The sequence below is a fragment of the Pelomonas sp. KK5 genome (assembly GCF_001984095.1).
GTDB lineage: Bacteria > Pseudomonadota > Gammaproteobacteria > Burkholderiales > Burkholderiaceae_C > KK5.
In genome coordinates, this window is sequence record NZ_LYVQ01000018.1 from 1 (window position 1) to 46,525 (window position 46,525).

The following is a 46,525-nucleotide window of genomic DNA, read 5'->3' on the forward strand; positions in this document are numbered from 1 at the left end:
GGAGGAGCGCCGCGCCGCGCGGCTGCGCGCCATCGTCGGCAAGCAGCTCGACGCCGAGGCCGACCGCCGCGCCGCCGGCACCAGCAGCGTGCGCCGGGCCCGCCTGTTCGGCCGCACCGATGCCAATGCCGAGCTGGTGCTGTATGCCGAAGCCTGGGCCCGCCGCATCGAGCTGAACCCGACCTTCGAGATGGTCCGGCAGGCGCTGCAGCAGCCGCACAACGACCCGATCGTGACGGTGGCCGTGCGCAACGACGGGTCCATCGAATCGATCACCTTCGTCCGCTCCAGCGGGGCGCCGGAGCTCGACGAAGCCATCCGCCGCGTCATCCGCAGCCAGGAGCACTATCCTGCGTTCCAGCCGGCGCTGGCCGTCGAATACGACGTGATCGAGATCCGCCGCACCTGGCGCTTCGACATGGCAATCCGCCTCTTCTAGGAGTTCCTCCCTCATGACCCAACCCCTGCGCTTCGGCATCCTCGGATGCGCCCGCATCGCCCGCCAGTTCGCCCGCGACGTGCGTGAAAGCCCCGCCGTGCAATTGCAGGCCGTGGCCAGCCGCGACGCCACCAAGGCCGCCGAGTTCGCCGCCGAGTTCGGCATCCCGCGCAGCCACGCCAGCTACGAGGCCTTGCTGGCGGACGCCGGTATCGACGCCGTCTACATCCCGCTGCCCAACAGCCTGCATGCCGAGTGGGCGATCAAGGCGGCCGAGGCCGGCAAGCATGTGCTGTGCGAGAAGCCGCTGGCGCTGGGGCTGGACGAGGTGAGGGCGATGTTCGATGCCGCCCGCCGGCACGGCGTGATGCTGCTGGAGTCCTTCCCGTACTACTTCCAGCCGCAGACGGGCGCCCTGCTGGAGCTGCTGCGCGAAGGCGCGATCGGCTCGGTGCGCAGCATGCAGTCGAGCTTCGGCTTCGCGCTGTCCAACCCGCAGGGCAACATCCGCTTCGATCCGGCGCTGGGAGGCGGGGCGCTGCTGGATGCCGGCTGCTATGCGCTGAGCATCATCCGGCTGGTGATGGGCGCGGCGCCGGTGAAGGTGCGTGCCGATGCCGACTGGGATCCCAGCGGCGTGGACATCGCCACTGCGGCCACGCTGTACTTCGCCGACGGCCGCCGCGCCCAGTTCAGCTGCGCGATGAACACCGCCAACCACCGCCGCGCCGTCATCATCGGCTCCGACGGCACCCTCGAGACCGAGTACCTGAACCACACCAGCGATCAGGCCGCTGGCGACGGCTGGGGCTACCTGCCGAGCGAGCTGCGCGTGCGCCGCGGCATCTCCAACGCGATTCCATTCGAGGCCGTGGAAAGCGGCGTCGGGAGCGGCTTCCGCTTCGCCGCCGAGGCCTTCGCCGCCGTCATCGCCGCCGGCGACCAGGCTGCAATCGACCGCGCCGCCCAGGCCAGCCTGGACAACGCGGCGACGCTGGAGGCGATCGCGCGCAGCTCGCGCAGCGGGCTGGCGGAGGACGTGCGCGCGGCCACGACTTGACCGGCTGCGACGGTGCGCCGAGGATCGGGCGTCCGTCACTTCAGGAGGCATCCCGATGGCCAAGAGCAGCAGCACCAGCAACAGCACGCCCGCGAATCCCTTCGGCGACATCGCCAAGATGATGGAGAGCTTCAAGCTCCCGGGCGTCGACATCGACGCCGTCATGGAGGCCCGGCGCAAGGACATGGAAGCGCTGGTCGAGGCCAACCGGGCCGCCTACGAATCGATGCAGGCCATCGGCGCCAAGCAGGCCGAGATGTTCAAGGCCGCGATGCAGAGCATCCAGGACAGCGGCAAGACCGCGCTGAGCAGTTCGGACCCGACCAAGCACGCCGAACTCGCCCGCAAGGCCTACGAGAAGGCGCTGCTGGACATGAAGGAACTGGCCGAGCTGGCCCGCAAGTCGCAGACGGATGCGATGGCGCACATCAGCAGCCGGGCGAATGAGCATGTGGCGGAGATCAGGAAGATGATGACGGCGAAGAAGTGAGGGGGTGGCGGGCGCTGGGAAGCGCCTGTTTGGGTTGCTCACGGAGCCGGCCGGAACCAATTGCCCTTGCCCCGCAAGCGCTCGACGATGGCGCTGACTCAGTAAAAGTCCTCGGTGGTCGGCGCGCCCCGCGTCCATAGAATCCCGCGGCCCACAAAGCGGGCGTTGCATCGCGCGGCGCTCGACCAAAAGACAGGCAACGAGGGAGTTCTCAGACCAGCTCATGGAGGGAGTGCCATTCGCCTCCCTTCGACGAGGCGTGTCTCGCACATGCACACGGCCGGCTTCAGCGTTGCCTCCATGCCAGGACGCTGAAGATGCCCCATGCCGAGAATGACCGTTCCTTCTGTCTCGCCGCTCGAATGTCGAAATGGCTGAACGAACGCAGGGCGATCGGCCTGTCGGGTGTCCTGCCGTTGTTCGTCTTGGCGATGAGCGGGGCTGCGCAGGCGCAGTTGCCGGGCGGCCTGCCCGCCTACGCCAAAGCCATCAACATTCCGCCGATCGCCGGTGCGTCCCCGAAGCTTGCACTCGCCTATACCGCTGGAACGGTCAACGGACCGATCGGATACGGCTGGGGTTTGCGGGGGATTTCCATGATCGTGCGCTGCCAGGCCAGTCTGGCGACGGACAAGATCGTCACACCGATCACATTCGGGCCTGAAGACAAGCTGTGCCTGGACGAGCAGAGGCTGATTCAGGTCAATCCGATGACGGGTGCCGTGATCAACGGGAGTTTTCCCACCGCGGGCTCTGCGACCCCTTTTCAGAAGGGCGACGCGATGGGGCAGGCCGAAGGCCGCTTCATCGAGTTCCGCACCGAGAGAGACGCGTCAATACGGATCCGTTCCTACGGCTACGCCAACGGCAGCGCCAGCAGCGGCCCGGCGTATTTCCGCGTGTGGACCAAGTCCGGCAAGATCTATTCGTACGGCGCCGACCCCGATGTCAACAGTGCTTCGAGTGCACTGGTTCTGCAATCGTCGCAAGGCACTGCGGGCGCCCCGGGCATGGTCTGGGCGGTGGCTCGCATCCTCGACGTCAAGGGGGACGCCATTGACTACAAGTACCTGCAGTCGGACGTCGCCTGGGGCTCCGGTCCGGGTGCGGGTGTCTCGACCGTGGGCCATGAGTGGAACGTGGCCGAGGTCGACTACGGGCCGAACAAGGTCGTCTTCAACTATGGGCCTCGCGCCCCCGCGGGGACCACGCCCTCGGACGGCGTGGAGGCGTACCAACAGGGGTTCAAGAACGTCGGCACGCTGCTCTTGCAGTCCGTCACGAGCTTTGCAGGCGCGACCCCTGTCAGCACCTTGAACGTCCGCTACACCGTGGGTCCGGTGTCGGGTCGCAGTCGGGTTTCAAGCCTGCAGGACTGCCCCGGCAACTCCGACGGCAGCAAATGCGTGACCGCCGCGACCTTCGCCTACGCAGATGGCGGCAACGACAACTACGCGGCCCACACCGGCTTCGCGGCCAGCGGCCTGGCCACGACGCAGATGACCCGACAGGGCAGCGGTCGCTACGGCGCACTCATCGGCGACTTCGACGGCGATGGTCGGATGGACATCCTGCGCTGGTCCGACACGCCGGCCGAGAACCAGCTCTGGATGAGCCGCAACGAGCACGACGTCGATACGTTTGTCCGGTGGCCTACGGACGACCAGGCCCATGCGTTCAACCTGACCGATGTCAACCTGTCGAAGAGCGACGGGTGCTTCGCATCGATGGTTGCGGACTTCAATGGGGATGGTTTCGCAGACATCCTTCGAGTTGCCACTCATTCCGACCGATGCGCGGGCGAAGCGCCGAACTTGCTCTACCTGAGCAAGGGCGACGGCTCGTTCAAGCGCGTCGTGGTGCCGTCGAACCTACGCCTGCAACAGGTGACGTCCGTTCCGGCGCCTGGCCAGCCGACCGGGATCCAAGCGAACTTCACCGAAGGCGAGAACTTCTACGCCATCGACATCAATGGCGACGGCATTCTCGACCTCGTCACGACCATCCTGCCGGCGACCGTCAACGATACTTCCTCGACACCGCAGCAGGATCCCTGCAGCGCCAGGATCTGCACCCATGTCTACATGGGACAGAGTGATGGCAGCGGCACCTTTCGGGAAGCCACCGGCACAAACCTGGCCCATCGTTCCGTCTATGCACCACCCATCGGCGGTCTGTCCTATCTACCGCCGAACGCCAATACCGGCGACTGGAACGGCGACGGGCTGGCCGACATCTATTCCAGTGCGGGGCTGTGGATTTCCAGCGGCGACGGGAACTTCACGCTCGTTCCCGGCGGCCCGGCAGGCGGCTGCATAAACCCGATTGAATTCAACGGTGACGGCCGCACTGACTGCCTTTCTGCGAGAGCGAGCTCGTCGTCATTGAGCATCGGAGGCAGCACGGCCTTCGCGGGCAACTTCAATCTCTCCGGCGTGGGCCTCGTGGGCGTCGATGGACTGGGCAAGCCCAATCTCGCCATCAGCACCTTCGACGCGAACGGTGACAACCGGGACGACATCCTGGTTCGATCGACCATGCCGGCCAACAATGCGCTGTGGCTCGGCAATGGAGACGGCACCTTCACGAAGTCCACGTCTTTCAATCTGAACAGCATCTCCTTGCAAAGCACGGACGATTCGATCGTGGTTCTCACTGGCGACTTCACCGGTCGTGGCAGCGTCGAGCTGCTGCGGATGGAGACGAAGGCCGATGGCGCGGTCAACAACCAGCTGTACACGCGGGTTGACGAAGCCACTCCCGACCAGTTGATGTCGATCAACTACGGAAGCGAGGCGAAACCAGGGCTGCACATCGTCTCCCCATCGAGCAGCACGTCGCATACCCAGCCCGCGCAGCCAGCGAGCGCACGCCCGGCGGAAGTCAAGTCGGGCTGGATCAAGGACCAGAGCGGATGCGATCACTTCAACGCGAGCCCGTTGCCTGGAGAGACCGTTCAATGGACCGGCGGCTGCAAGGACAGCCTCGCCGACGGCGACGGCATCGCTGAGTGGTTCCTGGATGGCAAGCTCAACACACACTACGAAGGCGCTATGGCGAAGGGGCTCAGACAGGGCCGCGCCATCTTGAGGTCGAGCCGTGGGGCTGTCTACGAAGGGGATTACCGGAATGGACAACGCGAAGGTGAAGGTGTTCTCACTCAGCCAGACGGGGGACGCTACGAAGGGCACTTTTCAGGCGGTGTCGCTTCCGGCCATGGCAAGTTCACGTCCGCTGACGGCAGCGGCTATGAGGGCGACTTCCGAGGCGGTCATGCCGAAGGCACCGGCAAACGTTGGGGCAAGGGCGGAGACCACTCGACCGATGTCCAGGCGATGTGGAATGAAGAGACCCAGGAGGTCTCCTACGCCGAGTTCGTCGTGATGCTTGGGCCGGAAAACTGCACGAGCATGCCGGAACCTGTTCGCCCCGACTTGGGCTCCTGGACAGGTACCGCTCGCCTCGTGGCTGTCGCCAGGATGGCCGATGGGCGCGTGGCCCAATCGGAGGTCCTTGTGCTTCAAAGTACCGGTCAGTCCGCGCTCGATGCGGCGCTCCGCAAGTCGATCACACAAGCGCTGTCCGCCTACAAGTGCCAGGGAAATGAGAGCTTCATCAAGATGTTCGACTTCGAAGGCAGTCCCCAGGCGAAGCAATGACCGAGTGAGGAACCCCCGTCGTATGCGGGTGCCTTCGTGGCGTTCATGAATGAAGCAATGAGTGAAGTGCCTGAAGTCCATGGTTGACCTCCACGGGCTTTCATAGCGCAACGTCTCCCAAACCATCGAGCCAATCGACAATGTGTATTATGTAAAATCACATCCACGGAGCCGCCATGCAAGCTGGTCAGCGCGGTGTTTGGTGATCTAACGCACCTGAAATCTGGCCCTGACCACTCAAAAGGCAGCCCACGCCTCGGTTCCGCACGCCTTAGATCTTGGTCACCTGCAGCAGCACACCCTAAATCATCGGCACCTGAATCGCGACTCTGGGGAAAAAGCCTGCCGGCTTTCCAATTGCCGCTCGCCAGCACATTCAAGCGCGCGGCACGCCTTCTGGCATCACCGCGGCGGCCGGAGGTCCTGCCCCCTTGGCGTACGCCGCGCGCCCGCCCTCGGCGCTTGCAACTTGGTCACCCCCCGGGCTTGGCCCCAGAATCTGCCGACTTCTCTTCACCATCCGCGGCAAGCGCACATGGCCGACATTAGGAAGAACCTCATCGACAGCTGGCGACGCCATTTCGTCACCCTCTCCTGTATGCAGCAGCCGTCGGGCGCCCCGGAGACCACGGCGCTCGTGTTTTCTGGCTTCGTGGTCGAGATCGAGGGGGAATGGTTCTACGTCACCGCGGGCCACATCCTGGACGCTGTCGAACAGGCCCTGGCCAAAGGAAATTCCCTTAGCCATTGGCGTTTGACGGAGCATCTGCTGCAACCGAAGTTCGGGAACAAGGGCGTCCCGTACGACCTCGACATCCGGCAGTGGTACTGGATCCACGACGAGGCCCGTGGCCTGGACTACGCGATCACGCACCTGCGGCAGTTCTATCGCGATCAGTTGGAGGCCGGTGGCGTGCTGTCGCTCGCGCGCAAGGGCTGGAACGTGCCGCACCCGGATCAGCAGTGGGGGCTTATGGGCGTGCCGAGCGAGTCCGTCGACTATGACGGGGAGACGCTGATCGGCGCACGCCTGGTGATGGTCGCACTCGAACCCGCAGAGGCTCCGGAGGGGGCCGGCGCCAAGGCAGAGAACGTCCACTACGCCCGACTGGCCGACGGCTCCGAGCAGGTGGTGCGCGACGTCGACGGCATGAGCGGTGGCCCCGTGTTCGCCGTCGGAGAGGTCGATGGTCAGACCCGCTACGGGATCATCGGCGTGCAAAGCGCCTGGTACGCATCAACCCGGACCATCGCCTTCTGCCCCTTCATGAGCTTCGTCATCGAACTCATCCCCCACGTGCGAGAAGCACTCGAAGAGGCCGCGCGGCTCGAACGCACGCAAAGCGCCCAGAGCGGCCAGAGCGCTCAGCTCGCACCGGACTCCTGAGCCCCTACATGGCTAGTATGCGCGCCGCGGTACCCTCGCCGCTCACCGAATTCGACGGCCAGCCCTTCGACGGACTGGTGTTCTGCGCACGCGTGTATGCGCTCTTCGAATCCATCCGCGGTCGCGTGGACGGCCCCTCGCGCATGCGCCGGCGACCGAGCAAGGTGGAGAAGCGCCTGCTCGAAGAGCTCCTCCCGATCGCCAAGTATGTCCAGGCAAGCTATCGGCCGGGCCGCTACATCACAGTGCGGTGGGTTGACGGCAGCCAGTCGTTCGACGCTCAGATCGAGCAGCGTGGGGCCTACGTTGATCACGGCTTCTACCCGGCGCTGGCCCATCTCGAGGCGACCTGCGCGATGCACCCGAACGAATACCTGAGCCGCGAGCTGCTCGATACCGAGGGCAGCACCTTCGGCCTCGAAGGGATCCGGCGCCTTCAGGACGGCACGATCGAATCAGTACCGGTTTCGTACATGAACCGCGAGTTCGTCGACAAGTTCACCGAGATCCTGCGAAAGCGCATCGAGGCCAAGGCAGCCATCGTCTACCCAGAGGACACCATTCTCATCGTGCAGTGCACGCTCAACATGCCCTATCTCCCCGACGAATGGGGCGATTTGATGAGCCGCATCAGCATCGCGGTTCCGCCGTCCAGCTTCCGCGAGATCTACTTCTACGATCCAGTGGGGCAGTACAGCCAGTCTCTCTTCCCGCGCAAGCGAGAGTCCGGCTGATCGGCGTCACTCGGCCGTGGCGGGGGCGTCTGGATCGGTGGTCGCAGCGGGTCCCTCGGCGGTGGCCTGCTTCTTCACGTGGTCGTGAATTCGCGCGAACTGATGGGCAAACCGGCGAGGCGGTGCCCAGTCGCCAGGCGGGTATTCCAGCGGGTCTCCTAGCTCGTCCCCATACCGCAGGAGCAACTTCCCGAGCAGGTAGTCGCCGTCAACCAAGCGCGTCACGGCATCGTAGTTCTCACGCATCAAGGTGCCGGGCACGGGTAGGCCGCTCTCCACTCCCCAGCTCTCCGGCACGTAGCTGGCGATGAAGATTTCTACTTCTTCGGGGCGTGTTTCAAAGATGTCGCGCAGTGCCCGCCCCGGCGCGCCCGGATCGACATGTTCCCACAACGAAATGCCGCGAGAAGGCATCGACATCGGCCTGACTGAGCTCGATGTCGGCAATGTTCAGGGCCGCCTGCACACCCTCGAAAGCCAGCATGCGCAGGCTGACCTCGTCGATCGGCGGCAGGTGCAGCGGAACCTGGATGATTTTCTCGAGGAAAGCCCGGCCGGCCTGGTGTCCCCCGGCACCGTAGCGCTCGCCTAGCGCCGCCGATACGACCTCGTCGTCGAAGGCCAGCACGTAGGAGGTGTGCTTGAAACTGGCAGAGAGCTTCACCAGCTTGAACATTGAGTGGGTCTCGGTGCGATCCAGGCGGTCGATGTCGTCTACCAACACGACCACACGTTTCCCACTCTCCTCTAGAAAGCTTTCAATGCGCGAGCGCAGCTCGTTCAGCGAGACGTTGGACATGGCCTCGCCCAGTCCCTTGGCGGCGTCGCCCGGCCGCAACTGCACGATGCCGCCCACGGTCAACGAGCCGAGCGACAGCAGCGATCCGTACTCCTTCAGCACCCCGCCGAGTCGCTCCTTGGCATTGTTGAGCTTACGCTCCAGCGCGTCTGAGAGCGTGGCGAAGAAGCCCCGGATCAACTGCTCTTCGCTTTGGAAATGCCAGGGGTTGAAGTGCACGACGACGACGTTCTGGTGGAGGCCCAGCTCCTCCTCCATCATCTTGAGCACCGATGTCTTGCCATCGCCCCAGGGGCCGAACAGTCCGACCACCAAGCTGGAACTGTCGGGCCGCCGGGCGATCGTGTCGGCGATGCGTGCGGCGAACGGCGCTCGGTTGAAACGGTCCTGCGCAACGCCGCCGATGGGCTCGTCCGACACGAACTCCTTGCTGTCGACCATTGCGGGGCCTGCGGCAGTCGCTGTGGTCGTCTTGTCCGCGCTGCCAGCAGCGACCGTCTTCTGCGCCGGCTCTGCCGCTGCGTCGGGTGTTTCGGGCTGTACTGCCTCTTTTCGTTTGAACCAACCGAACATTGCTCGCTCTCCTGTCTCGTCGGAACCCGCAGCGCAATGAGCCGTGGCACCGCTTCTCATTAAGGTTTGGCCGCCAGTGCCAGCTCGTGGGTCGGGTGTTGCCCGGACTGGAGCCGGTAGAAATGGAACAAGCCCTCCGGCATTGGCAGGCCCGCTTCCCAGTCCTCCCAGCGCGCCTCGGCGACGCACACGAGTGCTGCGGCCTCGGCAACCGTCTGTTTTGCCGCCGTGCGAAGCGCGACGATCTGGGCAACGTCGGGCTCGCCACGCGAGCGTCGCGGCCAGATGTTGGGCGGCTGGTCGTTCTTGTGGACCAGGCCAATGCGAACATCGTCCCAGTCAACCATCACCACCACATCCGCCTCGGGATCGCCTACCCGCCGTGCGCACAATGCAATCACGCTGTTGCAGCCCGCGCCCCGATAGTCGGCGATGGCTGCGTCGAAGGCGGTACGGGCGGCATCGACGTCCTTCGCGACCTGGGCGCGCAAGGCCAAGTGAACTTGCCCCAGAGCGAGCATGCTCTTGCGCACGCGCTGACGAATGTCGATCCGCTCCGGCTGGTCGGCCAGGGCCGAGGCCTTGAACCCGTTGGCTGCGAGTTGAGACTTGAATGCCTGCAGCGTTAGGGCCTCGGCCCAGCCGTTGGAATCGTTGGTGAGGCTGATGTTGCCTTCGAAGCCCTGAATCGCCGTGCCCTGGTGCTGGGCGTGATTGCGCAACTCGTAGACGAACCGGTAGTCTGAGCTGCCCGCATGCATGATGTTGAGCGCAGACTTCACGACCGCGTCGAATGCAGGCGTCAGGGGCAACATCTTGAAGAGCTGCGGGACCTGGTCCACGTAGCCCTTCATCGCTGTCAGCACGTTCACCACATTACGGTTCGCCTCGCGCAGGGTCTCTGCGGCAGTGGCGTACTTTTGGTCCAGTTCCAGCACAGAACGCAGGCCGATTTCGGAGAAGGCCAACTCCATGGCGATGAAGTTGCCTAGCATCAGCTCGTAGCCCTGCTCGAAGGAGCCTGCATCGATCAGCACGGACCTCGCGTTTGCCAGCGCGTTGAAACGCTGTTCGTCTTTGTTGAGCTGGACTCGCGGATTCAGGATCCGTTGCTCAAGGATGTACCGCGCTCCCATCTGACCTCCCTCGTACGCTCAAAGCGCCATTCGTTGTCTGCAGGAGCATAGAACCCAGACGAACGCCGAGGTGGCGGTGAAACTACCGGTCCTCAGTCAGAAAGACTTGATCTTGGAGCGCTGGGGACGCCTGTTTAGCCGAAGCGTGTGAAGTGGAGGCGTTGGGAGCCATTGTGAGGATGCCACGCGACATCAAGGCCATGAGGATGCTCGCCCGGCAGCGCGTACATCACGTTGACCGTCAGATCACCCACGGTGTAGAGCCAGCTGGCCGCGACGATCTTGCCCTCAACCTTAGCGGTATGAATGTCGGAGCCACCGGCGATGACACCGTTCAGCGGAAGGTGCCCGAAAGCGAGGTAGAGGTGTGGATGTGGGCGCCGGCTCATGACGGCCTCGCTGAACGGCCCCGTATCGATTGGCACATTCCCCTCGACCACCATGCAGCCGAACAGCTTGGTGAAGTACAGATGCACGTAGCGCATTGCACGCCGCGAGCTGTAGGGGAACAGCCAGTTGGCACGGAACGTCCCTCGGGTCAGTAGCCTGGGCACGGCGGCACGCAGTTCTCCAGAACACAGCTCCCAGGCGTAGTCATAGGGCTGGGTGCGCGAGCTGTTGCAGGTGAGGCATATGCGATGGGCAAATTTCAGCGTATCCGACTTGAGACTGCCGACGCGGATATTGCGTCGCCTGGGCATGCCTGGACGATCTGCGGCATGGAAGTACAGCGGGTGGCGTTGCGTGGGCTTGCCGAACAGCGCCTTCAGGTCGGAGGCTTTGGCGAGATGCTCCCGTGTGGCCGCGTCTTCTTCACCGCAAATCCAGCACTTCATCGTGGTCACCTCGGTTGAAAGCAAGCAGTGGAGTCTGGAATTTCATAGGGGTCATCGGGTGCAGCCGGGGACCACTCCCATGCCATGCCCTCCAAGCCTCGTCGGCGGAGGTGCAGGTGTCCTGCCGCGGTCCCCGACGCAAAGGAACCGGGTTCCAGCCGCATGCTCGGATCGCCTTCCCGTCTTGTCCAGACAACAACCTTGAAGTCGAAAGTGCGGTCGTGGCCAGCATTTTCGATCACGAGCGGGAACACCGGCATATCCGGAAGTGCCTCGTTCAAAGCCTGGTGGTAGCTCATGCCGTTACGCATGTGGTGGCGATGCTTGGCCTTGGCGAACGCGCAATAGTGGGTGGACCTGACGAGCCACACGCACTTCACGCCAGAGGCCGCATAGCGCCTCGTTCGCGCGCGATAGTCGTCCCATGTCTGTCTCGACATCTGCACTTCGAACGCGATGGTGCGGCCGCCGGCCTCCGCCAGTACATCGGCCACCCATTCTTCACCGCTTGGCGTGCTACCAGGTCGCTCGACATGGGCCTTGAAGCCCGCTGCCCGCAGGCCTTGCACCAACGCAACCTTGGCGTGCTGGTGCTCGATCGACTCCGGCGCGGTGGTACCGCCATAGCCGGGCATGGCGGCAAAGAACTGCAGACCGAGGCTGCTGCGCTTCAGCATCGCGGGCACCCGGTCCCGGCCAATGAGGAAGCGCCCCGCCCCCAGCTCACGCCAGGCCGCCCAGGTCTCGGCTGGTGCAGTGAATGATTCAACCTCCTCGTCGGTGTCGGCTCGGTATGCGATCAGCGGCATGATCTCTCCATCGCCTCGCTCGCCTGGATGGTCAGGTCAAGTAGTCCGGCAGCGGATGGTCGTCCATCAGCGCCGCATTCTTGAGCAGGGTGTCCTTCGGCAGGATCGCATGCAGCATGGCCGGGCTGAAGTCGTTCGCTTGGTCGATGAGCTCACTCAGCGAGAAAAGGTTGCCTAGCTGATGCGTCGAGCAGCGGCTCATGACCTCGCGGATCTCGGCGACCGAGTGCTTGGTCAGGAACGAGAAGTGGCGGCCTAGCAGGCCGGCCAGCACGTCGCTGACCTGGATGGCGATCTCGTCCTTGGAGTCCGCGAATCGGTAGTCGAGCAGCCGGTTGCCGTCGCGCAGCTCGTAGCCCTCCAGCACCTTCTCGACCACGGTCTCCCGATCGAAGATGTGCGTGGCGTTCGCGAAGACGCAGAGCTGGTGGATGAAGAACTTGCTGAAGCCATCGATCAGTTCGCCCTTGTTGTTGCTGTGCAGGAAGGGCAGTTCCAGTTCCGGCTCGGCCGCTGCCGAACACAGCAGGCCGCGCAGTTGCGTCATGGCCCGGTTGCGGTCCGTCAGCACTTTCTGGGCCAAGAAGCGGTGAACAGCGATGACGAGGGCCCTGGCTTGCTCGACCTGGACGTCGGGATAGTCGAAGCCCTGAAGAAGCGCCAAGAAGCCCTCCTGGTCTTGCCGCGCCGCGAAGTACAGCTCGTTCTTCAGATCGTCGGCCATCATCATCCGTTGCAGCGATTCGCCGCCCGGCAGCGAATCGACGATGTCGATCACCGACCAATAGAGGACGTCGAGGACCGAGTAGTGGATCGGCACGCCGGTCTCCAGCAACCAGTCCAGGAAGGCGGTGAGCTTCTTCGAGCCCAGCGTCTCCAGGTAGTCCGGGTGCCCGACGTGCTTGAACTTGACCTCAGTGGCATTGGCCTGGATGCCCATGGTCTTGCGCAGTTCCTCCCAGCCCTGCAAGACCTGGCCCGGCTTCAAGCCCACACCGGCCAAGGTGAAGATGCCATCGGCAGGCGCATTCAGGCCGCGCTCGGTGAGCGTCAGCCGGCGGATGTTGTTGCTTTCGTCGTAGTACAGCTGCAGCCGGCGATCGGTGCCCGGCGGCATGAATGGATGACGGTAGCTGCTGGCCTGCAAGATGCGTTTTTGCATGACTCCGGGAAATCGGTTGCGGCGAACGGATACCCGGTCAGGGCATTGCCTAGCCGGGCAAATTCAAGGGCGTGGAGCATACGTCCCTGATTTGCCGACTCAAGCTGAGTGCCAGGCGGACGGCCGTCTTCGTAGCCAGGTCGCAACGGGCCTTGGCGGTGTGCAGTTCGGTCCTGATCAGCGTCTCGTGCAGGCGAGCCGCGGCATCGCGCACTTCGACATCGCTGCGTTCCATGGCGATGGTCATGCGCAGCAGCTCGATGTGCAGGTCGACCTGGCTCAATTGCTCGGACAAAGTGCGCTGCCAGGTCTTGGCCAACGACAGGCCGCGACGCAATGCGCGCACCAGCAAATCCAGATCGCCGATGGCCTTGGCGGTGGCCGTGATCGCCGCCGGCGCCGCATCGGACACGGCCGCAGGGCCTTCGTGCGCCTGATCTACCTGATCCACTTCTTGTACGGTGGGCGAGTTCATGCCGTGATCTTCCCCCTCTTCCCGGCTTGCGTCTTGGCTGCAGCGCCGCGTCGGGCTGGCGTCTTCCCGGCCGCGCCCAGCTCAGCCACGAGTTGCTGGACCAAGGCATCCTGCGCGCTCGAACGGGATAGCGCCAGATTGGCCGTCGACAACGCAGCCTCGAGCTCCTGGATTCGGGCGTCGGCCCGCTGCGCACCGGCCTGCAGCTCCCGCTCGCGCTTTTCCGATTGGGTGCGAAGCTGAGCCAGACGCAGCTGGGCGGCGCCCAGCTGCTCGTCGGTACTGGCCTGTGTCTTGACTGCGTCTTCGAGGCGCTTGGCGATGGACTCGATCGACTTGTCCATCTTGGCGCGCAGCATGCGCTCGTGCTCGATTTCCATGGCGGCGCGGCGCTCGGCACCGGCGGAGCGCTCTTCCGCTGCCGAGATTGATCGCACGGCGCGAGCGCGTTCCTGTTCCAGGGTTTCGCGGGCGGCCGCCAGATCGGCCTGCAGGTCGGCCTGGCGCTGATGGGCTTCTTCCAGCCGGGCGGCCGCGGCCACGCGGGCCGATCGCTCGCCATCCAGGGCCTGGCGCAACTGGTCCAGCTCGGCCTGAAGGTGAGCCGCCTTCGATGACGCTGCGAACGCAGCCGCATCGGCGATCGTTGCCCTCTCCTTCTCCGCTTCCACGTTGGCGGCCGCCATGGCCAGACCGTCCTTGAGCCGCTGATCCAGATCACGCCTGGCCTCGGCCTGGGCGGTCTCCCACAGGTGCTGCGCGGCCTGATGAACCGGGTCGGGCATCGACGGTGGCGCGGAGAAGGCACCGGGGTCCTTGATTCGAGCCCCCAAGTGCTTGAACCAGGTCTCCAGCATCGGGCTGACCGTGTTCGGCGAGCCGCGGCCGAGCTTCTGGCGAACGCGCTCGATCGTGGGCCGAGCGCCCTCCAGGAGCAGCGCGTCGCAGGCTTTCCAGACCTCGTCTTCAGTGATTCCGCGTGCCATGGTTCGTTCTCCTTGATTTGCGCCCTGCCCTGTGTCTACATTAGTCACGATAATTAGAGATTACCGTGACCTAATATGCAATTGTGTTAGATATCATACATATCGCATTATAAACATACCATGACCAAGCGTGCCATCAAACTCGTGATAGCCGACGCGCACCTTGTGCCGGCGCTGGACCCGGACGCGATCGCGCCGATGACGGCGGACGCGGTGAATGCGCTGCTCGCCGAGGGCGAATCCGAAAACACAGTGCGCAGTTACCGAACCGCGCTGCGCTACTGGGCAGCGTGGTTCTGGCTGCGCTACGGCCAGGCGATCGAGCTGCCAGTGCCGACCGCGGTCATCCTGCAGTTCATCGTCGACCACCTGGAGCGTCGCACGGCCAGCGGGCTTGAGTCGTCTTTGCCAGTGACCGTTGACCAGGTACTGGTCCAGAACGGCGTCAAGTCCAAGCTCGGCCCGCTGGCCCTGACGACGGTTCGGCATCGCCTGAGCGTCCTGTCCAAGGCCCACCAGCTCAAGAACCTGGACAGCCCGGTCCACGACCCCAAGGTGCGTGAACTGCTGACAAAGAGCCGCCGGGCCTACGCGAAGCGCGGGGTCCAGCCGGACAAGAAGGCGGCCCTAACGCTGGAGCCCCTGCAGGCCATGCTGGCCACGTGCGACGACTCGCTGCGCGGGGTCCGTGATCGCGCCCTCCTCCTCTTCGGCTGGGCGAGCGGTGGCCGGCGACGGTCCGAGGTCACGGCCGCTACGATTGAGAACACGCGCAAGGTAGGCCCGCGGGCCTACAGCTTCACGCTGCTGCACTCCAAGACGAATCAGACGGGCGTGGCAAGGTCAGACAGCGAGAAGCCCGTACTGAATGAAGCCGCAGACGCCCTCTCCGCTTGGTTGCGGCGCTCGGGCATCGTCACCGGGCCGATCTTCCGGCGCATCCGCCGCGGAGAGAAGGTCGGCGAGCCGTTGGCGGCGGCCGCAGTGCGCGACATCGTGCGCGAGCGTGCTGCCCTGGCCGGTCTGCCCGATGACTTCGCCGCACACTCACTTCGTTCTGGTTTCGTGACCGAGGCGGCGCGGCAGAACATCTCGCTCGGCGAGACCATGTCCATGACCGGACACACCTCGCCGGCGACGCTGGTGGGCTACTTCAGGGCGGCCGAGTCGCAGCGCAGTGCCGCAGCGAGGCTATTCTCAGGCGCAACGAAGCCTGGCGAGCCCGACGGCAAGTAGTCCTGAAACGTTGTGACCCGATCAGCTCCTGTGTCACGCTGCAGGTGCAGGTTCGCCGACCTCCGATGCCGACCACAGGCGCACATGCAGCAACTGCTCAAGCTCGCTCAGGAGCACCCTACCCTCAAGCGTCAGCTTCGTGACCCCGCCGAATTCACGGAACGTGCCGTCTTCCAGGCGCGCTCGGAATTCGGCGAAGCAGTTCCCGATCATGTCCTGAAGGGCAGTGAACCGCGCCTTCAATCCCTCTGGCATGAAGATTCCGCTGGACAACAGGAATTCCTGAAATTCCTGTTGTTCCTTCATGTACGTGGACCATCGCTTGAAGCCAGTCCAGCGCCGATAGTACGCCGTGCGTTCCGTACCTTCGAGTGCGCGAAGTTCATCGATTTCCCAGTGCTTCATCTGGACTTCTTCGACGAGCCGCATTAACTCCGCTTCTGTGTAGCGGGCCAGGTCGGGATACATCTCGGCGGCAGTGCCGACACCTGAGTTGAAGCTGCGCACAAGCAGCCGCCACGCCTCGGACAAGACGTCGAACTCGCGGTCGTAGAGTTTGCGAGCTCGGTGGATCTCGCGGTCGATATATGACTGGACCATTCGAAGCGAGCGGTCATGTTCCGCCTTCAATTCCGCCAAGCTCCGTTCCTGCGCCGCCTTGAGCGCTGCAGCCTTCTGCGCGAAGCGCTCATCGAGCCATTTCGCGCCCAGGTGCTTGAAGAGCTGATACGAGACCACCCCCACGACGCCGAGGGAGGCGACGACCTTGGTGATGAATGCAATGATCGAGTCGAGTTCCACGGGGTGATGCTATGCGAAGCAGGCCAAATCCGTGGCGTCGTGAAAGGTGAGCACCAGACGGGCATTAGATCCAGCTCGCGTTACTGCGACGGCCCATATCGTGCCCAGCACCATCTTGACCACCCTTCCGACGCGAGGCGCCCTTTCCTTGCGAGGTTTCCGCCATGGCTGACAACGGCATCGCCAAGGTTCAGCACTACGTTCCGCAGTTCTTGCTCAGGAATTTCGGCACGGGCAAGAAGGATCCGCTGCATGTCTTTGACAGGGCCATCTTATGCGACGAGTCCTGCCTCCCGCAGGATGTTGATGATCGGCCTGAGGTCCTCGCCAAGTGCATATTCCTTGGCCCACTTCGACAACAAGGAGGCAAGGTCTCCCTGCCGGGCGCGTGCAATGCGGGCCTCTTCCATCACATGGTCGTAGTCAATTCGAGGCCCGTAGAGCCTGTAGGCGCCGTCATGGTAGAGCTCGCGCCGCATCGCCCTCGCCTTTTGCAGCCGACTTGCCGATGGCTCACCGGAGGTCCACCTCACAGGCAACTGCGGCCTGCGGATGAACTCGATCAACTTGTCGACAGCGGCCGACAGTTCTGGAAGCAATTCTTTGAGAAGAAGTAAGGCTCCAGGCGGGGGAGTCCGCATCGGGTCCTTCGCTCTGAGCTTCTCGCGAGTACTCGCTGCCCACTCGTCAAGGACGGTACGGTCCGCGTCGCTTGCGCCTGCTCCAAATTCATGGAGTGCAATCAAGATGAGGCAGTGTAGGCGAGTGTCGATCGTGCATCTCAGTTTGTGGGCAACCTGGCCGAGGCTGAGGCCACTGTGATGCCCAATGCCGACGCCATGTCGGAGGGAAAGCAGGCCGTCAAGTAGGTCTTCGCTTGGAGTCCATCCTGACCGATAGGACTTCAGCTTCAGTCGGCATCGCACCCGATCTTCTTCGGGTGAAGGGAGATCGATCGTGGGTACGAGTGCATCCGAGGGGCTGAGAGCGGGTGCGCTGAAAGCCCGACTGGCCGATGCCTCCCACTCAGCCCGGAGGGCGTCATCCAGCTCTTTGGCCTTCGCTCCCGACGCAGCAGCAGCGGCCACACGAAGGTCCTCTTGGCGTGGAAAGAACTCAGGATGATGGATCCAGCGCTTCCCTGGGAGGCCATCGATGACAAGCTTGGCCAGCTCTGAGCGGCTGATGCGACCAAACGCATCGCTCAGATCGACTTCTAGCGTCAGCAGATTGGCGCGTCTCACCCGCTCCAGACGCTCGCGATCAAAGCCGTTGGTAACCGTAGCCTCGATGCACAGAAGGCCGAGGCTGTGGCCATCCGCGTCTACGGCGTCCGCGCAAACGTCCGGGATCACCTTCCCTAGACGATGTTCGAGACGGGTGGCGCTGAGCTCCAGTGACTGCTCCTTCACCAGGATGGAGCTGGCCGTAGCACGGCTGCCGCCGCTTCCCGCGACCTCGTGGATCTCCATGGCAGGTACCCGCAGATGCCCCGAGGCTGCCAGGATCTGCTTCACGGTCAGGTGAAGCAGCGTCTCTCTGCGAAGCTCCGCGGGCACGGCCTCCAGGTCTTGTTCATTGATCCCATCTGGCCAGTCGAGCATCTCTTGCGCTTGCGCCATTGCAACGGATGCCGCCTCACGCTGCAACGCCAGATCATCCCAGTGACCATGCCAGCACAGTAGCTCCGGCAAGAGCTTCAGGCGAGAGCGAAGTTCATCCGGCGAAAGTCCAGCCAAGCGTGGGTCGTCGATGTCGATAAAGATCGTCGCACGCCCGTCGGCTACCTCCCCCGAGAACGGCTGCGGTCGAATGTTTGTTCCGGTCAGCTGGACGACCACCTGCTTGCCGTCATCCAAAGTCACGACAGCGTTGGTGCGATCTTGGAACTGAAAGTTGGCAACCCTGCGACGCTGCGCTTGGATCTCAGCAGTTCCCTGGTATTCAGCACCGCTCAGCCCTTTCCAGGACATTGTTCGGGTCCGTGAAGGTAGATCGATCATGCCCTCCTCCACCAACAGGCGCAGTGCTGCGGCTCTGGCGACCAGGACCAAGCAGGCATCTTTGACGACCCCGGTGCGATGCTTGAAGTGCGGCTTCTGAATGTAGGTGCCGGCAGCTTTGCCGGCGTTTGCCGCCTTCAAAGGATGGCCGCAGCTTCGGCACTCACATCCGCACTTGCTGCCATTTCGCTCAGGGCCCAGCTCCATGATGTACACGGGCTGACCTGTCCCCACGTCGTGAGCCCACGTCATAACCAGACTGTCAAGCAGTTCCTGCGCGTCCTGCGGGGACCGCGGTGCCGACCCAATGACGGTGTGAGATTGAAGATCCATGATCAACAGACTATCTGATCATTGGCTCATGTGACGAGCTACCTGTTGGCCGGCTGCTGCGGGGGTGGGCTGAATTCCATAGCGCGTTCACCAACGGTATCCTGTTGCATGCCCATCCAGACCGTCCTATTGGACAAGAACTTTCTCCATGGAAGAACGATTGCGGACATTCAGGCGCTGGCTGAGACGCATCGGCTGCTGATGCCGTGCGTGCTCTTTTATGAAATGGTCTCCGCCGACGAGCCGAAGCGTTCGAGGCTGCTCACCAAGTTCAGGCGTCTCGAGATTCCCGTCCATGCTCTTAAGCCTCTGAACGACCTGCTGAAACTTGAGATGATGCGACTGCAATGCTGCGGCCGCCCGTCTGACCATGTCGAATCAATCGATGCCGAGGTTGTCCGGCAAGCGCTTGAGCCCGGCCCCCATTCACCTCGAGCGCTTGACCTTCTTGCCGAACAAGCCGACTACCTCCAAGCCGAAGTGTCGAGCTACCGCGCGATCATTGCGGAGGTACGCAAGATGTTCCCGCAATTGGCAGTGGGCAATGACGAAGGACGTCGTGCATTTCAGGAGACAGCAGAGAGCGTCGTTGCCGAAGCTGCGCGGATGAGAGTCTTCTACGAAAGCATGTCCAAAGTGCCATCGCCAGGCATGTTCCAAGCGCCTCCTGCTCATCTCGTTGACGAAAATTGGGCCTGCTTTCGGCTGATGCAGGTGAAGCTCCTATTCGCCATCGAGCACGTCCACCGGATAGGAACAATCGATCAGCCGGCCGAGTTGAGCGTCAAGGCCTTTACCCGTCTCGAACATGATGTGCTTGATCAGCAGTATCTGATTCAGGGTGTGCTGGAAGGAGCGTTCGCGACGGAAGAGAAGAAGCTTCAGCGTTGGTTCCGATTGCTACGGCCCGATGGCGAGTTGCACTGCCGCCCGGCCTTTGAGGATGTGCAGCAATGAGCGAGGAACGAGGCAAGTGGCTGGCAGCGCGGACAGCGCACTTACCAGGGGGACTCCGAGCATTCAACGGATTCGAGCCGACGGTCCACGTTTACCCCACCGCGCCGGGCCAGCCGCAGCTTTCGTTTGAAGCCGCTACCTATGGCTCGCTGTTCAAAGACCTTGGAGACCGCAATCTGCTGCCGATAGGCTTCGAGTTTCTGACGAGCTCGCTCGAGGCGAAGGGCTTGGTACCAACAAACTGGAGGAGCTATCACCCGTGGGGGCCAAGGAATATCTGGCCGTGTGAGGTGCAGATCGAAGAGTGGTCACAGATCGGCTGGGTCGCAAGTCAACAGGGCATGGCGGAACTGTGGGATCTGGCCCGCCGGATATCACATCAGCTTCGTGTCTGCGCCTGGCGGCTATACCAACTCTCAGATTCGTACCATGCCCAGCTTCGGGCAAAGGCAGGATCGAGGGATGAATTCGTGCCCGGCCAACGATTCGTGGATGGGTTCACTTGGCTTGGCTACCTTGCCACGCAGTCCTTCCTTGTCGACGCCTGCATCCTGAGGGACTACCTGGCGGAGTTCTTTGTTGCTAATGTCTGCCCGGAAGCTGAGCGTCCAAAAAGCCATATCGCGACGATGGCCGGCGCCAAGAAGCACGTGTTGAACAGAGTGATTTCGTCCGACCCGATCTTTGCTGAGCTGTCGTCGGCCACGAACAAGGATGGCGGCTGGTTGTTCCTGCTAGGCGCATATCGCGACCTGTGCGTCCACTGTGTTCCCCTGGCGAGATCCGAGTCGAGGCTGTACGCGACTTGCAGCGTGCTTCCAATCGAGGGCGGTGGGCCGCAGCCAGGCATTTCGCTGCCGCTGCCCCGCGACCCATCGTCGATTGCGGCAGAGCGAGCATCGTCCAAGCGTGGCGATCGACTGGCCGACGAACTGCGTCTGATGACCAGCGCCTCGCGCGGCGAGGTAAGCAGCACCGATGCCCTTATCTATTGCTACACGGCCTTGGACCAGTTGACGCGCCTTGCTACGAGGCTGCGAAGGCATTCCCCTGTCGAACCTCAGATTCCCACGATCACTGCCGCGGACATCATCGGCGAAGTCAAGACGAGCCGCGTGTAGCACCCTGGGCTGATCGGCGAGAGCCCCTCCGAGTTGAAGCGGGCAGAAACCAGCTCGCAGAGACTTCTTCCATAGAGCCGTGGCCCGCGAAGGCGGGCCTCCTCAAGGACTGCGCAAGCATCTGAAGGACCTTGACCAGACCAAGCTGCCGGTGTTTCCCTAGCTCTCGAACTTCGACAGCGTGTTGTACCCGCTGGCCTGAGCCTCCTCAGCGACGCACGGCGGGCTTAGAGAAACCGCCGAACCCAGGCGCGAGCGGTTGCAACTATCCTTCTTGTTCGGTCACAACACGTGGCCTGGCGACGGCAGCGACGACGCTGCGCAACCGGAGGGCTCACTGTGTCACACCTGCTGCTGCTTGGAGCTGGCTTCAGCCGAAACTGGGGAGGCTGGCTGGCCAACGAGGCCTTCGAGTACCTGCTCGGCTGTCCCGAGATCATCGGCAACGCGCAGGCGCGGCAGATGCTCTGGAAACATCAGGGCCAGGGCGGATTCGAAGCCGCCTTGGCGGAAGTGCAACGGGAATACGTCCTTCACGCGCACGAACTTCTGCCTGCGCTGCAGGCCCTGCAGGGCGCCGTAAAGTCGATGTTCCGAGACATGAATCGCGGGTTCAACGGGCTCGACATGTTGAACTTTTCGGACAACGGCGAGGCCTCGGTCAGCCGCTTCCTGACGCGGTTTGATGCCATCTTCACGCTGAACCAGGACCTGCTGCTCGAGCTGAAGTACATGCAGCCCGAGAACGCGTTCCTGCTGTTGCAGAGCCAACGCCGTTGGGCTGGCTGCGAATTGCCGGGTATGACCAGGGCCATTCCGACCGACTCGCGAATCTCTGGCTCGTGGGCCGAGTCGATGTGGTACCAACTGCCCCAGGATCAGTTCAAGCTGGATCCGCAGTTCCAGCCGGTCTACAAGCTCCATGGATCGTCGAACTGGATGCACAGCCACGGCCAGGACCTGATGATCATCGGCGGCGCCAAGCTGGCCGAGATCGACCGGACACCGATACTGAGCTGGTACCTGACCCGGTTCGAGGAGGAGATTAGCAAGCCCGGCGCGAAGCTGATGGTGATTGGCTACGGGTTTCGTGATCAGCATGTCAACGATGCGATCACCAGGGCCGTCGCCAAAGGGTTGAAGGTCTTCGTAATCGCGCCGGAAGGTGCGGACCTGGCCAGACAGAACAACCCCACACGCAGGCCAGGTCAGATCATGGCGCCGACAGCCGACGAAGCGATGTTCGAGCAGGCGCTGATCGGCGCGTCGCGGCGCTCATTGCGAGAGATCTTCGGCACCGACCGGGCGGAGTTCGACAAAGTCATGAGGTTCTTCGCCGGTTAAAAGCTCGGGGCCAATGGCTCGCTTCCTCGCATGTCCAGCGGCGGGTGGTCAATTCGGCGTCATTGGAAGCAACCAAGCAGCCGAGGCGCGCACCTCGTGGTGAGGCTCCGCTGCGCTTCTAGCAGCCGCCTCAGATCGGCGGATACCTCGGGGCAAGAATACTCGCCAAACAAGTCGACAACAGCAGCCGACGCTTCTGACTGCCTCGGCAAAAGGATCAGCTCACCCTGTGCCACGTGTGTGGGTAATCGCAGGGCGTAACAAGCTCCGGTCATGACCGCGACGTCACGGCAGCTCCAGAAGGAGTCTTTCCAGTTGACGTGTACTACCCAAAAGTTGCTGAGAAGCCAGGTCCAGGCCGCCTCATTCAACCATCGCACGTACAGCCGGCCGCTCAGCGGCACCGGCCGTTCCAGGTGCCGCGCGATCATCTGAGCAGCTGCCAAATGATGCGAGCCTCCACTGTTGCACACAGTCAGCCGAGGATCCCACGCGGACAACTTCAAATGATCGGCACCTGGCGAGTGGATGAGTCGGATTTCTCGATGAGTTAGCAGCGCCTGTAGACCAGCTTCGTTAACCGGTGAATTCTTCTGCTTGTTGAAGTGTTGTCCGAAAGCGTCCACGCTTTCGAAGTGCTTGTCCGATGACTTGCTGTTCGCAATGCACTCGATGTCCGTCAGGTCGAACTGGAAATCGTCAATGCTCCGCTCTAGGACAAAAGGCCCGAAAGGGTTCTCGAAATTGCTCGCTCTCGGCGACGAGCTCGGCGTTGCCACCATCCCATCGAAATGACGGTGCCGATGCGCGTTGTCGATGTGCTCCCAAAGCACCTGCGAATTGCCAAACACGCCGGGTCGCCGCGCGAGAAGCGGTTCTACAGCGTTCATTCTCGCGTTTCGGACAGACTCGGCCAGCTGGCGCCACGCTGTCGCAACGGCGAGGCGCTGCGGACTCGGTAGCTTAGTCGTGCGGCGCCACCACGAATCCGGCGTAGGCAATAAGACTGCTGCAGGCACGTCCTCAAGATTGTCGGTTTTCGGCAATAACGCCTGTCCAATGAGCCGCGCGATGGGCCAGCTGGCTACAGCGTCGCGAGGGAATTGGCTGGACTCAAACGCACTTTCGCTCACTCAACACCTCCAATGACTTCGGCACATTCTGCATGTACTGCTCAGAGGGGGTGGAGAGACGCACTTCGAGCCTTTAGAACTGCATCCTGGCAAGCAACGCGCCGCAAAGGTGCTGCTGCCCCTCGTCCGGGCCGCGGTCGCCTTTGGTCAATCTCCGCGTGGCGACTGCTGCGTTACGAGCCGCTGGCGCCCGACCGAAGGCCGGCATGTAGATCGGAGCTGCCAGCGCCCACAATCTACCGCAGGTCAGTGCCGCACGCCCTGCTTGCAGCTTCTTGAAGTTTTCATCCGACCAAGCGAGGCTGTTCGAAAAGATATCTTTGCGAGCGACAGCGTTCGGCGAGCCAGAATGCCTGTCGATGCCCACCGCAGACAGGCGAGGTTAAACATGCGAGTTCACGATGTCAGGCCCGAATCCTTTGTCTTTCAGCTGCGTTGCGACCGCTGCGGGACGGAGGCCCAGTACAACGTTGACGACGGATTTAACAACTTCCTCCAGATCGGATTTGATGCAACTTGGGGATCTCAGCTCGGCGATGGCAACCGAGTCGATATTGACCTTTGTCACGGCTGTTTGAAGGAAACGCTTGGCGCCTGGCTCAGGCTATCCGCGTCCAGATAGAACTGGCAGGAGTCAACACGGGACTAGAGGACCGCGAGCCGAACGCGGCCGGCTCTGTTGAAAACTTGATCGATGGCCTTGCCGGACACCCAAATGGCAGGCTACCCCCGTTTAGGTCCGTGGTGGTTTACGTCGGGCACGCGCGCGAGCCAGCTCTGACTTCAGATGCCGGCAAGGCCACGTCAGCATCGCCCGATAGAGAGCCAGGCCTTCGCGGAAGCCGCAGACAACGCCTTCCAGGAAGGCTGAGCGACCAGATCGCCATGCGAGGCGAATACTGTCCCAGGTGAACGGCGCCTTGTCTAAGCGAATGACCTCGTTGAATCCAGCTAGGAAGGCGGCATGCAATGCCCGCAATGAAGGCTTCATAGCATTTGCTCGCTCTTGAACATGTTCGAATGCGGTGGCCGTCGCTACTCGTCATCGGCTGCCCAAACGATGCGAACAGTACGTTCTTTGCCCAGGGGCGTCCGATGAAAGCTCCAAAGAAAGGTGCCGGATTCCGTCTCGATCCTCCAGCATAGGTCATCCCCAAGAGGCTCGGAACACTCGGTCACGGCAATGCATCGCGAAAGAATCAGTCGATTGCTGCCGGTCACATGCTCGGGCAACAACACGTAGAGCCGACGATGTCGCCACTGCCCAAGCCCAGCTACGCTGATTGCATCGGCGAGCAGGCCAAATGCGAGGCGCCGGCCTGACTGCCAGCTCGATACGCTCGGTTCCCTGGCTGCGGCTTGCAGAAGCCAGATCGGCATTGGTCCAAGCAGTTCCGCTGCGTTGTAGAAGGTAAAGCCGGGCTCAGAACTCAAGCCATCTGGCCAGGAGCGGGACCAACTCTCGTGCGCTCGGAACATTCCTTGGCTCTCCCCGTACGCCAAGCGGCCGGCAGACTGGCATCTCCGCGCCGGTGGCAATGTGTAAGATCATCCGTGGTCTGATAGGCATCATATGCCGATCATTCCGGCATGCCAACGCCATCGCCCAGGCATGCGCAGGATCCGATCTTGGTAGCCCTGGGCAATGCAATTCGTGAGACCCGATTGGAACTGCGGGTATCGCAGGAAGAACTGGCGCACCGAAGCCAGATCGATCGGGCTTACATGAGCAGCATTGAGCGCGGTGGCCAAAACCCGGGGATCATTTCCCTTGCGCGCATTGCGCAGGCGCTGGGCATTTCGCTGAGCGATTTGATGGCACGGGCACAACTCTAGTGACACATTTCGCCCTGTCGTTGGGCGTCAATCATCCGCTAGCCGCTGGGTTCGCTTCAGGACAGCCAATGATCTAGTTGATCGGCTCCCCGGGTCGGCAGTGCTAGTTCGCGCTGCGCCGGATCGCTCATGTAGCCAGCGGCTCGGGGCGTCATCACTGTTGCGGAGGCGGGTCGGGCTCCTTCGATGCATGCTCCGTGCGTTCGAGAGAGGGAGGCCGAATTGGGCTGCCTGGTCATCGCGTTCGCCTGCGCGCTGTTTTCCAGCGGGGCAGTCTTGGCGTTTGACCTATGAGCCACTGGGCGACAAAGCTGAGCGGTACTTCAGCATCGTGCCAGTCGGCCAAATTGCCGATAGGTCTAACACGGTTTACTCGCGTCCACCTTGCAAAGCTTCTCAAGGCGACCTAGCTATAGCGGTCACGAGGTTGTGCGTTCGGGTGCTGCGCGACTGTCGGTGCTACCGAACTGAAGTCATACAAAAGGCAGCAAATTCCACGGGGAGTTGCTCATGTCAAAACACCAGATCTTTCTCGTGCATGGCATGGGGAATTTCGAGGCCGGCTGGTCCGAAGTGATACGCAAGCGTCTTCTGGATGCCTTCGCGCAATACCCGGCCCTCAAGGATGGCGGCTTCGCCGATGCCTTTGAGTTCAAGGAGATCCTCTACAACGACACGTTTGAGGCTTGGCGAAAGCAGTGGCGCGAGGACGCCCAGGCAGCCGCCAATGCGTTGACCGCAGTTGGTGCCAGCAGCGACGCCGTCCAAAAGCTGATCGAGGCTGCCGGTGCGCCCGGCGGCGGGGGCTTCATTGCGACACACGTACTGGACGTTGTCGCCTTCCGTTTTCTCACTCCCATCGCGCAGACGGTGAGCCGCAGCGTGCAGGCGCAGATCCTGGGTCACATCAAAGCCTTCCCAGTCAACGACACGCCACGCTATTCGATCATTGCCCACTCGCTGGGCACATCAGTGGTCTACGAAACCTTCCACCAGATGCTCACCCAGGTCGTCGACGGCGGCCTCCTGACGCCAGCGTTCCGGCCAGACAACGTCTTCATGGTAGCCAACACTGCCAAACTGCTGTGGAACCGTGGCGAGGGCACTGCCTATCCGACTGTCCTCTCGCCCGACCTCATCGACAACAGCGGACTGTGCTTTCGCTTTTGCAACTTCCGCCACGCGCTGGATCCGGTGCCTGCAGTCGACAGGTTCAATCCTCCAGACGACTGGTTTGCTCCAAGCGCCCCACGCTCGACTGTTTACCGGGATGACCTCATACCCGCCGGCGATGTGCAGGACATCAACGTGCACGCGTTCGAACACTATTTGAGTCATCCGATCGTGCATGTTCCCATCCTTCGCATATTGACGGGCTTCGACAAGGGCGTTAGCAAGGCCGAGATGGATGATGCCATCGAGAAATGGCGAGCCAAGACCCTCTCAGCTCAGAAGCTTGCCAAGGCCAAGATCGATCTGACAGCACTGGCCGTCAAGGTGGCCACGCAGGCTTTCGGCGACGAGATCGCCATGTTGGCTGCAGTGCGCAAGTTGGCGGTCGGAAGTGCCTTGCGCGATGGAGAGACGCCATGAGGATTCGGTTCGGGCGCGCACCTGCGCTGGCCACGCTCGCAAGTTTCTTCTTCATCGGCGGAAGCGCCTTCGCAGCGGGCCAGTGCCCATTTCCAGACGCCACAACGGCCGTGGCGAACTACGACGCCGCGCTGGCCCGGCTCAAGTTGCCGGATTGCCTGGGTGACCGGAAGGAGGACAAGGCACCCGTTGTCGCCCGATTTGACGAACTGACGAATCAACCGATCAACCTCGGACAGACAGAGCGGCTGATCGCTGCCGTTGACGCGTTGACTGGCGAGGCAGAGGCGCGGGCCAGCGAATCGGGGCCGTTGCAGGAAGATTGGAGGGCCATGCTGCAAGAGTTCCGTAATGTCCGGGCCCAACTGGGAACGTTGGGCTCGGTGCAGTCCAAGGTTGGGTGGCTAGCGACAGGCAGCGAAGCGGTTCCTGCAAAGTGGCGGAAGGTGTCCGCCGGCATGATGCCGGTTAAGGTTGCAGGGCGCGACGTAGATTTCCTGAAGTCCATCGGTTGCACGAACAATGCACCCTGTGACGCCTTCCAGAGTCAACTGGATCTGGTACGTTTGGCGAATCTCATGGCGCGCCTGGCCGGATACCTGCAGTCCCCATCTTTGGCCGATCAATATGCCGATGCCAAGCTGGCTCTTGCGCAGTGGGAAGCCTATCGAACCAAGGCGCACCACCAGTACATCTGGGAGGTCTGGGTCAACGGCCTAGCGATGGGCAAGGACCTTTGCCCGGTGGATGCCGGAACCGGCATGAAGATGGGTTTCTGCAAGGTACCGCAGAGCCAATGGATTCTGCTTCATCCAGACGCCGCGTTGCGCTTCTCAAATTCGGCGACGAAGTCATCTGAGCTCAAGCCTGCGTTGCTCGTGGAGATCCTTGGGCGCTACAGCTGGAATTGGAAGGCGGTCAATGGCAGTCCCAGCGCAGAAATGGAATCGCGCATGGGCTACTCGCTCGCCGCGACCTACACCTCCACGAACAACGAGAAGGCCTGGGGTTTCGGTCCCATGGTCCATTTGGGTGATTACTCGTTCGCGCTGACCAAGGCGCGCGGCGGTGGGCGTTGGAGCGTTGTGGTCAACATACCGCTTGCCGACAAAGTCTTTGCTCGCAAGCAAGAGTACGTCGATGCCTTGCAGAAGGTTAAGAAGGAAGGCCTTGCTGACCTGCTTATCAAATGACCCGCGGCGCGAAAGCGACAACGAGGTCCGCACGCAAGGCGCGGAGGAAGCTGGTCTAGAGGGGGAGAGCCATGAATACGTTGCGGACGTCCGATGCGCTGTTGGTTTTCTTCCTGGGCCTGCCGCTCGTTGCGGCGGGCGCTGACGATCGAAGTGCAGCAGACACCCCGATCTCGATGACCGCTGGCGAGGAGAAGGAAATCTGCGTTGGGGTGAACGCACAAATCAAGGAAGTGCCCAAGTACGGGACATTGCGAACAGCGGGAGACTCCTCCAAGGGAACGCCAGTCCAGGTGTTCTATAAGGCCGCCGAAGCTGCGACCGCAGTCAGCGACAAGCTGACCTGTGCGGCCGGCGCCGACGAAAAGAAGTTGACCATCGAGGTCATCCCCAAAGGGCGCAACAACACGACTGGATTCAGCGACGACGTGTATCCCGAGGCCTTCAAAGCCCTGTTCCTCTTGCTCGTCGTGGCGACCGTACTCGAGTCTGCGCTGGCCATCCTCTTCAACTGGCGTCCGTTCGTCGAGACCTTCAATGCCCGGGCTGTGCGGCCGCTGGTCTCGTTAGCTGCGTCGATGTTCCTGGTATTTCAGTTCAAGCTTGACATCGTGACGGGCCTGGCGAAGCTAATCTCGCCGCAGGTTCCCGCGCTCGACTGGACCGGTGCGATTCTGACAGCGATGGTGCTCGCAGGTGGCAGCGCAGCGGTCAACCACCTCATGGTGTCACTTGGTTTCCGCCAGTTGCGCACACCTGAGAACACTACGCCGACGCCGCCAGCGGGCAAAGGCTGGATCTCGGTCAGTATCGTTCGCACGGAGTCAATCAAGGGGCCTGTCGTAGTTTGCATTGGCGTGGACTCGGGCACGGGAGTGCCTGTCGTCGCCAGCTTGGACGATTCGACCCGCGCCGGGTTGCGCTACTTCCTACGTGACCGTGGACGATTTCCTGCCTGGGGCGGCTATGCCATGAAGACTGGCGACAAGGTGACCGTCAAGGTGAGTGCGAAGCGCGCGGACGGGACGGGGGAAGTCGATGACACGTGGGGGCCCGAAGTAATAGGGGAAGGCGCGATCATCGACCTCAAGTTCACCATCTGAGTGGTGGACAGATGGGATCTCGCAGGCAAGTCCAACTCGTTAATCACAGTTTGCGAGGCCTCCATGACTGATGACGATGCTGAACAACGTGTCAACCGCCATGCACAGTGGTTGAACAAGCTGGCACAGCGCGATCCCAAGCTACATGCGCAGCTGATGGCCAAAGGGAGGCGCTTGGTTCGGGAACGCCATGCTTCTTCGGCCCCGGCTGCCGAGGACGGCATCACACTGGAGAGCACGGGCGGCGACGAGGTCTTTGACGACTTCGTTCTGGAGACCCTGGTCCGCGAAGGCCGCCCGGCACTGATGGTCCAGCACAACGCCATCCAGTTCAGCGGCACGCAAGCGGATGTCGAGGCCCGTAGCATCCTCGAGGAACTGCGGGCGGCCGCGCCGACCATTGAACCCTGGTTGCCCAACATCGGCCGCATCGATGTTGCCAACTATGCGGGCAACCTGCCTTTCCTCGGCACCGGGTGGCAGGTGGCCCCCGGGATCTTGGTGACCAACCGTCACGTAGCGGAACTGATGGCCAAAGCCGGTTCGGAGGGTTTCGTCTTCAAGCCCGGGCGCTTCGGCGACAGGCTCGTCGCCACGGTCGATTACCGGCACGAGCATGCCGTTCCCGACACCGCGGTCGCGGCGATCAAGCGCGTCCTGTGGATTGAACCCAACGAGCAGAAGGCGGACATCGCCTTCCTCGAAGTGGGGGAGACAAACGGACGGACCGGAGGCAGACACCTGATCCTGGCGGACCACGACGCCCAGGACGGTGATTCCGTCGTTGTGATCGGTTATCCCGCACGCGCACCGGACTACGTCATTCCGGATCAGTCCTGGATGGACCGTGTCTTCGGCGGTACCTACGACATCAAGCGCATCGCGCCGGGCCTGATGGGGCCGACGAGCCGCGGCTGGGCCACCCACGATTGCTCGACGCTGGGCGGCAACTCCGGGGCAGTGGTCATGGACATGGGAAGCGGCCATGCGGTCGCGTTGCATTTTGCGGGCCTGTACCGGGTAGAGAACTACGCCGTCCCCGCGTCGGAGATCCGGCGTTACCTGGACCGGGCACCCTGGCGCGAGGCCCGGCCTTCCGGGTCCACGCCCCCGCCGCTGAGTCCCCCCCTCCAATGCCCGTCTCGGAGGCGCTGTTGCCGTCACCTGGTGGGAACCTCCCCGCCAGCTCCGGCGTGCGCAAGCTGTCGCTGAGCATTCCCTTGCAGATCGACGTCTGCGTCGGCCCGGTCGATTTCCTAGAGGTCCGAAACGCGATCCTGACGGCCGGCGCGCCTGGCGCCCCCCCATTGTCCGACGCCGATCAGGCGGCCCGATCGCTGGCGCGCATGCTCGACGAAGTGTCCGGGGTTCATGCGGTGCGTGCAGGAGCCCTCATCGCCGATGGACGTCTGGCGGCGTCCGGTCTGGTCGTCTCAGCACATCCAGCGCGCATCCACGCGATCGAGGCCGTGGCGCCGCGAAGCTTCCAGGGATTCGAGGTCGTAGTCGAACCGGCTTCCGTGCTGGACCAACTGGGTAGAGTGCAGGGAACGATGGCGGCCGAAGCTACCGCTTCGTCGATCGCGTACAACGACGCTGACCGGCGCGGCGAAGCGTTCCGCTTCAAGTGGCTGAACGAGGAGATGACGCTAACCCTGCACGTCGGGCCGGAACGCAGCTGGACGCAGTTGGCGGCCTTCCTGGCCGGGACACGCGAACGGCTCGTGTCGTCGATCTACGAATTCCATGCCGCGCACATTGCCGGCGCGGTGAGCGGGAAGCTCGATGAGGGCATCGATCTGAAGCTGGTGGCCGCGCGGCAGACACGCAACCCCGCCAGCGGCAAGATCGCCGAGGGTGACTTCGATCGCAGGAAGACCTTCGCGGACTGGGAACGCCGCCATCCGGACAACTTCGAGAACATCTACGTCCCGATCGGCCGCCGTGGATTGGTCGCTAACTCGTACCACATCAAGGTCAGCGTGCGCGACGAGCAGGATGTCTGGCTCTCCAGCGGCAACTGGAAACGTGCCAGCCAGCCGCTGATCGACGACGCGGACCTGGACGATCCGCGCGCGACCTCGCGCGCCGGCAACCGGGAATGGCACGTCAGCCTGAGCAACCGGAAGCTGGCCGACCTGTTCCGCAACCACATCCTGGAGGATCTGCGGGTCTGCCGGGACGAACTCGGCGGGTTGCTTGAAGCCGTCGAGGACCCAGTCATGGTCGACGTCCCGGCCGTCCTCGAAGAGGCTGTGGTGCTGGAGGCCGTGGCCGAGCGCGTCTTCGAGCCGCTAGACATCGGACCACGGCGGGTGCGGGTGAAGCCCCTGCTGACGCCGGACCGCCAAGGCAAGGTCTTCACCGAGGCGGTGCTGGCCCTGATCGAATCGGCCGAGGAACAGCTCCTCTTCCAGAACCAGTACATCAGCTTCGCCGGGGTGACCTCGGGCAACCTGAAGGTCCTGGTCGACGCGATCACGCGCAAGTCCCGGGTCCTGGAAGACTGCCGCCTCATCCTGCGCAGCGGCGGCGACGGTTTCCTCGACGACATGCGGGCGCTCAAGCGCAACGGCCTCGATGTCGAGCGTTGCGTGAAGCGCCTGGCCAATACCCACACCAAGGGCATCGTGGTCGACGGCCATCGCGTGCTGATCGGCAGCCACAACTGGAGCTCTGACGGCGTCACGCTCAACCGCGATGCCAGCCTCATCTTCGACGACCGCGAGGTCGCCGCCTATTTCCTGGAGGTGTTCGAGGCCGACTGGATGCGGGCAAACGCGGTGAAGTTCGAAGCCCTGCAACCGGAAGCGGCGCCGCGGCTGGCCAAAGGGGATGCGCCGCCGCCGGGCTTCGTGCGCATGAGCCTGGCCGAGTACCTCGAACGCTAGGGCGGGCATGGACGGCTACGACGCGCTCCTGGCGACCACGCGGCGACTGCTGTCGGCGGGCGGAGCCTTGCAGTCGATCGACGGGAGCGAACAGATCGACCGGGCCCAGCTGAAGCAAGGGGTGGTCCGCCATCTGGCGCGCCTGCATCCGGCCAACCCGACCAGCTTAGAGGCCGCGGCCCAGACCGTCCTCGACGCCGCGGACCGTGGCCTCGACGGCTCGGCGCCGCAGGGCGACGCCGCGGTACGGGAGTTCGTGCATGATGCGCTCGAGGTCATCGTCCAGGTGATCGGCCGTCCAGCCCTGCGCATGCCGCTCGGCAAGGTGCAGTCGCCGGACAACGCCAGCAGGGGCAACGAGCTCTGGACCGCCTGGCTCGGCACGCATCGCAAGCAGGTCGACAAGGCGGCCGCGTCGGTGGCGAAGCTGTACCGCGTCTTCGCCAACGGCAAGGAGACGCACATCGGCACCGGATGGCGTCTGGGCGCCGACCTGATCGTGACGAACCGGCACGTGGCAGAACTGCTGGTCGCCGACGCCGGGTTGCCGGTGGCGGCCTGGTCCCTCGACCCGCGCTGGACCTGCGTCGCCGACTTCGGTGCCACCGACGGGCCCGCAACGCCGCTGCGTTTTGCCGCGAATGCGCTGCTGGCCTGTGCGCCAGAGCCCGCGATCGATCTGGCGGTGCTGAGGCTGGCGCCGAACGGCGCGATGTTGCCGAATGCGCTGGTGGTGTCCGACGACGAGTCCTTGCTGGGCGCCTACTCGGGCGGTCCGACACCGACCTTCGAAGGGCAGCCGGTGTACGCGGTCGGTCATCCGCTGCAGCGCCTGGCGGGCAGCGAGGTGCTGTTCGTCTTCGGAGACGCCGACGGCCGCAAGCGCTGCTCGCCCGGCCGGACCACGGCCTTGCGCGAGGGCGCGACGAACTTCGAACACGACTGTTCGACCTTGCGCGGCAACTCCGGGTCGCCGATCTTCGACCTCTACACCCACCAGGTGCTGGGCACGCACCGAGGGGGACGGTCTTCCGATCCGGAGGGCATCATCGGGGATGCGAACGCGGCGGTGGCCGTGTCGCGACTGGTCACCCATGCCATGGGAAACATCCTCAAGAAAGGCATCGTCGAGCAGCATGGCCAAGCCTAGTCCCTCCCAAGTCGAAGACCTGGTGCAGCTCTTCGTGCGCACGCTGTCGCCCGGCAGCCTGTCGTGGCTCGCTAGCGCGTCGCTGGGCATCGACCTGCTGCGGGTGGAAGGCGACAGCGTCGGCGACATGGCGGCCCTGTCGAGCAAGCTGGTGGCCCGGCTGGTCGACGCCGATAAGCTGGAAGAGGCGCTGGCTCTGCTCAAACGTGAAGCCAAGCAGAACCCTTATCTGGTCGTCGGGCTGCGAGAGATCCTGGAAGGACGCAGGCTGGACTCCCCGCAACTGCAGTCCCTGCTGACGGACTACGAACCCTTCTTCAATTCGGCGAGATTCCAGCGGATGCTGCCGCGCGTCAGCAGCGTGGTCTGCGCCGTAGCCGTGAAGGAGGAACTCAAGGGGACGGGGTTTCTGATCGGCCCGGACTTGGTCCTGACGAATTACCACGTCCTCCCGGGATGCCTGCACCCGAATGGCGGTGCAGACAACTTCATCCAGGACGTGTCCGGAAGCCAGCTCCAGTTCGTTTTCGACTACCAAAACGAACCGCCCCCGCAGCTGAGCAGCACCGCGGCGGGTCGTTCAGGCAGGGTCGTGATCGTGCGGGCCGCCGAGAGATGGCTTGTCCATGCGCGGCGGACGCGCCCGGGAGAAGGCACTGTTGCCGCAGAAGCCGTCGGCTTGCAGCACGACTATGTGGTCGTTCGTCTGGAGCGCGACATCGGCAACCGGCCGAGCCGTGTCGGCGGGGGATGGATCCGCGGTTGGCTGCCGCTACCCAAAGAAGAATGCGACTACGTGAGCAAGAAGCGCGTCGTCGTTTTCCAGCATCCGGGCGGCATGGCCCAGCAACTGGACGTCGGATACCTCGAGCAGTTGGACGCGACCTCGACGCGTGCCTGGTATCGCGTCAGCACAGTGCAGGGATCGTCCGGCGGTGCGGCCGTGGATGCGAACGGCGAGCTCCTGGCTCTGCACAACGCCGCTGTCGATTCGCCGCCCGGACCGCCCGCGCCCAGGCTGGAAGACCGCGTGAACCAGGGCGTCCGGATCGACACCATCGCAGCCGATCTTCGGGGTTGCGCAGCTTGGCAGGACCCTCCGGATCCCGACAAGCATGCGACCACGGTCTGGTCGTTGAACGACAACACCCGCGAGCCGCGCCCCATCATCGGCAGACGTGTATTCCGCGAATCCGTCGAGGAGATGATGACCGGGGACGGGAAGCGGGTGATGTCGGTCATCGGCGAGTACGGCACCTTCGTGCGTTTCACGATCGCGTTGTTGCAACGTATGCTGGGCAATCAGGCTCAGGTCGTGCGCTTCGGCCCCGGCAACATGCAGAAGCTGGAACCGGCGGACTTTGCTCGGGCCTTAGTGGAACAGCTCGGCGTGGCTTCCGATCCGAAGGATCCACGGCCGCTGCAGACAGCGACGGAGACCCGCGAGCGTTGGCTAGGACTCGACCTGCCGGCCTGGGTGGCCAGACAGCTGGCGCGGCATGCGAAGACTCAGCCCGGCAGCTTCCCGGCCTGGGTAGTCATCGACGTGGCGGTCCCCCCGAACGACACTGTCTTCTGGACGGACGGCCTGCGCGAGCTGGTCACCGCGCTGGTCGGCGTGCGCGATGCCGGCCAGGTCGTCGACATTCCCCAATTGCGCTGGCTGTTCCTGAGCACGGCGCCCTTGCCCGCCGCCGGGACCGACCATCTGAAAGAAGACCTGCGCGGCGACGTCGACCTGCCCGATGGTTTCAGGGAATGCATGCAGAACGCCTGGCAATCGATCGATCAGCTGGAAGCGGCGCTGCCCGAGGGCTTCCTGCGAACCATCGCCGTCACCACGCTCAAGGACAACAGCCGCGCGGCCGCACCGCAGTTGGCCCGCAAGGCCTTGGCCGCGAAGGTCGTCGATTTCCTCGAAAACGCGCACACGCCATGAGCATCCCACCGAGCGAAGAGGAAGACCTGTCGTCGCTGCCCGCATGGGCCATGCGCGCCATGCAGGGGGCAGGTTCGCCCCCCCTGGTGCCGGAGACGAAGAACAGCCTGGACGACAGCCCGGTCTGGCCGCTGCTGCTCGACGCCGCCGTGGTCTCGACCTTCATGCCCTCGCAACTGGCCAAGGGCCTGACGATCGGCATCGGCCGCCCCGACGCGGAAAAGACCGTCCTGCAGTTCTCCGAGCCGTCGATCACGGCCTCCGGCACCGAATGGGAGCTGCGGCGCGACGCGCGCACCGAGGTGCTGCGCCTGGCCTCGGGGTCGAGCGAGCTCGCGGCGGCGGTGGCGCGCACCGCCACGCTCTTTGCGGACCCGGTCAGCGAAGCCTTGCGCCTGACGATCTCCGGACAGACGCTGGTCGATGCATCGATGGCGCTCCCGCGCCTGGAGGCGTTGCGGGTCGCCACATCGGTGCTGAGCGGGGTGGACACTGTGACGCCGCCGCTGCCCTTGAACCAGTTGGATGGCTTGATCCGCAAGCGCCGGATGGTCGAGCAGTTCGAGCGCGTCTGCGGCAAGGACTACGAGCGCGACGTGGTGGGGCGCGGCGACGAGCTCGAGCGGCTGCGGGCCTTCGTCGGCGTAATCTCGGCGAAGTCGCTGGTCGATACCGTGTCCCGCGGCTTCGCGCACCTCAAGCGGGCGCTGACAGGACGCAAACCGCTGGTGCTCTGGGGGACGGGAGGCGTTGGCAAGACGACGCTGCTCTCGCGTTTCATGCTCGAGCACATGAATGCCGCGGACCGGAAGTATCCGATCGCGTACCTCGACTTCGATCGGCCGAGCATCAGCCCGAAGGATCACTTCGGGATGTTCGCCGAGATCTGCCAGCAGGTCTCAGCGCAGTTCGAAGAACTGGAAGCGGGGCTGAGCGAGCTGCGCAACCGGGCCTTGGCGCTGCAGTCGGAAAGCATCGCCCAGGGGCCCGAGTCGGGACCGCTGCTGCGAGAGTTCGTCGAGGCGTTCCGCCAGCAGGTCGACACGCTGCTGGACCGTCTGGAACGCGCGTTCGAATGGCAACGGCCCGTGCTGATCGTGCTCGACACCTTCGAGATCGTGCAGTACGACGCCAACCAGGTGGCCCACATTGAGCGTTTCCTGCGGCCCTTCCTGACCGCCGACTGGCGCAGGTTGCGTCTGGTGATCTCCGGACGTCGCCGCCTCGACGACTTCGAGAGCGAGGTGGACCAGGAAGAGCTGAAGGGAATCGACGTCCATGGCGCGGCCACCTTGCTCGGCCGCCTGGCCGAGCGGGCGTCCAAGTCGATGAGTCCGAAGGTCGCCCTCGAGCTGGCCGAAAAGCTGGCTACGCGGCGCAAAGGTCTCACGCTGGAGAAGCTGCGCGTGCACCCCTTGCGCATCCGCATGGCCTCCAGCCTGCTGAGCCCGGATTGCCCCGAAAGCGGCGATGAGATCGCGCGGTCGATTCTGTCGGAGCTGGCATCCGGCGAAACTGGGGACGCGGCAACATGCATGATCAACGGCATCCTGATCCGCCGGATCCTCAACCATGTGCGGGATGATCGTGTCCGCGCACTGGCCGACCCGGGGCTGGTGGTCCGCCGCATCACGCCGGAGGTCATCGTCCGCGTCATGGGACCGGGCACGCCCGCACCAGACCCGGCCATTCCCGGCTTCGATCCGTCGGCCATCGACGAGGAGCAGGCCCAGGATATCTTCAACGCTTTCTCCAGCGAGGTCTCCCTGGTGGAACGCGACCTCGCGGCCCTGAGGCACCGGCAGGACGTGCGCAACGAGATGCTGCCGCTGATCAGGCTTCGCGACCGGCCGCAGTTCGATCTTCTCCATGACCTCGCGTTCGACCACTTCAGCGAAAAGGCCGCGAAAGGCGACCCGGCGGCGGCAGCCGAAGCGGTCTATCACGGCCTCTGGCGAGGCGAGTCGTTCGAGGCCCTAGACAGGCTCTGGACCGTGGGACGGGTCACGGACGCGCGAATCGACCCGGAGGAATTCGCCGCGGGGTCCGATGCCGAGCTGTTCCTCAAGACGCGTAACCGCGAGGGTCTGTCGCCGGATGACGTGCGGCGCCTGCCGCACAGCATGGCGCTGGAGTGGGCGACGGGGTTCAGCAATCAGTTCCTGCTCAGCGATCAGCCGATGCAGGCGGTGGAAACCATTCGCGCGGCGCTCGGGCCGGCCTTCGAGCACGGGGCGAAGGCGCCGGTGCTGGTCGCTGTCGCCGCCCGGCTGCTCTTCCGGGCGGGGCGATGGAAGGACTGCCGTGCGCTGATCTCGCGCGCGCTGCACGAGCTGCCAGAGTCCCGCGGCGCCAGCCGCAATGCGCGTGCCGATCTGCTCCGGCTTGCGATCCACATCGCCGCGAAGTCGGGGGACTCGGCGGCGGAGATCTCTGAGGCGATCGAGTATCTGCATAGCTGGGATGCTGTCGTGTGCACGGAAGCCACGTCGTTTCTGCTGATCGGCCGCCTGCAGAAGAACGTCCGCATGACGCTGAAGGGACTCCGCGAGATGCAGGGCGGGGACATCGCCCAGGTCTCTGACCGGCGCTGGAACGCTTCACGACATATCCTCCGCTGGGCGATCCTGGCCAGCCCGCGGGCAGAGCGCGAACTTGTCGCGAAGTGGGTGCAGCTGTCCAGGTTCCTGCCGAGAGTGCGGAGTCACCGATTGCGCGACCCGCAGTTGGCCACGGTGCTTAAGGACGTGCTTGGAACGCGTCCGCCCGACGACCTGGACGAGCGTGACAGGATCTGGCAAAAACGCAGCCGCATGCTGTCCACGGCCGTGCGCGAGAGCGGAGAGTTCATCCCTTGCATCCGCTATCTGATGGTGTTCGATCACGGCGACTGGAACCTGGTGTTCGAGCATGCGCTAGCGACGGCATTGTCCGGGGGCGAACCTGGCCTGCGGGAGTACCTGGGCGGACTGGAGTTCCTGTCGTCGCGGTCCGTTGCTGCGGGCGACATCATGTTTGAGACGGTGAGGTCGGGCCGCTTTCTGGAGCTCGCGAAGGCACTGTCCAAGTGGAGATCCGAGAGACAAACACAGCTCCTGCTGTCGGATTCCGAAGGAATAGATGCCTACCCGCAGACGATCTCGAACATCGCCATCGCCCTCCTCCGGTGGCATGAGACATTGAAAGAGTTGGCCCTACAGAGGGGTTGGAATTCTTGATGATCATGCAGCGGAACGGCGCAGCCTCGTTGTGGCTCCGACCTTGGGGCCTAGCACCTTGTGCCGTGCGTCGGCGCGTTTCCAGACGGCCACTTTTGTGGCAGCACTGAAGAAGTGCTGCGGGGAGATGTATGCGCCGAGATGCCGCAATCGAGGAGGGCTGCGAGCTCGTTCCTAGTGATATAGGTAGTTCGCTGCAGGCGCCGGCTTCTGTGTGAGCATGATTCCGCTGCATGTTGCAGCTCCGGCTGGTACAGACTTGTCTGCGTCGACCGTGGCATTCGCCGCCAGCTGCAGTAATCTGCCTGTGGTCAGTACGATGGGCGCCCAAAGTAGTGAGCTCGAACGGTTCTCATCATTTCAATCGCGCCAAAAACTGCATGCAGTTGTGCCCTCCACAGCGGTTCCTCCAACGCGGTCCTGGGTATAGGTCAACCTGCCGCTCTCGGAGCACTGATGTCAGGAGCGCGAAAGTCTCTTCCAGGTCGTGATCAGCCAACCGGCCGCAGGCTTCGAGTGACCGGCTACAGCGTTTTACGGACGCTGCGCGCGATCAACCCAAATACGCATGCTGCGCTGAGAGGTCAATGCTGCCCGGCACCGGCGGGCTATACGACCGGAATCCGCAACGCATCAGGTGGTCGGTGCGCTAAGAGCCTCCCGGCACGCCGCCATTCAACACGGCGCCCCGTTCGGAAGCGACTACACCGAACTCAGAGCGACCGAAGCCCAATGCCTTGCGCTGCCTCACTGCCTCATCGCAGAGTAGCCCTGCCGCCACAACGTCCTCCGAAATCTTGACCACGTTGTTGCAGACGTTGATCCGCGCTGTGCTTCCATGAATATTCCAGTTCAGTTCAAGCCGCTCGGGAGGTCGCCATGCACATTTGCTCAACGGACCGGAAGACGACGCTGAGAATTTCCGAATCGCATCGCTGAGCCATTCCTTCGTCACTTCTCGGGCGAGAACGGGAATTAGCCAGCGTGGCGATCGTCGAACCTGCTGGACGAAGGTTGCAAAACCCGTATCGCCGTAAGCCTTCGACGTCGGCCACCCGCCGCTGCGTTCATGCTGACCACCGAGCCATGCCAGCGTTTGCGCCATCGCCGCACCTAGCGGACAGACATACGAGGTGATTCCGTAGTCGATCTGTCCCGCATGCCATTCCACCGCGACACAGTCACGGTGGTCGCCGAACATGCTGTCCACTATTGCGCTGCACTGCTCCCAAGCGTGCCATCGAAGCCAAACGGAGTCGACCCAGCTTTCAAGGTCCAGGTCGGATCCATTTTCGTGATGATCGCCGCGGATCTCGACAACCATGGCGTTCCCCGACAAGGCCAGCGTCAGCTCAGGATGCAGGTCTACCGAATCGCCGCCAAAGATTTCCGCGTCGGCTTGCTGACGAAGGGCATGCTTCCACTCGCCCCCTAGAGGGCGTGCAAAAGGAAGTCCGCAGTCAGGACAGGTCCACCCGTGCATTTGCAGAGGATCGATGATTCGGCGGCACCTCGGGCAGCGATCAAGGAGCGCCTCTGCATGCCACATGCAAGAAGTTCTCCGCCAGTCTTGGAATTTCCACGAGTGATACCGCTGCGCCAAACAAGCGCGGCACCAACGAAATGCGCAACAGACTTGGTTGCGGCTATCGAACTTGGGTGGGTCGACGCCACTGCCAACGAAGAGACTCGTCGCGACGCCGGGAGGAAGGTCCAGCCGCGTGCAGGCACGGAAAGCGACAGTGCTCGATGGAAACATCATCGGGAGCCTGACTGTGGGGGTCGCGTTCACTAGCCCCCTGAGCACGTCGCCAATAGCAGCTCCATTTCCGTAGCCGAGCTTCAGACCGACCGACAGTACCGATTCGCCTTGCCTGTACCAAGCGGGATTCCAACCTGGAAGGCTCATTGCGTCCCTCTGCGTTGAGCAGTCGGCGCCAGAGCATCCGTCTCTGGATTGCCCAGCACCACGAGCGAATCGCTGAGGCCGCAAGAGTCAACGCAGTGGGCCGCGAAGGCATTCAGCTGCGGTCTTCCGTGCTCAGCGGCGATGGCCTCAGCGGAGAAGAGAAAGCGTCGGGCCGCCGCCGTCACGTACTCCATCCCAATTTCGTCAACGCCTCGCGCCGACGCCTTCAGAATCTTGCTGAAACGCTCCTGCATCGGCGCGGCAAAATCCGCAAACCTCATGCCGCGCGACCAAAGTTCAGGGCAGTACTCTTGGGTGTAAGTCCGGCCGCGAGGCTCAGGGAATCTCGTGTTGTCATAGTGCGTCAGTACGTCACGCAGTTCCCTCGGCACCACCCCTCGAAAACGATGCAGGCCGACAAGAAACTCCGCCACCAAGGTATGCCTTAACGCGCGCTGCAAGCGACGAGGCATGGCGAGTAGCTCGCTTTGACCTGCAAGCACGCAGAAGCAGGAGAGTCCTCTTTCAGCCTTCAACTCTTCGAGCAGATTCTTGAGCCCATCAAATTGAGGAATGCTGAGGTTCTCTGCGCGATCAAGAATCAAAACGACGAGACTTGTTCCCAGAAGATCGGCCTCCACAGCGATCTGCGTGATCAGTACATTGCGGCGCTTCTGGACAAAACCGGATGTCAACGCATTTGCCGGCATCAGTTGCCCCCAGAGCGCATCAGCTTGTTGACGAGCACGCACGTCATCAGGCCGGACCACCTGTGCGTAGAGGACGACCGCCGTCTTCGCGTCCCTCATGTTTTTGCATATGTGTCGACAGCACGTGCTGATTCCTTGCTTCGGCGGTCCATGGATCGTCATGCCCCGATCTCCGTTTGAAATCCGATCCTTGAATACCTCAATGCACTCCTGCATTGGCTTAGTGATGAAGCTGGTGGTGTTTCCTGCGACTGGGTGCCGGCTCATCGCAGTCCCCTCAGAGGTTTCCGAAGATGTTCGGCGAGGTGGCACCGGCTCGCAGTTTTTTCGATGCGCCGAACGGGCTCTCAGCGCTTGAATCGTCTGGCTCGACCTCTGTTCGTGCGGCGTACTCCGCGAGATGGTCACGAACTTCAGGAGCCAGGTTGATGTATTGCTCGTTGCCGAGTCCATGGCGATTCATAAAACTGACTACGCCAGCAAGGACTGCCTCGGCGGCATCTTGCGTCTTCGCGGCCTCCCCAAGACCTTGCAGAACGCCCATGATGAGTTGAGGATCGTCGGCCCTCCCAGCAATTCCTTCGTTCTTACGAGCCGCCCTGCATGCCTTGCGGAATTCCAGCGTGTGCGGCATCGAATTGAACTCGGCGAGCAGCATGACCGGGAAGACCAAGTCGGGACGCTCAAGTGGAACCGCGTGTGCGTACCTAGCGTCCTCTTGGACGTAGAGATGGATCCGCCTGTCCCGCAGGTATCGCAACTCGGGATGGTCTGCCAGTTCACGTGACCCGTACTTGCCGGAGAAATTGATGCGCCACGGTCCGCTGCTCCCGCGCTGCCGAGTGAGGGTCGCTGTATAGCGCGGCAGCAGCTTCCAGAGGTTGACCTTGGTGTTCTCGTCGAACGGCTTGTCGAAAGCCTTCTGCGTCACCAAGCGATCCTGCAGAAGCGTCAGCGGACTTACACCGCCACAAGCTGCGTTGGGACGCGCATTCCAGTTTCTGCAATAGACATCGAGCAACTCCTCTGCCAGCGGCAGGGCCAGGTGATACCGGACGGCTGCGTTCTCTGGCTGCCTGCGGGACGGTGACTGTGGCCCAGTACCAGTGGATGCGGGCAGCAGCTCGATGAACGCGGCGAGGTGCGCAAAGTAGCCTTCTATGCATGAACGGGCGGTTGGTTCTCCAACGCGCTCGCTGACGACATTGCAATGAAGCACCTGGCGGGCAACGTCCAACGATTCGGCGGAAAGATGACTTGCATCCGCGTCCAACGCTAGTTCACGCCATAGCCGTGGGCCAATTCCTGGAACCTCGGCTGGATATGCCGCATCCTTCGAGTAGCAAAAATTCTTATTTTCGATCGTTAAGTTGTATCGCGGCTGCGGTTGAAGCGCACGTACCAGCAGCCGCTTTACGTCATTGGTGTCGTATCTAGTTCGGACACTGAGCGCACTCGACATGCAAACCCGGCTTTCGTGATCGACGGCAGCTAGCGCCCAAGGCCGTCGACAGCCGATGGAGATGAAGCGATTTCCCGGCGCGGGTACGGACAGCTCAAAGCTGCTATGTGCTCTGTGCTCATCCAGCTCCAACCTGTCAAGCGCGGTACCTTCCCTGCGTGAGAATCCGCGTCGATCCGCATTCTGGTCACGCTGAGCCAACTTGCCAGCTTCGTCTCCCAGCTCATTTCTGACGGTGGCGACGTGCTGGTCCCATTTGCGCGCGCTGTACCACTCCCAGATTGCGTTCTCGCCTTTGCGAGAGGTGTCGTATGGCCACTCACTGCGGTCATCCAGCCCATGCGCGCGGCATAACGAATGAAAGGCTTGCACAAGGGCTCGGCGATTGATCATGGCGACGGGCGGCGCGTTCCCGATGCATCGCGTACGAGAGAATCGGACCATTTCGCGGTGAATGTCGGGGTACTTGGCGAAGCAGTCGGCCAAGACTCCTGAACGTCCGCGCCCCTCGGCGGCCTCGATCGGATCGAAAGGAAGCCGGCGCACTGGTTTCTTCCTGCGCGGGTTTTTGAATCCCGGCACACAGACGTGCAAGCCAAGCATCCGCCCGGTGATCGGATCGCGCAGGATTGCGCGCTCAACGAGGCGTCTGGCCGCCAGCGCCGAGAGGCCGGTGACGTTTTTGATCTCCCGCTCAGGCGCCAGCGCCCACCAGAGTCTGACGGCCGCACACCTGGCCGCGTAAGTGGCGCGATGCGCGAAGTCGATCGTGTCAATGGCGGGAAATGGGAGCTTATCGATGTCCCCTGCGTCGGCAAGAATTTCTGAACGGCTACGCCTGGGAAGAATGGCTCCGCGGAAACGCCCGGCCCGTTCACAGTTGGTCTTCATGGGTCACCCCCAGGCTGACCAACCACCGCATGTTCAGAGGCGACTCTGCGATGGGAAGCTGTACCCTGCCGGCACGCCAGAGGCGGGCCGCCGCGACCTGCATTGCCAAATCACTGGCGCCGACAACGGCTGCCAACTCGGAGATGGTGCGAGGCCCATCAACAAGTCGCAGCATCGCTTGCGATTCGATGCCTGTTGTATCGATGACCTGGCCTGAGTGAAGAACGTTTTGCAAGCCCAAGCGGCCGCGCAGTTCATGGCGCCGCTCTGCGAAGAACTTCCACGGCATCAAGCGGTAGCCTGCTCCTGCAGCTTCCGCGAACTCCTGCTTAGCATTTACCCCCCGCGAATTGCCGCCCTCTGCAGAGACGCAGTCCCAGTACACGACGGATCCCGACCGCAATGCAACCTTCAGAGGGAGCTTGGTGGTTCTGGTCTTGCCTTCGATCTTGTAGCTGATGACCAGGTTCACGACCTGGACATCGACAACGAGCGGCTCCGTCTCTGCCCAGGCAAAGAGCGCCTCTTCCAGGCGGTTGTTCAAGCACACCTGGCTGGAGTACAGGCTTAAGGCGTGGTGTTCGCTGAAGCCCTTGCGCCGTGCCGTTCGCGGAGACAGCGGCTCAGCTGGCGTGACAGGGGCGGCGGTGCGCCGGACAGGCAAGTTGAACGGGACCAGAATGGAGCCGATCCTACGGAATTGCGAGGGGAAACTCATGTTGCTTTGCCAGATTGACAAACTGCGAGACAAAGCCATCCCCCGACCCCCTTGACGCCGGGGGTCGAGCGTCCCATACTAGGAGTGCGTTCCGGCAAGTTCGCATCTCTCTAGTACCGAACGTGGCTTCGGTCTGGCCAGTGAGCCGCTCTAGGCTTCCTTTCGGCGTTACTAAGGAAACCCCTGACGGGATCCGTCAGGGGGCGTCCCCTCCCCTGTTGATCAGCGCATGAACGCCTTGCTCAGAGGTATGGGTAGCGTCGAGGATATAGCCTCGTCGATACCGTTGCAACAGACTTCTCGGCGGCGTGCCGATACTTCGGCGGCGTCAGTTTCATGGCAATTTATTTAAATCTACATTGAATATAGATTTAAATAAACAGTGCCGAAATTTTCATTGGCGACAGTGACTTACCCGCATGTCTTGGATGCGGTTCCGCCAAGATCGGTGCAGACCATCTAGGCGCGCGGCTCCCTCCAGAGGGGCTTCCGTATTGCTTTGCGCTCACGGGTGAGTCGCATTGAATGGCGCCCACTTTTTAATATCAACCAAGGGCGCCATTTTGGTTCACCAAGATCATAGATTCAGGCGATATCGCTCGACCAGATCGTCATTCCCATGACGAGCGCACCTTAGATCGAGAAACACCTGCCCGACCGGCGGCAAAGGCACATTTACTCGTTGACGACCGCTTGAATCAATGACACGAAGCGATTCAGCACGCAGTATCCTGAGTCTGCCTCAAGAAAATCAACTAGTTGCGCGAGGAACCTCTAGAGCGGAGTGCGCCTAGCGGTCCACAAGCTCAGGCCATGCCGGCCCAAGCTGAGCTTGCCAACCACACTGCTTGATGCGGCCACCCGTGCCGATGAAGCGCTGGGCCATCAACCCTGCTGTGCTTCCCTACCCGGTCCGTGGCGCAGCGCCAGCCAGGCGCCGAGGGTCATCGCCACCAGGGCGAAGCCGGGCCCGCCCAGCGCGCCGACATGGTCGACCAGCACGCCGCCGCCAACGGCGCCGCTGGCGATCGCCACCTGGAAGCCCGCCACCAGCAGACCGCCGGCCGCCTCGGCCTGGTCCGGCGCGGCGCGCACGATCCAGGTCTGGAAGCCCACCGGGAACGCGCCAAAGGCAAGGCCCCACAGCGGCAGCGCAATGGCCGTGACCACGGCCGACTGGCCGCCCGCCAGCAGGCAGGCCGCCAGCGCCGCGATCAGCGCCGCGGCCAGCACGATCGCATGCCGCTCGCTGCGGCCGGCCAGCCAGCCGCCGAGCAGGTTGCCGAAGAAGCCCGCGACGCCATAGCCCAGCAGCACCCCCGAAACCGCGCCGGGCGACAGGTGCGCCACCTGCTCCATCAGCGGCCGGATGTAGGTGAAGCCGGCGAAGTGGCCGGAGATCACCAGCAGCACCGCAAGCAGGGCCACGCGCACCGGCGGCCGCCTCAGCAGTTCGGCCAGCACGCGCAGGTTCGGCTCGCCGAGCGGAGGCATGGCCGGCAGCGTCGCGAACTGCACCAGCCACGTCAGCACGCTCACCACGCCTGCCGCGATGAAGGCGCTGCGCCAGCCCCAGGTCTCGCCCATCCAGGCGCCGATCGGCGCGGCGCAGACGGTGGCGACCGATACGCCGGCCAGGATCAGCGACATCGCCCGGGCGAACTGCGCCTCCGGCACCAGCCGCATCGTCAGCGCTGCCGACATCGACCAGAAGCCCCCCAGCGCGATGCCCAGCAGCACCCGTGCCGCCAGCAGGCCGCCGAGGCTGCCGGCCGTGGCGGCCAGCGTGTTGGACACCACCAGCAGCAGGCTCAGCGCGAGCATCACGAGCCGGCGGTCCAGCCGCCGCGTCAGCAGCGGCAGCGAGGGCGCGGCCACCGCGCCGACCAGCGCCGTCGCGGTGACCGCCTGGCCGGCGGCGCCATCGCTGACGCCGAGGTCGGCGGCCATCGCGGTCAGCAGGCTGGCCGGCAGGAACTCGGCCATCACCAGGCCGAAGACGCCCAGCGTCATCGACCCCACCGCGGGCCAGTGCGTCGGGGACCTCGCCGCGGCCGGCGCGAGGCCGGCATCGTCGAGGCAGGCGGAGCAGTCGGAAGAACTCACCGGGGATTCCTTTCTGTTGTACTTGCAGGAGCACGGATGCTAGGTCTACGATTCCGGCGTTTGAATGCCGAGGAAACCGAATTGCTTGCCTTTTCGTCCGATTCCCTGACCCAGCCCGGCGAGCGCGACCTGCTGAGCCGGATCCTGCTGGACCTGCGGCTGGATGGTGTCGAGTACGGCCGCTGCCTGATGCGCGCGCCCTGGGCCGTCGCCTTCCCCGCGCAACGCTCGGCGCGCTTCCATTTCGTCGGCAGCGGCGGCTGCTGGCTGCGCACGCCGACGACCGACTGGCAGCAGTTGCGTGCCGGCGATGCGGTGCTGCTCCCGCTGGGC

The 46,525-nt window shown here is 63.1% G+C and carries 37 protein-coding genes; 20 read left to right on the forward strand and 17 right to left on the reverse strand.

The window, feature by feature from the left end; genetic code table 11:
- From B0W88_RS04135 to B0W88_RS04160, 6 genes are all read left to right on the forward strand, one after another.
- Positions 1 to 439, forward strand: a 439-nt coding sequence (locus B0W88_RS04135) for an energy transducer TonB (RefSeq protein WP_144006595.1), incomplete at its 5' end; no start/stop codon positions are given.
- 13 nt (positions 440 to 452) lie between these two features.
- Positions 453 to 1,499, forward strand: a complete 1,047-nt coding sequence (locus tag B0W88_RS04140; protein WP_077033392.1) for a Gfo/Idh/MocA family protein — start codon at positions 453 to 455, stop codon at positions 1,497 to 1,499.
- A 55-nt stretch (positions 1,500 to 1,554) separates the two neighbouring features.
- A complete protein-coding gene (locus tag B0W88_RS04145; RefSeq protein WP_077033393.1) occupies positions 1,555 to 1,989 on the forward strand; it encodes a phasin family protein in 435 nt (144 codons plus the stop codon).
- Between the two features lie 317 nt (positions 1,990 to 2,306).
- The gene (locus tag B0W88_RS04150; protein ID WP_083748570.1) at positions 2,307 to 5,648 is read left to right on the forward strand and encodes an FG-GAP-like repeat-containing protein; all 3,342 of its coding nucleotides are present in this window, start codon (positions 2,307 to 2,309) and stop codon (positions 5,646 to 5,648) included.
- Positions 5,649 to 6,183: 535 nt separating this feature from the next.
- Positions 6,184 to 7,035, forward strand: coding sequence for a hypothetical protein (locus B0W88_RS04155; protein WP_077033395.1), 852 nt, complete (start codon positions 6,184 to 6,186; stop codon positions 7,033 to 7,035).
- A 17-nt stretch (positions 7,036 to 7,052) separates the two neighbouring features.
- Positions 7,053 to 7,769 (forward strand): hypothetical protein, encoded by a 717-nt coding sequence (locus B0W88_RS04160; protein ID WP_077033396.1) that lies wholly within the window; start codon positions 7,053 to 7,055, stop codon positions 7,767 to 7,769.
- 6 nt (positions 7,770 to 7,775) lie between these two features.
- On the opposite strand, the gene B0W88_RS04165 is transcribed toward B0W88_RS04160, so the two are convergent.
- From B0W88_RS04165 to B0W88_RS04200, 8 genes are all read right to left on the reverse strand, one after another.
- Entirely contained in the window at positions 7,776 to 8,162 is a 387-nt protein-coding gene (locus tag B0W88_RS04165; protein WP_158080790.1) for a hypothetical protein, read from the reverse strand.
- A complete protein-coding gene (locus B0W88_RS04170; RefSeq protein WP_198937766.1) occupies positions 8,107 to 9,141 on the reverse strand; it encodes a P-loop NTPase fold protein in 1,035 nt (344 codons plus the stop codon). Before B0W88_RS04170 ends, B0W88_RS04165 begins: the two co-directional genes overlap by 56 nt.
- A gap of 59 nt (positions 9,142 to 9,200) precedes the next feature.
- Positions 9,201 to 10,277 carry a hypothetical protein gene (locus B0W88_RS04175; protein WP_077033399.1) on the reverse strand — a complete coding sequence of 359 codons (1,077 nt, stop codon included), beginning with the start codon at positions 10,275 to 10,277 and terminating at the stop codon, positions 9,201 to 9,203.
- A gap of 134 nt (positions 10,278 to 10,411) precedes the next feature.
- Positions 10,412 to 11,113: a hypothetical protein gene (locus B0W88_RS04180; protein ID WP_158080791.1), complete on the reverse strand. Its 702-nt coding sequence runs from the start codon at positions 11,111 to 11,113 to the stop codon at positions 10,412 to 10,414.
- A gap of 5 nt (positions 11,114 to 11,118) precedes the next feature.
- Complete coding sequence (locus B0W88_RS04185) at positions 11,119 to 11,922, reverse strand: hypothetical protein (RefSeq protein WP_077033401.1); 804 nt, start codon at positions 11,920 to 11,922, stop codon at positions 11,119 to 11,121.
- Between the two features lie 31 nt (positions 11,923 to 11,953).
- Entirely contained in the window at positions 11,954 to 13,084 is a 1,131-nt protein-coding gene (locus B0W88_RS04190) for a DUF3800 domain-containing protein (protein WP_144006599.1), read from the reverse strand.
- Positions 13,085 to 13,133: 49 nt separating this feature from the next.
- Positions 13,134 to 13,559 (reverse strand): hypothetical protein, encoded by a 426-nt coding sequence (locus B0W88_RS04195; protein WP_144006600.1) that lies wholly within the window; start codon positions 13,557 to 13,559, stop codon positions 13,134 to 13,136.
- Positions 13,556 to 14,545 carry a DNA-binding protein gene (locus B0W88_RS04200; RefSeq protein WP_077033404.1) on the reverse strand — a complete coding sequence of 330 codons (990 nt, stop codon included), beginning with the start codon at positions 14,543 to 14,545 and terminating at the stop codon, positions 13,556 to 13,558. The genes B0W88_RS04195 and B0W88_RS04200 overlap by 4 nt, the downstream gene beginning before the upstream one ends.
- Before the next feature lie 120 nt (positions 14,546 to 14,665).
- On the opposite strand from B0W88_RS04200, the gene B0W88_RS04205 reads away from it, so the two are divergent.
- The gene (locus B0W88_RS04205; protein ID WP_077033405.1) at positions 14,666 to 15,781 is read left to right on the forward strand and encodes a tyrosine-type recombinase/integrase; all 1,116 of its coding nucleotides are present in this window, start codon (positions 14,666 to 14,668) and stop codon (positions 15,779 to 15,781) included.
- Between the two features lie 33 nt (positions 15,782 to 15,814).
- Here the strand turns inward: B0W88_RS04205 and B0W88_RS04210 are convergent, their stop codons facing one another.
- Both B0W88_RS04210 and B0W88_RS33455 read right to left on the reverse strand, forming a co-directional pair.
- The gene (locus B0W88_RS04210; protein ID WP_077033406.1) at positions 15,815 to 16,582 is read right to left on the reverse strand and encodes a hypothetical protein; all 768 of its coding nucleotides are present in this window, start codon (positions 16,580 to 16,582) and stop codon (positions 15,815 to 15,817) included.
- Positions 16,583 to 16,854: 272 nt separating this feature from the next.
- Positions 16,855 to 18,801, reverse strand: a complete 1,947-nt coding sequence (locus tag B0W88_RS33455) for a hypothetical protein (RefSeq protein WP_158080792.1) — start codon at positions 18,799 to 18,801, stop codon at positions 16,855 to 16,857.
- 225 nt (positions 18,802 to 19,026) lie between these two features.
- Between B0W88_RS33455 and B0W88_RS04220 the strand changes: the two genes are divergently transcribed.
- The 3 genes from B0W88_RS04220 (at position 19,027) to B0W88_RS04230 (ending at position 22,340) form a co-directional block, all read left to right on the forward strand.
- On the forward strand, positions 19,027 to 19,875 hold the full coding sequence (locus B0W88_RS04220; protein ID WP_077033408.1) for a hypothetical protein: 849 nt from the start codon (positions 19,027 to 19,029) through the stop codon (positions 19,873 to 19,875).
- Positions 19,872 to 20,996 (forward strand): hypothetical protein, encoded by a 1,125-nt coding sequence (locus tag B0W88_RS32845; RefSeq protein ID WP_144006602.1) that lies wholly within the window; start codon positions 19,872 to 19,874, stop codon positions 20,994 to 20,996. Before B0W88_RS04220 ends, B0W88_RS32845 begins: the two co-directional genes overlap by 4 nt.
- 339 nt (positions 20,997 to 21,335) lie before the next feature.
- A complete protein-coding gene (locus B0W88_RS04230; RefSeq protein WP_077033410.1) occupies positions 21,336 to 22,340 on the forward strand; it encodes an SIR2 family protein in 1,005 nt (334 codons plus the stop codon).
- 59 nt (positions 22,341 to 22,399) lie between these two features.
- On the opposite strand, the gene B0W88_RS32850 is transcribed toward B0W88_RS04230, so the two are convergent.
- Together B0W88_RS32850 and B0W88_RS33460 are read right to left on the reverse strand one after the other, a co-directional pair.
- On the reverse strand, positions 22,400 to 23,473 hold the full coding sequence (locus B0W88_RS32850; protein ID WP_158080793.1) for a DUF6685 family protein: 1,074 nt from the start codon (positions 23,471 to 23,473) through the stop codon (positions 22,400 to 22,402).
- 1,035 nt (positions 23,474 to 24,508) lie between these two features.
- Entirely contained in the window at positions 24,509 to 24,952 is a 444-nt protein-coding gene (locus B0W88_RS33460) for a hypothetical protein (RefSeq protein ID WP_158080794.1), read from the reverse strand.
- A gap of 150 nt (positions 24,953 to 25,102) precedes the next feature.
- Between B0W88_RS33460 and B0W88_RS04240 the strand changes: the two genes are divergently transcribed.
- From B0W88_RS04240 to B0W88_RS04280, 9 genes are all read left to right on the forward strand, one after another.
- Positions 25,103 to 25,309, forward strand: a complete 207-nt coding sequence (locus B0W88_RS04240; RefSeq protein WP_233151616.1) for a helix-turn-helix domain-containing protein — start codon at positions 25,103 to 25,105, stop codon at positions 25,307 to 25,309.
- Between the two features lie 510 nt (positions 25,310 to 25,819).
- Complete coding sequence (locus B0W88_RS04245; protein ID WP_144006604.1) at positions 25,820 to 26,902, forward strand: hypothetical protein; 1,083 nt, start codon at positions 25,820 to 25,822, stop codon at positions 26,900 to 26,902.
- Positions 26,899 to 28,095: a hypothetical protein gene (locus B0W88_RS04250; protein WP_077033414.1), complete on the forward strand. Its 1,197-nt coding sequence runs from the start codon at positions 26,899 to 26,901 to the stop codon at positions 28,093 to 28,095. Before B0W88_RS04245 ends, B0W88_RS04250 begins: the two co-directional genes overlap by 4 nt.
- Positions 28,096 to 28,166: 71 nt before the next feature.
- A complete protein-coding gene (locus tag B0W88_RS04255; protein WP_077033415.1) occupies positions 28,167 to 29,198 on the forward strand; it encodes a hypothetical protein in 1,032 nt (343 codons plus the stop codon).
- A 63-nt stretch (positions 29,199 to 29,261) separates the two neighbouring features.
- Entirely contained in the window at positions 29,262 to 30,410 is a 1,149-nt protein-coding gene (locus B0W88_RS04260; RefSeq protein ID WP_144006605.1) for a serine protease, read from the forward strand.
- Positions 30,392 to 32,089, forward strand: a complete 1,698-nt coding sequence (locus tag B0W88_RS04265) for a phospholipase D-like domain-containing protein (RefSeq protein WP_158080795.1) — start codon at positions 30,392 to 30,394, stop codon at positions 32,087 to 32,089. The genes B0W88_RS04260 and B0W88_RS04265 overlap by 19 nt, the downstream gene beginning before the upstream one ends.
- A gap of 7 nt (positions 32,090 to 32,096) precedes the next feature.
- Positions 32,097 to 33,239 (forward strand): serine protease, encoded by a 1,143-nt coding sequence (locus B0W88_RS04270; protein ID WP_077033418.1) that lies wholly within the window; start codon positions 32,097 to 32,099, stop codon positions 33,237 to 33,239.
- Between the two features lie 22 nt (positions 33,240 to 33,261).
- Positions 33,262 to 35,178: a serine protease gene (locus B0W88_RS04275; protein WP_158080796.1), complete on the forward strand. Its 1,917-nt coding sequence runs from the start codon at positions 33,262 to 33,264 to the stop codon at positions 35,176 to 35,178.
- Positions 35,175 to 38,396 (forward strand): ATP-binding protein, encoded by a 3,222-nt coding sequence (locus B0W88_RS04280; protein WP_077033420.1) that lies wholly within the window; start codon positions 35,175 to 35,177, stop codon positions 38,394 to 38,396. The genes B0W88_RS04275 and B0W88_RS04280 overlap by 4 nt, the downstream gene beginning before the upstream one ends.
- A 649-nt stretch (positions 38,397 to 39,045) precedes the next feature.
- On the opposite strand, the gene B0W88_RS32855 is transcribed toward B0W88_RS04280, so the two are convergent.
- From B0W88_RS32855 to B0W88_RS04300, 5 genes are all read right to left on the reverse strand, one after another.
- Positions 39,046 to 39,879 (reverse strand): hypothetical protein, encoded by an 834-nt coding sequence (locus tag B0W88_RS32855; protein WP_144006606.1) that lies wholly within the window; start codon positions 39,877 to 39,879, stop codon positions 39,046 to 39,048.
- A 422-nt stretch (positions 39,880 to 40,301) separates the two neighbouring features.
- Positions 40,302 to 41,114, reverse strand: coding sequence for a hypothetical protein (locus B0W88_RS04285; RefSeq protein ID WP_077033421.1), 813 nt, complete (start codon positions 41,112 to 41,114; stop codon positions 40,302 to 40,304).
- Between the two features lie 178 nt (positions 41,115 to 41,292).
- Positions 41,293 to 43,368 (reverse strand): hypothetical protein, encoded by a 2,076-nt coding sequence (locus B0W88_RS32860; RefSeq protein WP_144006607.1) that lies wholly within the window; start codon positions 43,366 to 43,368, stop codon positions 41,293 to 41,295.
- Entirely contained in the window at positions 43,352 to 44,086 is a 735-nt protein-coding gene (locus B0W88_RS04295) for a hypothetical protein (protein ID WP_077033423.1), read from the reverse strand. Before B0W88_RS04295 ends, B0W88_RS32860 begins: the two co-directional genes overlap by 17 nt.
- An 885-nt stretch (positions 44,087 to 44,971) precedes the next feature.
- Positions 44,972 to 46,192, reverse strand: coding sequence for an MFS transporter (locus tag B0W88_RS04300; protein WP_233151617.1), 1,221 nt, complete (start codon positions 46,190 to 46,192; stop codon positions 44,972 to 44,974).
- 81 nt (positions 46,193 to 46,273) lie between these two features.
- On the opposite strand from B0W88_RS04300, the gene B0W88_RS04305 reads away from it, so the two are divergent.
- On the forward strand, positions 46,274 to 46,525 hold a 252-nt coding region (locus B0W88_RS04305; RefSeq protein WP_233151618.1), incomplete at its 3' end, for a cupin domain-containing protein.

Coding starts and splice junctions, on each gene's coding strand:
- B0W88_RS04140 (WP_077033392.1), top strand. CDS start 453: ATGACCCAACCCCTGCGCTTCGGCATCCTCGGATGCGCCCGCATCGCC.
- B0W88_RS04145 (WP_077033393.1), top strand. CDS start 1,555: ATGGCCAAGAGCAGCAGCACCAGCAACAGCACGCCCGCGAATCCCTTC.
- B0W88_RS04150 (WP_083748570.1), top strand. CDS start 2,307: ATGCCCCATGCCGAGAATGACCGTTCCTTCTGTCTCGCCGCTCGAATG.
- B0W88_RS04155 (WP_077033395.1), top strand. CDS start 6,184: ATGGCCGACATTAGGAAGAACCTCATCGACAGCTGGCGACGCCATTTC.
- B0W88_RS04160 (WP_077033396.1), top strand. CDS start 7,053: ATGCGCGCCGCGGTACCCTCGCCGCTCACCGAATTCGACGGCCAGCCC.
- B0W88_RS04170 (WP_198937766.1), bottom strand. CDS start 9,141: ATGTTCGGTTGGTTCAAACGAAAAGAGGCAGTACAGCCCGAAACACCC.
- B0W88_RS04175 (WP_077033399.1), bottom strand. CDS start 10,277: ATGGGAGCGCGGTACATCCTTGAGCAACGGATCCTGAATCCGCGAGTC.
- B0W88_RS04180 (WP_158080791.1), bottom strand. CDS start 11,113: ATGAAGTGCTGGATTTGCGGTGAAGAAGACGCGGCCACACGGGAGCAT.
- B0W88_RS04185 (WP_077033401.1), bottom strand. CDS start 11,922: ATGCCGCTGATCGCATACCGAGCCGACACCGACGAGGAGGTTGAATCA.
- B0W88_RS04190 (WP_144006599.1), bottom strand. CDS start 13,084: ATGCAAAAACGCATCTTGCAGGCCAGCAGCTACCGTCATCCATTCATG.
- B0W88_RS04195 (WP_144006600.1), bottom strand. CDS start 13,559: ATGAACTCGCCCACCGTACAAGAAGTGGATCAGGTAGATCAGGCGCAC.
- B0W88_RS04200 (WP_077033404.1), bottom strand. CDS start 14,545: ATGGCACGCGGAATCACTGAAGACGAGGTCTGGAAAGCCTGCGACGCG.
- B0W88_RS04205 (WP_077033405.1), top strand. CDS start 14,666: ATGACCAAGCGTGCCATCAAACTCGTGATAGCCGACGCGCACCTTGTG.
- B0W88_RS04220 (WP_077033408.1), top strand. CDS start 19,027: ATGCCCATCCAGACCGTCCTATTGGACAAGAACTTTCTCCATGGAAGA.
- B0W88_RS32845 (WP_144006602.1), top strand. CDS start 19,872: ATGAGCGAGGAACGAGGCAAGTGGCTGGCAGCGCGGACAGCGCACTTA.
- B0W88_RS33460 (WP_158080794.1), bottom strand. CDS start 24,952: ATGTTCCGAGCGCACGAGAGTTGGTCCCGCTCCTGGCCAGATGGCTTG.
- B0W88_RS04245 (WP_144006604.1), top strand. CDS start 25,820: ATGTCAAAACACCAGATCTTTCTCGTGCATGGCATGGGGAATTTCGAG.
- B0W88_RS04250 (WP_077033414.1), top strand. CDS start 26,899: ATGAGGATTCGGTTCGGGCGCGCACCTGCGCTGGCCACGCTCGCAAGT.
- B0W88_RS04255 (WP_077033415.1), top strand. CDS start 28,167: ATGAATACGTTGCGGACGTCCGATGCGCTGTTGGTTTTCTTCCTGGGC.
- B0W88_RS04260 (WP_144006605.1), top strand. CDS start 29,262: ATGACTGATGACGATGCTGAACAACGTGTCAACCGCCATGCACAGTGG.
- B0W88_RS04270 (WP_077033418.1), top strand. CDS start 32,097: ATGGACGGCTACGACGCGCTCCTGGCGACCACGCGGCGACTGCTGTCG.
- B0W88_RS04280 (WP_077033420.1), top strand. CDS start 35,175: ATGAGCATCCCACCGAGCGAAGAGGAAGACCTGTCGTCGCTGCCCGCA.
- B0W88_RS32855 (WP_144006606.1), bottom strand. CDS start 39,879: ATGCACGGGTGGACCTGTCCTGACTGCGGACTTCCTTTTGCACGCCCT.
- B0W88_RS04285 (WP_077033421.1), bottom strand. CDS start 41,114: ATGAGGGACGCGAAGACGGCGGTCGTCCTCTACGCACAGGTGGTCCGG.
- B0W88_RS32860 (WP_144006607.1), bottom strand. CDS start 43,368: ATGAAGACCAACTGTGAACGGGCCGGGCGTTTCCGCGGAGCCATTCTT.
- B0W88_RS04295 (WP_077033423.1), bottom strand. CDS start 44,086: ATGAGTTTCCCCTCGCAATTCCGTAGGATCGGCTCCATTCTGGTCCCG.